Source organism: Azotobacter vinelandii CA (genome assembly GCF_000380335.1).
In the GTDB taxonomy this organism is placed as follows: Bacteria; Pseudomonadota; Gammaproteobacteria; order Pseudomonadales; family Pseudomonadaceae; genus Azotobacter; species Azotobacter vinelandii.
Genome location: NC_021149.1, coordinates 4,007,612 through 4,064,689, shown reverse-complemented (window position 1 = coordinate 4,064,689; position 57,078 = coordinate 4,007,612). Strand labels below are relative to the sequence as shown.

General features: G+C 68.7%; 45 protein-coding genes (2 of these 45 only partly in view). 26 read left to right on the top strand and 19 right to left on the bottom strand.

Going from position 1 to position 57,078, the window contains the following annotated elements; translation table 11 throughout:
- The 8 genes from AVCA_RS18240 to AVCA_RS18210 form a co-directional block, all read left to right on the top strand.
- A protein-coding gene (locus AVCA_RS18240; protein WP_012702521.1) for a TonB-dependent copper receptor crosses the window boundary here: on the top strand, positions 1-1,501 show its 3' portion. It extends 680 nt beyond the left edge of the window; the window shows 1,501 of its 2,181 coding nt (coding positions 681-2,181); its start codon lies beyond the left edge, outside the window; its stop codon occupies positions 1,499-1,501.
- A 277-nt stretch (positions 1,502-1,778) separates the two neighbouring features.
- On the top strand, positions 1,779-2,741 hold the full coding sequence (locus AVCA_RS18235) for a sulfonate ABC transporter substrate-binding protein (RefSeq protein WP_012702519.1): 963 nt from the start codon (positions 1,779-1,781) through the stop codon (positions 2,739-2,741).
- 594 nt (positions 2,742-3,335) lie between these two features.
- A complete protein-coding gene (locus tag AVCA_RS18230; RefSeq protein ID WP_012702518.1) occupies positions 3,336-4,700 on the top strand; it encodes an OprD family porin in 1,365 nt (454 codons plus the stop codon).
- Positions 4,701-4,905: 205 nt separating this feature from the next.
- Complete coding sequence (locus AVCA_RS18225; protein ID WP_012702517.1) at positions 4,906-7,311, top strand: membrane-bound PQQ-dependent dehydrogenase, glucose/quinate/shikimate family; 2,406 nt, start codon at positions 4,906-4,908, stop codon at positions 7,309-7,311.
- A gap of 138 nt (positions 7,312-7,449) precedes the next feature.
- A complete protein-coding gene (locus AVCA_RS26520) occupies positions 7,450-7,590 on the top strand; it encodes a hypothetical protein (RefSeq protein WP_156483606.1) in 141 nt (46 codons plus the stop codon).
- 146 nt (positions 7,591-7,736) lie between these two features.
- The gene (locus tag AVCA_RS18220) at positions 7,737-7,994 is read left to right on the top strand and encodes a hypothetical protein (protein ID WP_012702516.1); all 258 of its coding nucleotides are present in this window, start codon (positions 7,737-7,739) and stop codon (positions 7,992-7,994) included.
- A gap of 190 nt (positions 7,995-8,184) precedes the next feature.
- Complete coding sequence (locus AVCA_RS18215) at positions 8,185-9,516, top strand: ferredoxin reductase family protein (RefSeq protein WP_012702515.1); 1,332 nt, start codon at positions 8,185-8,187, stop codon at positions 9,514-9,516.
- 651 nt (positions 9,517-10,167) lie between these two features.
- A complete protein-coding gene (locus tag AVCA_RS18210; protein ID WP_012702513.1) occupies positions 10,168-11,526 on the top strand; it encodes an OprD family porin in 1,359 nt (452 codons plus the stop codon).
- Between the two features lie 101 nt (positions 11,527-11,627).
- Here the strand turns inward: AVCA_RS18210 and AVCA_RS18205 are convergent, their stop codons facing one another.
- The gene (locus AVCA_RS18205; RefSeq protein WP_012702512.1) at positions 11,628-12,767 is read right to left on the bottom strand and encodes a glycerol dehydrogenase; all 1,140 of its coding nucleotides are present in this window, start codon (positions 12,765-12,767) and stop codon (positions 11,628-11,630) included.
- Positions 12,768-13,008: 241 nt separating this feature from the next.
- Here AVCA_RS18205 and AVCA_RS18200 point away from each other — a divergent pair, with 241 nt between their 5' ends.
- On the top strand, positions 13,009-15,711 hold the full coding sequence (locus AVCA_RS18200) for a LuxR C-terminal-related transcriptional regulator (protein ID WP_012702511.1): 2,703 nt from the start codon (positions 13,009-13,011) through the stop codon (positions 15,709-15,711).
- Positions 15,712-15,753: 42 nt separating this feature from the next.
- Here the strand turns inward: AVCA_RS18200 and AVCA_RS18195 are convergent, their stop codons facing one another.
- The 6 genes from AVCA_RS18195 to AVCA_RS18170 are packed head-to-tail and all read right to left on the bottom strand — an operon-like array spanning position 15,754 to position 21,955.
- Entirely contained in the window at positions 15,754-16,518 is a 765-nt protein-coding gene (locus AVCA_RS18195) for a putative quinol monooxygenase (protein WP_012702510.1), read from the bottom strand.
- Between the two features lie 33 nt (positions 16,519-16,551).
- On the bottom strand, positions 16,552-17,955 hold the full coding sequence (locus tag AVCA_RS18190; RefSeq protein ID WP_012702509.1) for an MFS transporter: 1,404 nt from the start codon (positions 17,953-17,955) through the stop codon (positions 16,552-16,554).
- On the bottom strand, positions 17,952-19,100 hold the full coding sequence (locus AVCA_RS18185; RefSeq protein WP_012702508.1) for a nitroreductase family protein: 1,149 nt from the start codon (positions 19,098-19,100) through the stop codon (positions 17,952-17,954). The genes AVCA_RS18190 and AVCA_RS18185 overlap by 4 nt, the downstream gene beginning before the upstream one ends.
- Positions 19,101-19,126: 26 nt before the next feature.
- Positions 19,127-20,179: an SDR family oxidoreductase gene (locus AVCA_RS18180; RefSeq protein ID WP_012702507.1), complete on the bottom strand. Its 1,053-nt coding sequence runs from the start codon at positions 20,177-20,179 to the stop codon at positions 19,127-19,129.
- Positions 20,172-20,378, bottom strand: a complete 207-nt coding sequence (locus AVCA_RS18175) for a hypothetical protein (protein ID WP_012702506.1) — start codon at positions 20,376-20,378, stop codon at positions 20,172-20,174. Before AVCA_RS18175 ends, AVCA_RS18180 begins: the two co-directional genes overlap by 8 nt.
- Before the next feature lie 14 nt (positions 20,379-20,392).
- Complete coding sequence (locus AVCA_RS18170) at positions 20,393-21,955, bottom strand: amidohydrolase family protein (protein WP_012702505.1); 1,563 nt, start codon at positions 21,953-21,955, stop codon at positions 20,393-20,395.
- A gap of 109 nt (positions 21,956-22,064) precedes the next feature.
- Here AVCA_RS18170 and AVCA_RS18165 point away from each other — a divergent pair, with 109 nt between their 5' ends.
- The 4 genes from AVCA_RS18165 (at position 22,065) to AVCA_RS18150 (ending at position 27,923) form a co-directional block, all read left to right on the top strand.
- A complete protein-coding gene (locus AVCA_RS18165; protein WP_012702504.1) occupies positions 22,065-22,976 on the top strand; it encodes a LysR family transcriptional regulator in 912 nt (303 codons plus the stop codon).
- Between the two features lie 348 nt (positions 22,977-23,324).
- The gene (locus tag AVCA_RS18160; protein WP_236616263.1) at positions 23,325-25,448 is read left to right on the top strand and encodes a TonB-dependent receptor; all 2,124 of its coding nucleotides are present in this window, start codon (positions 23,325-23,327) and stop codon (positions 25,446-25,448) included.
- Between the two features lie 5 nt (positions 25,449-25,453).
- Positions 25,454-26,527 carry an ABC transporter substrate-binding protein gene (locus AVCA_RS18155; protein WP_012702502.1) on the top strand — a complete coding sequence of 358 codons (1,074 nt, stop codon included), beginning with the start codon at positions 25,454-25,456 and terminating at the stop codon, positions 26,525-26,527.
- 1 nt (position 26,528) lies between these two features.
- The gene (locus AVCA_RS18150) at positions 26,529-27,923 is read left to right on the top strand and encodes a nitrogenase component 1 (RefSeq protein ID WP_012702501.1); all 1,395 of its coding nucleotides are present in this window, start codon (positions 26,529-26,531) and stop codon (positions 27,921-27,923) included.
- Between the two features lie 284 nt (positions 27,924-28,207).
- Here the strand turns inward: AVCA_RS18150 and AVCA_RS18145 are convergent, their stop codons facing one another.
- Complete coding sequence (locus AVCA_RS18145) at positions 28,208-28,933, bottom strand: class I SAM-dependent methyltransferase (protein WP_012702500.1); 726 nt, start codon at positions 28,931-28,933, stop codon at positions 28,208-28,210.
- A 341-nt stretch (positions 28,934-29,274) separates the two neighbouring features.
- On the opposite strand from AVCA_RS18145, the gene AVCA_RS26905 reads away from it, so the two are divergent.
- Complete coding sequence (locus tag AVCA_RS26905) at positions 29,275-29,820, top strand: hypothetical protein (RefSeq protein WP_236616262.1); 546 nt, start codon at positions 29,275-29,277, stop codon at positions 29,818-29,820.
- A gap of 38 nt (positions 29,821-29,858) precedes the next feature.
- Here the strand turns inward: AVCA_RS26905 and AVCA_RS18135 are convergent, their stop codons facing one another.
- Together AVCA_RS18135 and AVCA_RS18130 are read right to left on the bottom strand one after the other, a co-directional pair.
- Complete coding sequence (locus tag AVCA_RS18135) at positions 29,859-31,178, bottom strand: TldD/PmbA family protein (RefSeq protein WP_012702497.1); 1,320 nt, start codon at positions 31,176-31,178, stop codon at positions 29,859-29,861.
- Positions 31,175-32,620: a TldD/PmbA family protein gene (locus AVCA_RS18130; RefSeq protein ID WP_012702496.1), complete on the bottom strand. Its 1,446-nt coding sequence runs from the start codon at positions 32,618-32,620 to the stop codon at positions 31,175-31,177. The genes AVCA_RS18135 and AVCA_RS18130 overlap by 4 nt, the downstream gene beginning before the upstream one ends.
- A gap of 192 nt (positions 32,621-32,812) precedes the next feature.
- On the opposite strand from AVCA_RS18130, the gene AVCA_RS18125 reads away from it, so the two are divergent.
- Both AVCA_RS18125 and AVCA_RS18120 read left to right on the top strand, forming a co-directional pair.
- Positions 32,813-33,106 (top strand): type II toxin-antitoxin system TacA family antitoxin, encoded by a 294-nt coding sequence (locus AVCA_RS18125; RefSeq protein ID WP_012702495.1) that lies wholly within the window; start codon positions 32,813-32,815, stop codon positions 33,104-33,106.
- Positions 33,103-33,585, top strand: coding sequence for a GNAT family N-acetyltransferase (locus AVCA_RS18120; RefSeq protein ID WP_012702494.1), 483 nt, complete (start codon positions 33,103-33,105; stop codon positions 33,583-33,585). Before AVCA_RS18125 ends, AVCA_RS18120 begins: the two co-directional genes overlap by 4 nt.
- A gap of 74 nt (positions 33,586-33,659) precedes the next feature.
- Here AVCA_RS18120 and AVCA_RS18115 read toward each other — a convergent pair whose 3' ends face one another.
- The 5 genes from AVCA_RS18115 to AVCA_RS18095 form a co-directional block, all read right to left on the bottom strand.
- Entirely contained in the window at positions 33,660-34,484 is an 825-nt protein-coding gene (locus tag AVCA_RS18115) for a peptidoglycan DD-metalloendopeptidase family protein (RefSeq protein WP_012702493.1), read from the bottom strand.
- 21 nt (positions 34,485-34,505) lie between these two features.
- The gene (locus tag AVCA_RS18110; RefSeq protein WP_012702492.1) at positions 34,506-35,270 is read right to left on the bottom strand and encodes a M15 family metallopeptidase; all 765 of its coding nucleotides are present in this window, start codon (positions 35,268-35,270) and stop codon (positions 34,506-34,508) included.
- A gap of 4 nt (positions 35,271-35,274) precedes the next feature.
- Entirely contained in the window at positions 35,275-36,645 is a 1,371-nt protein-coding gene (gene xseA / locus AVCA_RS18105; RefSeq protein WP_012702491.1) for an exodeoxyribonuclease VII large subunit, read from the bottom strand.
- A gap of 88 nt (positions 36,646-36,733) precedes the next feature.
- Positions 36,734-37,606: a DMT family transporter gene (locus AVCA_RS18100; protein ID WP_012702490.1), complete on the bottom strand. Its 873-nt coding sequence runs from the start codon at positions 37,604-37,606 to the stop codon at positions 36,734-36,736.
- A 78-nt stretch (positions 37,607-37,684) separates the two neighbouring features.
- Positions 37,685-38,662: a D-2-hydroxyacid dehydrogenase family protein gene (locus AVCA_RS18095; RefSeq protein WP_012702489.1), complete on the bottom strand. Its 978-nt coding sequence runs from the start codon at positions 38,660-38,662 to the stop codon at positions 37,685-37,687.
- Positions 38,663-38,849: 187 nt separating this feature from the next.
- Here AVCA_RS18095 and AVCA_RS18090 point away from each other — a divergent pair, with 187 nt between their 5' ends.
- The 6 genes from AVCA_RS18090 to tadA all read left to right on the top strand — a co-directional run bounded on the left by AVCA_RS18090 (position 38,850) and on the right by tadA (position 47,023).
- Complete coding sequence (locus AVCA_RS18090; RefSeq protein WP_012702488.1) at positions 38,850-40,697, top strand: 3'-5' exonuclease; 1,848 nt, start codon at positions 38,850-38,852, stop codon at positions 40,695-40,697.
- Positions 40,698-40,760: 63 nt separating this feature from the next.
- Positions 40,761-42,230, top strand: a complete 1,470-nt coding sequence (gene guaB / locus AVCA_RS18085) for an IMP dehydrogenase (RefSeq protein ID WP_012702487.1) — start codon at positions 40,761-40,763, stop codon at positions 42,228-42,230.
- A gap of 224 nt (positions 42,231-42,454) precedes the next feature.
- Positions 42,455-44,035, top strand: a complete 1,581-nt coding sequence (guaA, locus tag AVCA_RS18080) for a glutamine-hydrolyzing GMP synthase (RefSeq protein WP_012702486.1) — start codon at positions 42,455-42,457, stop codon at positions 44,033-44,035.
- Positions 44,036-44,522: 487 nt separating this feature from the next.
- Entirely contained in the window at positions 44,523-44,891 is a 369-nt protein-coding gene (locus AVCA_RS18075) for a 2Fe-2S iron-sulfur cluster-binding protein (protein WP_012702484.1), read from the top strand.
- A 242-nt stretch (positions 44,892-45,133) separates the two neighbouring features.
- A complete protein-coding gene (locus tag AVCA_RS18070) occupies positions 45,134-46,504 on the top strand; it encodes a multicopper oxidase family protein (RefSeq protein ID WP_012702483.1) in 1,371 nt (456 codons plus the stop codon).
- Positions 46,505-46,546: 42 nt separating this feature from the next.
- Positions 46,547-47,023, top strand: coding sequence for a tRNA adenosine(34) deaminase TadA (tadA, locus tag AVCA_RS18065; RefSeq protein WP_012702482.1), 477 nt, complete (start codon positions 46,547-46,549; stop codon positions 47,021-47,023).
- 12 nt (positions 47,024-47,035) lie between these two features.
- Here the strand turns inward: tadA and mltF are convergent, their stop codons facing one another.
- Positions 47,036-48,502: a membrane-bound lytic murein transglycosylase MltF gene (gene mltF, locus AVCA_RS18060; RefSeq protein ID WP_072432479.1), complete on the bottom strand. Its 1,467-nt coding sequence runs from the start codon at positions 48,500-48,502 to the stop codon at positions 47,036-47,038.
- Between the two features lie 150 nt (positions 48,503-48,652).
- Here mltF and purL point away from each other — a divergent pair, with 150 nt between their 5' ends.
- A complete protein-coding gene (purL, locus tag AVCA_RS18055) occupies positions 48,653-52,549 on the top strand; it encodes a phosphoribosylformylglycinamidine synthase (protein ID WP_012702480.1) in 3,897 nt (1,298 codons plus the stop codon).
- 82 nt (positions 52,550-52,631) lie between these two features.
- Positions 52,632-52,949: a YqfO family protein gene (locus tag AVCA_RS18050; protein ID WP_012702479.1), complete on the top strand. Its 318-nt coding sequence runs from the start codon at positions 52,632-52,634 to the stop codon at positions 52,947-52,949.
- A 61-nt stretch (positions 52,950-53,010) separates the two neighbouring features.
- Here AVCA_RS18050 and AVCA_RS18045 read toward each other — a convergent pair whose 3' ends face one another.
- Both AVCA_RS18045 and AVCA_RS18040 read right to left on the bottom strand, forming a co-directional pair.
- Positions 53,011-53,517, bottom strand: a complete 507-nt coding sequence (locus AVCA_RS18045) for a L,D-transpeptidase family protein (protein ID WP_012702478.1) — start codon at positions 53,515-53,517, stop codon at positions 53,011-53,013.
- Between the two features lie 20 nt (positions 53,518-53,537).
- Positions 53,538-54,095 (bottom strand): NUDIX hydrolase, encoded by a 558-nt coding sequence (locus tag AVCA_RS18040; RefSeq protein WP_012702477.1) that lies wholly within the window; start codon positions 54,093-54,095, stop codon positions 53,538-53,540.
- Positions 54,096-54,207: 112 nt separating this feature from the next.
- Here AVCA_RS18040 and AVCA_RS18035 point away from each other — a divergent pair, with 112 nt between their 5' ends.
- Positions 54,208-54,810, top strand: coding sequence for a CoA pyrophosphatase (locus tag AVCA_RS18035; protein ID WP_012702476.1), 603 nt, complete (start codon positions 54,208-54,210; stop codon positions 54,808-54,810).
- Between the two features lie 285 nt (positions 54,811-55,095).
- The gene (gene purT / locus AVCA_RS18030; RefSeq protein ID WP_012702475.1) at positions 55,096-56,277 is read left to right on the top strand and encodes a formate-dependent phosphoribosylglycinamide formyltransferase; all 1,182 of its coding nucleotides are present in this window, start codon (positions 55,096-55,098) and stop codon (positions 56,275-56,277) included.
- Positions 56,278-56,311: 34 nt separating this feature from the next.
- Here purT and AVCA_RS18025 read toward each other — a convergent pair whose 3' ends face one another.
- Positions 56,312-57,078 carry the 3' portion of an HlyC/CorC family transporter gene (locus AVCA_RS18025; RefSeq protein ID WP_012702474.1) on the bottom strand. Its footprint extends 514 nt past the window's final position, so only the last 767 of its 1,281 coding nucleotides appear in the window; its start codon lies beyond the right edge, outside the window; it ends in the stop codon at positions 56,312-56,314.

Genomic DNA, 57,078 nt, shown 5'->3' with positions numbered 1-57,078 from the left:
CTACGAGGATGGCGACGGCGACACCGTGCCCTCGCGCTGGGACAAGTGGACCAGCGAATTCGTCGCCGGCTGGACGCCGACCGCCGACAGCCTGCTGGAACTCACCTACGGCATCGGCGACGGCGAGTCCCGCTACGCCGGGCGCGGCATGGACGGCACCCGGTTCGACCGCGAGAGCCTGGGGCTGCGCTTCGAGCTGGAGAACATCGGCGAGGTTTTCCAGAAGGTCGAGGCGCGGCTCTACTACAACTACGCCGACCACGTGATGGACAACTTCCGCCTGCGCAGCCCGGATGCGGATTCCAGCATGCCGATGCCGATGGCCAGCAACGTCGACCGCCGCACCCTGGGCGGACGCCTGACCGGCACCTGGCGCTGGGAGCACTACCAACTGGTCGCCGGCCTCGACTACCAGACCAGCGAGCACCGCGAGCGCTCCTCCACCTACACGAGTGCGAGCCACGGCATGTCCATGGGTCATCACGTCATGACCAGCGCCTCGTTCGTCGACGCCGACGACTATCCCTGGAACAAGGACGCCGATTTCCACAACTTCGGCCTGTTCGGCGAACTGACCCGGCACCTGGGCGACGCCTCGCGGCTCGTCCTCGGCGCGCGGCTGGATCGCAGTTACGCCGAGGATCACCGCGATACGCTGAGCGGCAGCATGGGCATGTCGAGCTGGAACAATCCCACCGCCGGCAAGGAGCGCGGCGACACCCTGCCCAGCGGCTTCGTCCGCTACGAACACGGCCTCGCCGGCATTCCGGCGACGGCCTATGTCGGCCTGGGGCACACCCAGCGTTTCCCGGACTACTGGGAACTGTTTTCCTCCACCAACAGCATGGGCCGGACCAGCGCCTTCGATTCCATCCACCCGGAGAAGACCACCCAGCTCGACTTCGGCATCCAGTACGCGCGGGGGCCGCTGGAAGCCTGGGCCTCCGGCTACCTCGGCTGGGTGCGGGATTTCATCCTGTTCGACTACGCCAGCGGCATGTCGGGCATGGGTTCGTCCTCGGCGCGCAACATCGACGCACGCATCTTCGGCGGCGAGGCGGGTCTGTCCTACCGCTTGAGCCAGCATTGGAAGACCGACGCCAGCCTGGCCTACGCCTGGGGCAAGAACAGCTCGGACGGCCGCGCGCTGCCGCAGATCCCGCCGCTGGAAGGGCGTTTCAGCCTGACCTACGAGCAGGGCGACTGGAGCGCCTCCGGCCTGTGGCGGCTGGTGGCCAGGCAGACGCGGGTGGCGGAAGGCCAGGGCAACGTGGTGGGGCAGGATTTCGGCAAGAGCGCCGGCTTCGGCGTGCTCTCCTTCAACGGCGCGCACCGCTTCAACCGGCACCTCAAGCTCAGCGCCGGCGTCGACAACCTGCTGGACAAGCGCTACAGCGAACACCTCAACCTGGCGGGCAACGCCGGCTTCGACTATCCGGGCGACACGCGGATCAACGAGCCGGGGCGGACCTTGTGGGCGCGGGTGGACCTGAGCTTCTGACGGCCGGGGGTGTCGCCACCCCGAGGGAGCGAACCCGTTCGCGATGCTTCCGGCTTTCGGCGCCGCCATCGCCGGTGGGTCAGCTCCCGCGCTCCGGTCGTTCATCGCACCGTTTGGGGCGTGTCACTGCGGCGTGCTGGCCTTTCGGTTAGAAAATATTAAAAGGTTATTAGTTTAATAATTTATTAGATCGAAATCGGATAAAAGATTTAGGCTCCCCAGCTTCTCAGTGGCTTGCGCGGGCGCGCGGGCCGGTCCAAGCAGAGGGAGTCAGAAAATGCGTTCCATAACCTTCCATCGGCGCCTGCTGGGGGCCCTGACGCTCGTCGCCGGCCTGGCGCTCGGGTTGCCCGGTGTCGCCAGCGCCGAGCAGCAGGCCCTGAAGATCGGCTTCCAGAAGGGCGGCGGCCTGCTGGCGGTGCTGAAGTCCCAGGGCGTCCTGGAGAAATCCCTGGGGGAACAGGGCTACCGGGTGACCTGGCACGAATTCCAGGCCGGCCCGCAACTACTCGAAGCGCTGAACGCCGGCAGCGTCGATTTCGGCTACACCGGGGCGCCGCCGCCGATCTTCGCCCAGGCGGCCGGTATCGATCTGGTCTATGTCGGTGCCGAACCCCACGCGCCGAGGACCGAGGCGATCGTCACCCACAAGGATTCGCCGATCGCCGACATCGCTGGGCTCAAGGGCAAGAAAGTGGCGGTGCAGAAAGGCTCCAGCGCCAACTACCTGCTGGTGGCTTCGCTGGCCAAGGCCGGCCTGAGTTTCGCCGACATCCAGCCGGTCTACCTGCCGCCGGCCGATGCCAGGGCGGCCTTCGAGAACCGCAGCGTCGATGCCTGGTCGGTATGGGACCCTTACCTGGCGGCCATCGAGAAGGGCGCATCGGTCAGGGTGCTGGGCAACTACGAGGGGCTGTCGCAGACCAACGCCTTCTACGAGGCGTCGCGCCGTTTCGCCGAGACCAATCCGAAGCTGCTCCAGGCGCTCCTGGGCGAGCTGGCCAAGGCCGGTGCCTGGGCCAACGACAACCCCGGGGAGGTGGCGCGCCTGCTCGCCCCGCAACTGGGGTTGCCCGAGGATGTCCTGACCCTTTGGCAGAAACGCGCCCGCTATGGCGTGCAACCCCTGTCGGCGGAGATCGTCGCGGTGCAACAGAAGGTCGCCGATACCTTTCATGAGCAGAAGCTGATCCCCAGGTCGGTGAAAGTCGGGGAGATCGTCTGGAAGGCACCGCAATAGTTCCTCGACGCGGCCGTCTTCTTCCCCGAGCCGGCCGTTCCTCCCGCGCATGCGCCGCGCTCGCCGGCGCATGCCGCTCTCCTCGAGCCGCCCGCACTTCCCGACTCCTATGAACCTGTCGTGGAACGAAGAGCGCCGGGCGTTTTCTCCCGGCGGCAGTCGCTCGTCCTCGCCCGGCCCGACGCCGGGTCCCGTGGCGCCTTCGCAGGCTTTCCGGCCGGAAGGCCACGCCATCCATCTTGCCAGCATGCCGCGACTACCCACCTGGGGGGGAATACCTGGGGGGGGAGGGGCAGTATTCTTGTCGTGACGGTCACCGCTTCGTCCCGCCTGCGGAACCGCGCGCAGAACAAAAACAAGATCGAGAGGAAAGCCGGCACGACCGGCCCGAGGTAGAAAGATGGATCGACGATACCGACCACCGGCTTGCAGCCACCCCGGCTGATCCGCAACGCCCCTGGCAAGCGCCAGTCCGCCCAATCCAACGAAACCGACGTACGACCCGCCGTGCCACCGCCGCGGGACGCGGCACCGTCTTGCCGGGTCGCGGAACCCGGCCCGTCCGCGTCATGCTCCAGCAACAGGAATGAATCCATGCGTTTCAACAAGAAGAATCCAGCCTGTGCCGCGTCCTTGACTCTCGCCCTGGGCATTTCGACGGCCGCCGTCGCCGCCGACGACGACGAGGGCTTTCTCGAGGGCTCCCGCTTCAAGGTACTGAACCGCAACATCTACTTCAGCCAGGACTTTCGCAACGGCGACAGCGCCCTCAACCCGCAGACCGGCGAGAAGAAGACCCGCCGCAGCGAGTGGGCGCACGGCGTGATCGCCACCTTCGAGTCCGGCTTCACCCCCGGCCCGATCGGCTTCGGCCTGGACGTGCGCGGCCAGTTCGGGATCAAGCTGGACGGCGGCGACGGTCTGGTCGGTAACGGCATGGCGGGCAACGGTATCGTCCCGCGGCGCGGCTACAATTTCGACGGCAGCCCCAAGGACGAATTCGGCCGGCTCGACGTGGCGCTGAAGATGCGCCTGTTCGACGACACCGAACTGCGCTACGGCGATGTCCGCCCGCTCACCCCGGTGGTCAACACCAGTGACATCCGCCTGCTGCCGCAGAGCTTTCGCGGCGGCACCGTGATGAACACCTCGATCGAGGGCCTGACCCTGCAGGCCGGCAAGCTGGAATCCAACGCCGACCGTACCGCCACCGCCCACAACGGCGACCTCGGTACCGCCTACGGCGGGCGCTTCAAGGAGTCCGACGACTTCGTCTACTTCGGCGCCGACTACCAGGTCAACGATCGCCTGCTCCTGCGCCTGCACCACGGCCGGCTCGACGACGTGTGGAACCAGGCGTTCCTCGGCGTCGAGTGGAACCAGCCGCTGCGCGAGGGCCTGAAGCTCCGGGCCGGCGGCAAGTACTACCGCACCCGCGACACCGGCAAGTCGCTGATGGGCGATATCAACAACGATTCCTGGAGCGCCCATGTCGGCCTCGACGTCGGCGCCCACAGCTTCACCGTGGCGCGCACTCACATCGACGGCGACACACCGTTCGACTATGTGTGGAACACCTGGGACTTCTACCTGGACACCTTCTCCCAGTCCTCCGACTTCAACAACCCCAACGAACGGGTGTGGATGGCGCGCTACGACTACGACTTCGCCGGTATCGGCATCCCCGGCCTGAGCTTCACCACCCGCTACATGCGCGGCACCGACATCGACGGCACTAAGGCCGGGCCGCACTACGCCGCCTACCAGAACATCCGCGACGGTCGCCACTGGGAGAACGACGTCTGGCTCGGCTACGTGGTGCAGAGCGGTCCGGCCAAGGACATGACCTTCCGCATCTGGCACGCCACCCACCGCGTCTACGGCGACCACACCGCCGAGGCCAACCTCGACGAACTGCGTCTGATCTTCGAATACCCGCTTGACTTCCGTCTGTTCTGAACAGGCCCTTGCCCCTGCGGGAGCATCTCCCGCAGGGGCTTTTTTCGTTTCGCGGCCGCGGTTGCGGCCAATCGGGGCTCCTGCCTCCGTCTTTCGCACTACTCTTGTTCGATAACCAAGCTGCCGGCCCGGGTCGGACACGTTCCCGTCCGCTATGCGGCCGGTGTTTTCCGCTACGCGACAGACGCGGGTAGGGGAGGCACGAATGGTCACGACAAGGGCGGCGCAGCCGCTGCGCATCACGCTGACCGGGATACTGGCGCTGCTGATGGGCGCCCTGTTGGCGCTCGGCGGCGCCTATCTGGCGGTCCTGGGCGGCTCCTGGTACTACCTGCTCGCCGGCCTCGGGCTGCTGGCCGTGGGCATCCTGATCCTGGCGAGACGGCGGCTGGCGATCTGGCTGTATGCCGTGCTGCTGCTCGCCACCCTGGCCTGGACGATTCACGAGGCCGGCTCCGACTGGTGGCGGCTGGCGGCGCGCATCGACCTGTGGTGGGTGCTGGGGCTCTGGCTGCTGCTGCCCTTCGTCAACCGCCATATCGGCGTCCCGGCGCGCTGGCGGGACGGCGCCAGCGGCCTGCTCGGCATCGCTCTGCTGCTCGGCGCACTGCTGGCCGGTTACGCGCTGACCCGGGACCATTCGCGCATCGCCGGCGAGTTCGGTGCCGAGCGCATGGCCGGCGCAAGCCCGGCGGGAGCGGCCGACCGCTCGGCGAGCGAGTGGCCGGCATACGGCGGCTCGGCGCGCGGCGACCGCTACTCGGCGGCCGACCTGATCACCCCCGGAAACGTCGGACGGCTGAAGAAGGCCTGGGAATACCATACCGGCGACTGGCCCCGCGAAGGCGACCCGGCCGAATTCACCAACCAGGTCACGCCGCTGAAGATCGGCGACAGCCTGTTCATCTGCACCCCCCACAGCATCGCCATCGCCCTGGACGCGGACAGCGGCGAGGAACTGTGGCGCTTCGATCCGAACATCAACCGCGAGGCCAAGTACTACCAGCACATGACCTGCCGCGGCCTGGCCTATCACGATGCGGCGGCCTACCCCGGCGCCGGCGGCGAGGCCGCCGCCGGCGTTCCCGCGCGCTGCAGCCGCAGGCTGTTCCTGCCGACCAACGACGCCACGCTGTACGCGCTGGACCCCGGCGACGGCAAGCCGTGCGAGGACTTCGGCACGGGCGGCATGATCGACCTGAAGGTGGGCCTGGGCGACCAGGCCCTGGGGGTGTACCTGCCGACCTCGCCGCCGGTGGTGACCGAGAAGCTGCTGATCGTCGGCGGCTCGGTGACCGACAACGGCTCGGTGGACTCCCCCGGCGGGGTGATCCGCGCCTACGACGTGCGCAGCGGCGCGCTGGTGTGGAACTGGGACCCGGGCAACCCGGAAGCCACCGAGCCCCTGCCGGCGGGCGGGACCTACGTGCGCAGCACGCCGAACTCCTGGACCATCGCCGTGGCCGACGAAGGGTTGGGGCTGGTCTTCATCCCCACCGGCAACCAGACCCCGGACCAGTGGGGAGCGCGGCGCTCGCCGCAGGCCGAGCGTTTCACCGCGGCCCTGGTGGCGCTCGATCTGGCCAGCGGCAAGGTGCGCTGGGAATTCCAGGCCGTGCACCACGACCTGTGGGACCGCGACCTGCCTTCGCAACCGACCCAGGTCGATCTCGACGGCCCGCAGGGCAAGGTGCCGGCGATCATCCAGGCGACCAAGGGCGGCGATCTGTTCGTGCTGGACCGGCGCACCGGCCAGCCCGTGGTGCCAGTGCGCGAGCGGCCCGTGCCGCAGGGCGCGGTCACGGGCGATTTCACCGCACCGACCCAGCCGGCCTCCGATCTCAGCTACGCCCCGCAGGAGCCGCTGCGCGAGCGCGACATGTGGGGCGCCACGCCGTTCGATCAACTGCTGTGCCGCATCCGCTTCCGCCAGTTGCGCTACGAGGGGGACTTCACGCCGCCGAGCGAGCAGGGCTCGCTGATCTACCCCGGCAATGTCGGCACCTTCAACTGGCCATCGCTGGCGGTCGATCCGCAGCGGCAACTGCTGTTCGCCGCGCCCAACTACCTGGCCTTCGTCTCGCGGCTGGTCGAGCGCGGCGAGGTCGAGGCCGGGGAACGCCGCGAAGGCGGCGGCGAACTCGGCCTGCAGCCCAATCTCGGTGCTCCCTACCTGGTGCACCTGGGACCGTTCGTCTCCCCGCTGGGCCTGCCCTGCCAGTCGCCCCCCTGGGGCTACGTCACGGCGGTGGATCTGCGCAGCATGCAGCCGGTGTGGATGCACAAGAACGGCACCAGCCGCGACAACGCGCCGTTCATCCCGTTCGCCGTGGGCGTGCCCGCGCTGGGCGGGCCCCTGGTCACCGCCGGCGGCGTGGCCTTTCTCAGCGGCACGCTGGATTACTACCTGCGCGCCTACGATCTGCGCAACGGCGAGGAACTGTGGAAGGGGCGCCTGCCCGCGGGTGGCCAGGCGACGCCGATCACCTACCTGTCGGAAAAGACCGGCAAGCAGTTCGTCGTGGTGATGGCCGGCGGGCACAGCTCGTTCGGCACCCGGATCGGCGACTCGCTGGTCGCCTGGACACTGGAGGACGAGACGGAGCGCTGAAGCCCGCCGCTGGAATCGCTGATGGCGACATCGTCGCATTTGGCCAATTCCGGTTTTCCGGGCTACGTTGAAAGAGGGGCCGCGCATGATGCGAAAGCGCCCCGGATAGAGCGAAAAACGGATAGGGAGATCTAAGCAGTGGGTGACTTTTATCAGGTCGGAAGCAAAGTGATTTCTGGCGAAGACTATGGATTTCAGATCGAGGAGGAAGAAGAGGAGGAAGAGGAGGAGCTTTTCTATCCCGACCTCGACCATGTAGCGAAACTCAGCGATAACTGAACAGGAAGGCCGCGAAATGCGGCCTTCCTGCTGTATGGGTATCTGGTTTGCCCGAGCGTCCGGCGGACGCAGCCATGGGCGCTGTCGTCTACCCTTTCTCAAGGCGTTTCGCTGCATCTCTGGCGGACTGAAAGGGAGAAAAAGCAATGACGCTCAAAGACTTGGCCGCTCGCTCCGCGAGTTTCGACATGCGTCTGCGCAGCCTGCAGGGTTCCTGGGAGCCGGACTGGGAGAGGCTGCGGATAGGGATGGACGAACGGCCCGCGCTTCTGCGGCAGATGCGCCGGGATTCCGTCCTGTGGCTGTACGGCTACATCGTCGCCCTGGCGGACAAGAAGCTGGTCGACGTGGGCGACGCCGAGCGGATGCAGTGCGAAATCCTGGACATGCGGGATGCGCTGTAGTCCGTACTTGGTCGATCCGCATGCCGCCACGGTGCCCGAAGGTATGGCGCCCCGCCGGCGCCGACGCTCCTGCCGGTGTCGGCAAGCGGCGGCTGGCTGCGCTTGAGGCAATCGGCCGCACGGCCCGGCGGCTGCCCGCCCGCCGTATCATGAGGCCTCGATAGCGTATTCCGCGCCGAGGTCGGTCGTCATGAAGAACATCCGCATCGCCTATCTTGTTCTGTTCGTCGGGCTCGGCCTGCTCTGGCTGCTGGCCGACGAGCGGCTGGGCGCGCCCTACGAATTCTTCGCCCTGCGCCGTTCGCTGGTGAACCTCACCGGCATCCTGGCCGTGGGCGCGATGAGTCTCGGCGTCTTCCTGGCGACCCGTCCGGCCTTCCTCGAATCTTTCCTGGGCGGCCTGGACAAGGGCTACCGGCTGCACAAGTGGCTCGGCATCTCGGCGCTGGTGATGGCCATCGTCCACTGGCTATGGGTCAAGGCGCCGAAATGGATGGTCGGCTGGGGCTGGCTGGAGCGCCCGGCGCGCAAGGCGTCCGGCGGCGAGGAGGTCGGGGCGCTGCTCGGCTTTCTGCGCAGCCAGCGCGGGCTGGCCGAGCAGCTCGGCGAGTGGGCTTTCTATGCCGTCGTCGTGCTGATCCTGTTGGCGCTGTTCAAGCGCTTTCCCTACCGCCATTTCTTCAAGACCCACCGCCTGCTGGCGATCGTCTACCTGGTGCTGGTGTTCCATACGGTGGTGCTGATGGACAGCGCCTACTGGATCTCGCCGCTCGGCGTCGCCATGGCCGCGCTGCTGCTCGCCGGCAGCACGGCCGCCGGCGTCTCCCTGCTGCGCCGGATCGGCGGCAGCCGACGCGCGCTCGGCCATATCGAGGCGCTGGAGCTGCACCGCGACAACCGGGTGCTCGGCATCGACATCCGCCTGCAAGACCGCTGGCCGGGCCACCGGGCCGGGCAGTTCGCCTTCGTCACCTTCGACCCGGCCGAAGGACCGCATCCCTTCACCATTTCCTCCGCCTGGCACGACGACGGGCGTCTGCGCTTCCACGTCAAGGGCATCGGCGACTACACCGCGACCCTGCCGCGGATGCTCGAGGTCGGCGATCCGGTCGGCGTGGAGGGTCCCTACGGACGCTTCGACTTCGCGGGCGGCAAGGCGCGGCAGATCTGGGTCGCCGGCGGCATCGGCATCACGCCCTTCATCGCCCGGCTGCAGGCCCTGGCGAAACGGCCGGACGGTCGCGGCGTCGACCTGTTCTACAGCACCGCGGCGCCGGACCAGGCCTTCATCGAACGTCTGCGGACACTCGCCGAGCGGGCCGGGGTGCGCCTGCACGTGCTGGTCAGCGGCCACGACGAGCGCCTGACCGGCGAGCGCCTGCGCGAGCGGGTGCCCGACTGGCGCGGCGCCGATGTCTGGTTCTGCGGCCCGGCCGGTTTCGGCCGCTCGCTGCGCGCGAGCCTGACCGGCAGCGGCCTGCCGGCGGCGGACTTCCATCAGGAACTGTTCGAGATGCGCTGAGGCGCGCATCCTTTTCCAGGATCGGCGTATGAAAACCGGCCTGCGCGTCTCGCATGGCGTATGAAAGCGAGTCGGCGGGTCCGGTCCCTTCGCGCCCACCATGGCTGGGCGGCTCGGCCATGGCCCGCTGATCCCGCGCGCCACGCCGGGTTGGCCGCGAAATGGGGGCGGCGGGCCTGAGACAGGGCGTCTCAGAGCCGTCCCCGCCGATCCGTCCAAACGAGACGCAGCGTCTCGCCGGACCCTTCCCCGGACCGCCCGAATCTCCCGGAAGATCCCTCTGCCACGGACCTTCGCGCCCGTCTCTAGAACTCTGGCACCGACCTTGCTCCGGTCAATGGCGTGAAGCAGCAGGCCTCACCAGCCAATAACAACAAGCAGAGGTGCGAGATGTCCGAGCCATTCCTTCCCCGATCCTTCCTGTCCGCCAGTTCCGCCCGCGATGCCGGCGGCGGGTCCGGCAGCGGCGGCGCCATGCGTTAGCCGCGGACGGCCAGTCGCGGACGGCCAGTCGTCCCGACCGGCCGGGCCGTTCCAGATCGAGATCACTCCCTGCCGTGCAGCCACTGCGGGAGACGGCAGCGCTTTGCCCATGACTTCCGGGCCGACGCCAGGGATGGTCGTCATGCTCCAGCAACAGGAAATGAACCCATGCGTTTCGACAACAACAAGAATCCAGCCCGTATCCTGTCCCTGTCCGTTCTTCTGGCCCTGCCGATCGCCGCCCTGGGCGAGGAGGGTTTTTTCGAAGGCTCCAGCTTCACGTTGCTCAACCGCAACTTCTACTTCAGCCAGGACTTTCGCAACGGCGATCGCTTCCGCAACGCGCAGACCGGCGAGAGCAAGCACTTTCGCGCCGACTGGGCGCACGGCCTGATCGCCACCTTCGAGTCCGGCTTCACCCCCGGTCCGCTCGGCTTCGGCCTGGACGTGCGCGGCCTGTACGGCATCAAGCTGGACGGCGGCGACGGCCGGGTCGGCGACGGCATCGGCGGTCCCGGCCTGATCCCGCGGCACGGTCACGACTTCGACGGCAGGCCCAAGGACCAATTCGGCAAGGTCGACGTCGAACTCAAGCTGCGCCTGTTCGAGGACACCGAGCTGCGCTACGGCGACGTCCGTCCCCTCAGCCCGGTGCTCAACACCAGCGACATCCGCCTGCTGCCGCAGAGCTTTCGCGGCACGCTGGTCAAGAACACCTCGGTCAAGGGCCTGACCCTGCAGGGCGGCAAGCTGGAGTCGAGCAGCGACCGCACCGCCACCGCCCACAACGGCCCGCTGGGCACCGCCTACGGCGGGCGCTTCGAGGAGGCCGACGACTTCGTCTACGGCGGCATCGACTACAACCTCGACGACCGCCTGCTGCTGCGCCTGCACCACGGCCGGCTCGACGACGTCTGGAACCAGTCGGCCTTCTATGCCGACTGGCGGCAGCCGCTGGGGGAGGGCCTGAGCTTCAACGCCGCCTTCCGCTATTACCGCACCCGCGACACCGGCAAGTCGCTGCTCGGCGACCTGGACAACGATTCCTGGAGCCTGCAGGCCGGCATCGGCGTCGGCGCGCATGCCTTCAGCATCGCCCACACGCGCATCGACGACGACTCGCCCTTCGATTACGTCTGGCACACCTGGGACTTCTTCCTGAACACCAACTCCCAGGTCTCCGACTTCAACAACCCCAACGAGCGCGTCTGGCTGTTTCGCTACGACTACGACTTCGCCGCCCTCGGCATTCCCGGACTGACGCTGATCGCCCGTTACGTGCGCGGCACCGACATCGACGGGCGCGACGTCGGGCCGGCCTACGCCGCCTACCAGAAGGTGCGCGACGGACGCCACTGGGAGCGCAACTTCTGGCTCAGCTACGTGGTGCAGAGCGGGCCGGCCAAGGACCTGAGCTTCCGGGTCATGCAGGCCACCCACCGGGTGAACGGCGACCATACCGCCGAGGCCGACATCGACGAGCTGCGGTTGATTCTCGAGTTTCCTCTCGACCTGCGCATGTTCTGAGCAGGCGTTGCCTCTGCGGAACCGACCGTCTCCTGCAGGGGCTTTTTTATTCCGGCGCGGCTGCCTTCGGCAGCCGCGCCCCATCGACGCCGGCATCCGGCTCAGCCGCCGGCCACCGCCAGGGGCGGACGCTCGCTGGCCGTCCGGTGCTCGTCGGCCAGGGCATCGGCCTCGCGGATGGCCCGGTAGACGTCGTCCGGCGCGACCGCGAAGGGCATGTTGCCCATGCTCTCGCGTTTTTCGCAGGCGCGTTCCGCCACTCGCCGCCACTGCGCCTCGGCGAAGGTCCTGACGCCGAGTTCGCGCAGGCCCAGCGGCAGGCCGACGGCCCGGCTGAAGTCGAGCAGCGTGGCGATTTCCTCCTGCGGCGCCCGCTCCAGCACCAGTTGCGCGAGCAGGGCGAAGGCCATCTTCTCGCCATGGCGGGCCTGCTGCAGGGCGGGCACGGCGAGCATGCCGTTGTGGATGGCGTGGGCCGCGGCGCGGCCGCCGCCGTCGGCGCTCACCCCGCTGAGGTACACGGTCGCTTCCAGCACTGCCTCCAGTGCCCGGCTCGAACGCTGGCGCTCCACGTCGAGGCGGGCCTGGACAGCGTTTTCCAGCAGGCTGTCCAGGCACAGGCGGGCACTGGCCAGGGCGGTGCGCGCGGCGCGCGGCGGCACCCGGCGTTCGGCCTGCGCCCGGTAGCAGGCGCGCACCTCGAAGTAGGTCGCCAGGGCCTTGCCGATGCCGGCGACGAACAGCCGCGCCGGCGCCGCGGCGAGGATCTCGGTGTCGGCCAGGACCAGGTCCGGGGCGCTCGGCAGGAGCATGCAGCGGTCGAATTCGCTGCTCAGGGTATAGATGAGCGCGCGAGCGGTGCAGGCCGCGTCGCTGGAGGCGGTGGTCGGCACGGTCAGCACCGGCAGCCGTTCGTGGCAGGCGACCGCCTTGGCCGTGTCCAGGGTCTTGCCGCCGCCGATGCCGACGATCAGCTCGGCCTTGACGCTGCGCGCCATCTCGCGGTTGCGGTTGATCTCGATGCGCGTGCATTCGTGGCGGAACTTGCCGAACACCGCCGAGCCGCGTTCCCCGAACGAGGGGCCGGCCTCGGCGATCGCCCGTTCGAGGATGAACTTGTCGCAGATGACGTAGGCGCGGTTGCCGAAGGCCTGCGCGTAACTGCCCAGCTCGGCCAGGAGTCCCTTGCCGATGAAGAACTTGCCCGGAGGTCGGATGGAGATTGCACCGTTCGGCATCATGATGGATGGCCCTGTTGTCGGATCTTGTAGGCGTCGGGTCGCGGGCCGGGAAAGGCATTCCCGGGGCCGTGGGTGGCCGGGGCTACGGTAGGAAAAGGCCGGGAGTCGGAATAACTACCCGGATGGGGGGCGCGGACGTGTGGGATAGGGCATTATTCTTGCCGGACGACGCGCTCTGCCGTGCGGGCCGCGTCGGAGACAACAAGAACAGGTCGGACAGACCGGTTTCGAGGTACAGAGGATGGATCGACGTCACTCCGAGCGCCGCTTCGCTCCCGTCTACAGCCAGGGCACCTGCGGCCTGCCGCTGATCGCCACCAAGTTCGTTCCGCCGCGTTCGCCCGGCCTGCTGCTGGTCCGCCCGCGCCTGATGGCGCGTCTCGAACCGCTGGCCGAGCGCAGCCTGGCGCTGGTCTGCGCCGGCGCCGGCTTCGGCAAGACCACGCTGCTCGCCCAGTGGCGCGGCCAGTTGCAGGAGCACGGCCAGGCCGTCGCCTGGCTGAGCCTGGACGAGGGCGACGACGTGCCCGAGTATTTCTGCCACTACCTGCTCGACGCCCTGTTGCCGCTGCACCCCGGTCTCGGCTGGCGGCTGGGCTTTCTCGCCGCCGGGCTGCCGTCCATCGACCTGGTGTTCGGCCACCTGATCAACGCGGTGCAGGCGGTGGAGGCGCCGCTCTACCTGATCGTCGACGACTACCACGCGATCCGCAATCCGGCGATCCACCGCGCCTTCGCCTACCTGCTCGAACACGCCCCGGCCAACTTCCACGTGCTGCTCGGCAGCCGCAGCCTGCCGACGCTGCCGCTGAGCCGTCTGCGCTCGCGCAACCAGTTGATCGAGGTCGACACCAACGACCTGCGCTTCAACCTCTGCGAGGCGCGCCACTACTTCGCCGACTCCGCCGCCCTGACCCTGAGCAACGCGCAGACCCAGCGCCTGCTGGAGCTGACCGAGGGCTGGATCACCGGCATGCAGATGGCCACCCTGTCGCCGTCGATCAAGGACAACCCGGCGCAGGCCATCGACAGCCTGAGCCATGGCGGCCGGCTGGTCGGCCGCTACCTGGAGGACGTGGTGTTCGAGCCGCTGCCGGCGGCGGTCGACGACTTCCTGATGCGCACCTCGATCCTCGACCGCTTCTGCGCCGAGCTGTGCGACGCGGTCACCGGGCGCCACGACGGCCACGCCATGCTCGACTGGATCGAGCGGCACAACCTGTTCGTCGCCGCGCTGGACGACCATGGCCAGTGGTTCCGCTACCACCACCTGTTCGCCGAGACCCTGCAGGCCCGCCTGCGCCGGCGCACCGACCTGGACATCGCCGCGCTGCACGAGCGCGCCGGCAACTGGTTCGCCGGGCAGAGCCTGTGGGCCGAGGCGACCCGCCACGCGCTGGCCGCCGGCAAGGTGGAGAGCGCGCCGGGGCGCGCCGGGCTGGGCGCCCAGTCGCTGGCCGAGCGCGGCGACATCGACACCCTGCTGGGCTGGCTGCAGCAACTGCCGATCACCGCCGACGAGCACCGCATCAGCCTGCAGCTCAACCTGGCCTGGGCGCTGGCCCACCGCTTCCGCTTCGACGAGTCGCGGCGTCTGCTCGGCGAACTGCGCCGCTGGTTCGCCGTGCACCCGGCGCGCCGCGACCTGCGCGTCAAGCTGGACGCGGTGGCGGCCATCTGCGAGGCCTTCGCCGAGAACGTGCAGACCGGCATCGCCCTGGCCGAGCCGCTGCTGGCGCAGATCCCCTGCGGCGACAGTTGGGTCGACGGCCTGGTCTGCAACGTCCTCAGCTACTGCCACCTGGTCCTCGGCCAGCACGAGGAGGCGCAGGCCGTGCAGCGCCACACCCTGTATCCGGGCGCGCCCACCGAGAACCTCTTCGTCACCGTCCATCGCGCCTTCATCCTCGGCCAGAGCCACCTGCGCCAGGGCGACCTGCGCACCGCCGAGGCCTGCTTCCTGCAGGCGATGGAGTCCGCCGACCGGCTCACCGGGCCGCAGTCCAGCGGCAGCGCCACCCTGGCCGCCTCGCTGGCCGAGCTGGCCTACGAGCACGGCGACTGGGAGCGCCTGGACGCGCTGGTGCGCCAGCGCGGCCTGCAGATCGACCGCGTGGCGCCGCTCGACGGCGTGCTGTCGGTCTACCGCGCGCTGAGCCGGCGGGCGCTGGCCGAGGACGACGGGGTACAGGCGCGCCTGTTGCTCCAGCACGGCCAGGAAATCGCCGCCCAGCGCCGCTGGAACCGCCTGCAGGCGGCGCTGCTCGCCGAGCAGGTGCGCCTGCAATTGCAGCGCGACGACCTGGCCGGCGCCGAGCACATGCTGCGGCGCATCGAAATGCTGAAGAGCGACGAAGGCACCATCCCCGGCTGTCGCCACTACGCGCGCATCGCCCGCGCCCGGCTGCTGCTGGCCCAGGGGCTGGGACTGGCGGCGGCCGACTGTCTGGCCGGGGTGGTGGCCGAATTCGAGGCGCGCGGCCAATTGCTCGAAGCCGCGCGCCTGCGTCCGCTCTGGGCCATCGCCCTGTGGCAGGGCGACGAGCGCGACGCCGCCGTCGCGACCCTGCTGCCGGCGCTGCAACTGGGCCAACGGGAAAACCTGCTATGCAGCCTGACCGACGCCGGCCGCGCCCTGCTGCCGTTGTTGAGCCGCTGCGCCAGCGCGGAGGCGGGCAGCGGCGAACTGGCGGGTTACCTCGCCATCCTGCGCGAACGCCTCGGCGGCGACGACTGCGCCGAGCCGCCGTTCAGCCTCAGCGAACGGGAAAGCCAGACCCTGCGCCTGGTCGCCGCCGGCCAGTCGAACAAGGAAATCGCTCGTACCCTGGACATCTCCGTGGAAACGGTGAAATGGCACCTGAAGAATCTTTACGGGAAGCTTCAGGTCACCAGCCGCACACGGGCGATGAGCCGGGCGCGGGAGTTGAGCCTGCTGGAATGAGCCGGCGCCGGCCGCGACTTGCGCCGGGGCGCCGGCAGCCTCTCAGTCGGTCGCGACATCCTTGACCAGGAAGCGATTGGCCGCGCCGACGGGAGCGGCCAGCGTGCCGGGCAACACCGCGTCCAGTCGCTTGGAGTAGTCCTGGGCCAGGTGCGCCTCGTGCGAGGCCGCGTTGTCCCAGCGCTCGAACAGCAGATAGGTCCGTGGCTGCGATTCGACGGCGTACAGTTCGAAGGCGTGGTTGCCGGGCGCCCGCCGCGCATGCGGCGTCACTTCGGCCAGGGCTTCGAGGAAGGTCTGTTCCCGTTCCGGCTTGACGCTGAGCAGCACGATCACGTTGCGCGATCCGGCGGCGGCAGCCGTGGCGAACGGCTTGCGGGCGTCGGCCCCGAGGCCGGGCACCGCGCTCAGGCGCAGGCTGCTGGCTTCGCCGGCGAGATCGCTGTCGGCGCGTTGCAGGACCGCCTTGAGGTTGGGCTGGGTCATGTGCTTGTCGAGGACGGCCTGGCCGGCCCAGCGCTCGAACAGATAGAGCCTGGGAGCGCCGTCCTCCGGCTGGAACACATCGAACGAGAAATTGCCCTGTTCCCGGCGCGAGGCGCTCGCGTTGGCCTGCATCACCGGCAGGAAAGCCGGGAACGCCTCCGGCTTGAGGGGAAGGATGTTGAACAGCGTCACCGGCTTGTCGCCGGCGCCGGCCGGGCTGCCGTCGGTCGTCTGCGCGAAGACGCTGTCCGCCGCGCCGGAAACGGCGGTGACGAAAGTGGCGGCCTGCAGCAGTCGTTGCGGGAAGGCGAAGGTTTTCATCGTCGAACTCCTTGGGCGATGGGAAAAATCGGATCAGCGCGCGGCGAGAATGTGCCGGCCGGCCTCGGCCGGCAGGGACAGGCTGTCGACGACCGCCAGCAGGGCCAGGCCCGCGATCAGCCACAGCGCCAGATGGAAATCGCCGGTGGCCGCCAGTGCCGGATCGGTTCCGCGGATAAGCTCGGCCAGGGTCAGCGCCAGGGCGCCAAAGGCGATGCCCATGCCCGCGTTCATCTGCTGCAGCACGGAGAACAGGGTGGTGGCATCGCGCATCTGCTCCGGCGGTACATCGGCGAAGCCGATGGCGTTGAGGGCGGTGAACTGCATCGAGCGGGTCATGCCGCAGACGAACAGCAGCGCCGCCACCCAGCCCGTCGGGGTGGTCGGTTCGAGCAGCGCGCAGGCGGCGAAGCCGGCGGCCACCAGTAGGCCGTTGCCGAGCAGCACCCGGCGGAAGCCGAAACGGTTCATGATCCAGGTGGTGGCCGGCTTCATGCACAGGTTGCCGGCGAACAGCCAGAGCAGGAGCGTGCCCGCCTCGACCGCGCTCCAGCCGAAGCCGAGCTGGAACATCAGGGGCAGCAGGAAGGGCGCGGAACCGATGGCGGTGCGAAACAGCGAGCCGCCGACCGCGGTGATGCGAAAGGTCGGGATCGCCAGGGGCGCGAGTCCGAACAGCGGGTGTTCGATGCGGCGCAGGTGGCGCAGAGCCAGGCCCAGCAGCGCGAGCCCGGCGGCCAGCGTCGCGAGCCAGCCGGCGAGCGGCCAGGCCGGCCGGCTGGCCAGCTCGATACCGGCCATGAACAGCGCGAAGCCCAGCGCGCTGAGCGCGAAGCCCGTGCCGTCGAAGCGCCCGACCGGCCGCGGGCCGTCGCGCACCAGCAGCAGCGCCGCCAGCAGGGCCAGCGCGCCCAGCGGCAGGTTGAGCAGGAAGATCCAGTGCCAGCTCCAGTGGGTGCTGATCCAGCCGCCCAGCGGCGGCCCCAGCACCGGCGCCAGCAGCGCCGGCCAGGTGAGGATGGCGATGGTGCGCACCATGTCTTCCCTGGGCGTGCCGCGCAGCACGATCAGCCTTCCCACCGGCACCATCATGGCCCCGCCGAAACCCTGCAGGATGCGGGCGGCGGTGAACTCCGGCAGGTTCCGGCTGGCCGCGCAGAGCAGCGAGGCGACGGTGAACCCCACGATGGCCAGGGCGAAGACCCGGCGGGCGCCGAAGCGGTCCGCCGCCCAGCCGCCGGCCGGGATGAACACCGTCAGCGCCACCAGGTAGGCCGACACGCCGACCGACAGGTGCGCCGGCGCCGTGCCGAAATCCAGCGCCATCGCCGGCAGCGAGGTGGCGATCACGGTGGCGTCCAGGTTCTCCATGAAGAACACCACGGCCGCCAGCAGTGCGATGGCGGTACGACGGTCGAACCGGGTCACGGTCATCATGCTCGCTCCAGATGGGATTGCGCCGGCTCGCGCGGCGAAGGATTGACCTGCGCCGCCACGCCGACCCGGCCGAGCATCTGCACGTGGGCCGGCTCGGGCACGCCGAGCGCCGCATGCAGCTCGCGCACGTAGGGGAGGATCGCGGCGAAGTCGTGCAGCGCCTGGCTGTGCGGCTGCATGGCGAGGCCCATGCGGGTGGCCTGCAGGTGCAGGCGGACCCAGTCGCGCCCGGCGTCGAACATGCCGATGCGATCGTATTGCGCGGAAGCGATCCACAGATGCGCGTCGCCGCTTTCCACCGCGGCGCGGTAGTTGCGCCGGTTGGCCTGGAAGACGGCGCTGGCGGGATCGGACAGGCTGGCTTCGCTCACCGGCCCCGGCGCTTTCGCCAACACGGCGTCGGGCATGGCCGGACCCCAGGGGGCCGCGGCGATGGCGGCATCGCCGATGCGGGTATAGCGCGCCACTTCGTCGCGGGTCGGGGCGAACTCCTGCATTTCCGCATCCCAGGCGCGCAGGGTGATGTCGCGGATGCGCGCGGCGCGCTCCGGCTCCAGGTTCCAGAACACCCGTTCGGGCCGGCGCGCGACGGCGACCAGTTCGCGCAGCCGCTCGGGGCCGGGCGTCCCGGCGCGGTCGAACGGGGTGCGGTTGGTATGGCGCTGCAGGACGGCATCCAGCAGCGGGTCGCGCACGGGCGTGGCCGGCGACAGGTGGAGCAGCGCCAGCGGCCGGCCGTCGAGCAGCGGCCAGGCCTCGCCCTCCGGGAAGGCTTCCACCCGTACCGCATGGCCTTCGGCCTGCAGGGCCAGCACGTAGAGTTCGACGAAGGCGCCGAAACCCACGGTGAGCTGCCGGTCCGGCAGGTCCGAAACGGAAAGGCGGCGGTCGGGCGCGCAGCGGACGAGGATGCGCGCCGCGTCGGCGAACTCGACCCGCCAGGGCTGCAAGTTCTGCGGATTGGGGGCGAGGATGGCATGGGCGAGCGCGCGCACCCGCGCGTCCGCATGCGCGCGCAGCGCTTCGGCGGTCCAGGCGGACCAGGGGCCGGCATCCGCGTCGGCGGCATGCGCCGCGGGCCGGGACGCCAGCCAGAGCGCCGTCGCGGCACCGGCGGCGGCTTGCAGGAGAACACGTCGTTGCATGGATCGCTCCGGAAACTGGGTCGTGGTCAGGGAATGATCCGGCGTGCGCGCAATTGCTCGAACAGGCGCAGGAACATCTCGGTGCTGTCGACGACATCGTGGAAGCCGGCCTGGCGGATCTTGGTGGTGCTGGAGATCACGTCCCAGTCGCAGCGGAAGATGAAGTCGCCGAAGGCCCAGGCCGCGAGCTGTTCGTAGGGGATCGGGCGCAGCCCGTGCCGCTCCGTCAGCGCCTGCCACAGCGGCCCCTTGTCGGCCATGTACGCCGCCAGCGGGATCGTCTGCGGCTCGCCCACCTCCATGTCGAACCAGTGCGCGACCGCCTCCCAGACCTGCCGCCAGCGGAACACGTCGCCGTTGGTCAGGTTGTAGGCCTCGCCGCCTCTGGCCAAGGTGGCGGCCCACGCCGAGCCGCGCGCCAATTGCGCCGCATCGGTGACCTGGGCGAGCTTGCCGTAGCAGGCGGCGCTGCCGGGAAAGCGCAGCGGCAGGCCGAGCGCCTTGCTGATGCTGGCGTACACCGCGATGACCATCGCCAGGTTCATCGGGTTGCCGACGGCGAAGCCGCAGACCACGTCCGGGCGCAGCACCACCGCATCCCACGGCCGGCCCGCGGCGAAGGCCAGCAGCCAGTCCTGCATGTCGTAGTAGAAGTTCGGCGGCATGTGGCGCGGATCGTCCTCCCGCGCCGGCGTCTCGAACGCTCCCAGGTGGGCGCCGTAGTACTTGGCGCCTTCGTAGAGCACGACACGCCGCAGTTTCGGCGAGGCGGCCGAGACGGTCTCGACCAGGTTGCGCAACATGCCCAGGTTGGCATCGATCAGCGCCTGCGGCGTCGCATGTTCCTGGTAGGCGGCATGGAAGATGTGGGTGACATCGTCCAGCGCGCCGAGCCTGGCCCGGATGTCGCGGGCATCGAGCAGATCGACGGAAATGTAGCGGGCGGCCGCGTCGCCGGGCGGCGGGCGACGCGACAGGCCGATCGTTTCCCAGTCGTCCAGAGTCGCCAGATGCTCGACCAGGTTGCGGCCGATCACTCCCAGGCCGCCGGCCACCAGGGCCTTCTTTTTCTCAGTCATTCTTCTTCTCGCTCATCGGGGCTTCCCGGGTATCGTTCGGTGTGGTTTCCAGGCGGGCGAACGACTGGGTCGTCGCTACCTCCGGCCGCTTGACGTTCATCCGCGGCGGCAACGAGGCCAGCCTGGCCAGCGCCCGGATGGCTGGCGGCGTGCCGGCGCGGGGCGAGCGCTCGGGGCTCGATGGATGGTTCGCGGACATGGTGTGGAAATCGCTCAGGGAGAGGATCGGCTGCGGTCAAGCAGGTCCCGGGCGGAGCGCCGGGCGCGCTCCAGCAGGTCCGCCGCGTCCACGCCGACCGGTTGACCGTCCCGCTTGACGAGGCGGCCGTCGACCAGCACCGTGCGGACGTTGTCCGGGCGCGCCGAATAGACCAGCAGCGCGGCCGGGTCGCCGCCGCCGAAGCCGCCCAGATTCAGCGCAGCCGGATCGATGACCTGCAGGTCGGCGCGCTTGCCCGGCGCCAGCGTACCGACCTCGTCGCCCAGGCCCACGGCCTCGGCGCCACGGCGGGTGGCCAGTTCCAGCAGCGCGCGCGGAGCGGGCGCCCGCTCGTCCCGCGCGCCGCCGCTCCAGGTCAGCGCCGCCAGTCGCAGCGTGGCGAACATGTCGGCGCTGCCGGCCAGCGAATTGCCGTCGATGCCCAGGCCCTGCCGGGTCACCGTGGCGAAGTGGTCCAGCCGGGTCAGCCCGTAGCCGACGCGCTGCTCGCTCGGCGGTGTCAGCGCCAGGCCGCCGCCGGCCCGTTCGAGTGCCTGCAGCCGCTCCTGGCCGGCATCGGTGGCATGCACGACGGTCAGGCCGGGAAACAGGTAATCGCGCTGGATCAGCGCCTCGAACATCGGGGCGGGCTCGCCGCTGACGTGCACCTGGATCGGCAGGCCGAGGCCGCGCGCGGTGTCGTATTCGCGCTGGCGCATCGCCCAGTTGTCCGCATCCCCGCGATCGCGCGGCAAGCGCCAGGCCAGGCCGATTCGTACCCGCGCGTCCTTGCCCCGGCGTTCGGCCAGGGCGCGCAACTGCGCGAGGTCGATGGGATGGCGGGTGGTCTTGTCCGGACCGCCGTAGTACATCACCGCGCGGATGCCGGACGCCTCCAGCGCCTGCACTCCGGCCTCGCCGTGCGCCGGGGTGAGGATGTTGTCGAAGAAGTCGGCGGTGGTGGTGATGCCGCCCTGCAGCAGTTCCAGGGCGCCGAGCTGCATGGCGGTACGGGTGTCCTCCGGCGTCATGGCCGCGGCCAGGCGCGAACTCACCGGGAAGAACTGCCCGTCGCGGTTGCGGAACTGCCCGCGCATCGTGGTCACGTACAGGTGCGAATGCGTGTCGACGAAGCCCGGCAGCACGACCTGCCCGCGCGCGTCGATGCGGTGGGCGTCGCCGGCGTCCAGGCCGCGGCCGACGGCGACGATGCGGCCGTCGCGGATCAGTACCTCGCCGCCGTCGATGTCGCCCAGTGTCGGGTCCATCGTCATCACGTAGCCGCCGTGTACGAGCAGCGCCTCGGCCTCGGTCGCGGCTTCTGCCTGCCAGGGCAGGCAGGCGGTCAGCAGGAGGGACAGCAGGCGCCTCATGGCTTTCGGCGGCGAAGCCTGGCCGCGCTCCCGCTCGAGACGCCCGGAACCGCCCGTGCCAATCGCCGGCGAGCGCCTGCCGGTCGACGGGATGACGCGGGCCCCGAGCGGGCCGGATGCCAGCGACTGCGCGAAAGCGGGGCGGGCATGGGCGAAACCCGCGGTAATCGCTGCAAGCCTGGAGAGGAAGCCGCGTCGAGGCATCGGCGAAAAGCTCTTTCTGCTGCGAAAGTGACTTTTCGGAGTTTAATTTTATTCGCCGAATCAATAAATTATGGTAATTCTTAATGTACTCTTGCAGATTTCGTCAATAATGGCTCTCAACGACATCAGTCTGCTTCGCCTGTTCGTGGCCGTGGTCGAATCGGGTTCCCTGTCCTCGGCGGCGCGTGCCCAGCACATCACCCTGCCGGCGGCCAGCCGGAAACTTCGCCAACTGGAAGAGTCCCTGGGCGTTCGCCTGCTGCAGAGGACCACCCGGCGGCAATCGCTCACCGAAGAGGGGGAACTGCTCTACCGGCGGGCCGTCCAGGTGCTGGCGGACCTGGAGCAGGTCGAGCAGCAACTGCTGCGCAAGAGCGCCGTCGTCTCGGGTCAGTTGAGGGTGACCACGCCGATATCGCTGGGGCGGCGGCGCATCGCGCCCCTGCTGGCGGAGTTCTGCGCCCTGCACCCGGAACTGCAGGTGCAGATCGAGCTGAGCGACAGCGTGCTCGACCTGGTCGCATCCGGCATGGATTTCGCCGTGCGTTTCGGCGGGCTGGAGGATTCCTCGTACATCTCCCGGCCGCTGGCGCCCAACCATCGCGTCCTGTGCGCTTCGCCGGAGTACATTCGCCGTCACGGAGAGCCGCGCAGCCCCGCCGACCTGGCGCACCACCATTGCCTGCTCATCGGCCAGCAGTCCCAGGCGGACTGGCGTTTCGAGGAGGTGACGGTGCGCATCTCGGCGCGCCTCGTGGCGAGCGATGGCGAGGTGGTTCACCAGTGGGCCCTGGATGGCCACGGCATCGCGCTCAAGTCCATCTGGGACGTGGCGGACGACCTGAGAAGCGGCCGGTTGCGGCAGGTCCTCGCCGGGCACCGCATCCCGGCCGCGCCGCTGCATGCGATCTACCCGCACAAGCACCATGTGGCGCCGCGCGTGCGCGCCTGCATCGACTACCTCGCCGCGCATCTGCGCGGGCCGCAGGGGGAGGCCGTGGACGAGCCGGGAAATGCGTGAAGGCCGAGGACCGGCAGGCATGCCGCCGCCCGCCCGATCCCACCGGTCCGGGCCCGACTTTTTCGCCGCTCGATGCGCCTGTCCTGCCGTCCACCCGGCCGAGTACCTCCTGGAACACAGCCATTGAGAACCCTTACTTTTTGGTACGGCGTGCTCGTCGGATAAGCGGAAATTTTTTACAAAAAAGTAACAAGGAATTCGTTTGCACCCGCCGGTGCGCAAAAAGTCGCTGGTATGGCGCTTGCTCCTTGCCCTGCGTGGGATGCCCCGCTCCGGAGCATCCGTGTACGCAGTGAGGGGAAGTACCAGATGCCGAGAGTCACGCATCCGGGTCGGTGGGTTCCGTTGGTGATCGTCAGCCTCGTCCTGCCGCTGGCGCATGCCGAGGTGGGCGAGGAAGAGCAGGGCTCGGAAGTGGAGTTGGGCACGCTGCAGGTCGAGGACTGGCAGGAAGAAAGCGAGGGCAGCGCGGAAAGCGGCTATCGCCACGAGGCCGCGCGGGTCGGCCCGCTGGGCAAGGTGCCGCTCAGGGATACTCCTTATTCGCTGAACGTCACCTCGGGCGAGTTGTTCGAGAACCGCGGCGCCCACACGGTCTCGCAGGCCCTGAAGACCAACCCGACCGTGGCCACCCTGATGGAGTCCAACACCTACAGCGGCCTGTCGCGGGTGATGGTGCGCGGTTTCACCGCCGGCGACCAGGGCGATTTCCGCGATGGCGTGGTGGATCGCAGCTTCACCTTCGTGCCGCTGGAGAACGTCGAGCGCATCGAGGTGCTCAACGGCCTGTCCAGCTTCCTCTACGGTTTCTCGTCGCTGGGCGGCTCGCTCAACTACGTCAGCAAGCAGCCGACCGCCACGCGCCAGGCCAGCCTGGCGCTGGGCCGCTACGGCGGCGGGATGGACTACCAGCACGCCGACCTGGGCGGCCCCGTCGACCCCGAAGGCCGCCTGGCCTATCGGGTCAACCTCTACGACGAGAGCGGCAGCACCTACGTCGAGGGCAGTCATCAGGAGCGCAGCCTGATGTCCGCCGTGCTGACCTACCGGTTGACGCCGGATACCCGTCTGTTCGCCGACGGCTGGTACCAGGACCTGGACATGCGCGGCCTGCAGACCTACATCAACGTGAACCCCGCGTCCGGCGTCAATGTGCCTTCGGCCCGGCACTTCGACGCGGAAACCCAGTACGGCCAGGACTGGACCTACAACAAGTCGCACAAGAGCCAGGTGGGGGTCGGTTTCGAGTCGTCGCTGAACGACGTCTTCACCCTGCGCTCGTCCTTCCGCTACGGCAACATGTGGCGTTCCTACCAGTACACGACGGCCACCCTGACCGACAATGAGGGCAACTACAGCGAATCGGCGCGGGGCAGCACCCGGCAGACCGAGCGCACCTATTCGGGCTTCGCCCTGCTGGACGCCAACTTCGCCACCGGCGCCATCCGGCACAAGCTGACCATGGGCTTCACCGGTCACAAATACCGCTATACCCGCGGCAACGACGTGACCACGCTGCTGGGCACCTCCAACATCGATTCGCCGACCGACTATGCCCGTCCCAGCCAGACCATCGGCCAGACCAACGTCTATTACCACCAGTTCTACCGCAACTGGGTGATCGGCGACCGCATCGAATTCAACGATGCCTGGTCGGCGGTGATCGGCTTCAACCGCGCGGAAATCCGCCAGAACGTTTCCGGCGGCGGCACCAGCCTGGGCACCGCCAGCTACACCCAGCGCAAGACCACGCCGAGCTATTCGCTGATCTACAAGCCCGCACGGGAGGTCACCACCTACCTGACCTACATGGAGGGCCTGACCAACGGCGGCTCGGCGCCGGCGACCGCCGCCAACGCCTACGAGATCCTCTCGCCGAGCGTCAGCCGGCAGTGGGAGCTCGGCGCCAAGGCCACCCTGGGGCGCATGGACCTGGCGCTGGCGCTGTTCCACATCGACAAGGTCAACGAGTACACCGATCCGTCGGACAACACCTACAAGCAGGACGGCCGGGAAGTCCACAAGGGCGTCGAGCTCACCGCCACCGGCAAGCTCACCGACAACCTGACCCTGGTCGGCGGCTACACCTTCATGACCGCGGAAGTCACCGAGTCCAGAAACAACAAGTCCCTGGAAGGCAACATCCCGGTCAACGTCCCGGAACGCCAGGGGCGCCTCTACATGGAATACAACCTGAGCCGCCTGCGCCTGCCCGACGTGACCCTGAGCGGCGCGGCCAACTACTCCGGCCGGCGGCCGGTGGACGCGGCCAACACCGACTACCTGCACGGCGCCACCACCTACGACCTCGGCCTGCGCTACGAGCCGGAACTCGCCGGCCACAAACTGACGCTCAACCTGTTCGTCAACAACCTGTTCGACAAGGACTACTGGAGCTACTACCGCTCCGGCGACGGCCTGCTGCTGGGGGCGCCGCGGATGACCTCGCTGACCGCCAAGCTGGACTGGTGACGCGCATGAAGGTCATAGCCCTGCTGACCGCGACCCTGCTGCTCTGCGCCTGCGACGAGCCGGCGGCGCCCGTGCCGGACGGGCGCCGGCAGGTGACGGACATGGCCGGCCGCAGCGTGCCGGTCGCCGAACGCGTCGAGTCCATCGCCTGCCTGGAGGTGCTCTGCTACGAGCGGCTGTTCCTGCTGGGGGCCAGCGAGCGGATCGCCATGATGATCCGCACCAACGCCCCCTGGATGCTGCAGACCAACCCCGCCGTCGCGCGCATCCAGCAACTGGGTTCCGACCCGGATACCGAGGAGCTGCTGCGCCGGCACGTGGACGTGGCGTTCCATACCTACGGCTATCCGGCGCCGGGCAAGATCAAGCGCCTGGCCGACATGGGGATTCCGACGCTGGTGTCGCAGCCGGTGGGGCCCATCGACAGCGTCGAGGCTTTCGTCGAGTCGCGCAACCGCATGCTGCGCCTCTACGGCCAGGTGCTGGGGCCGGACTACGCGGCGCGGGCCGAGGAGTGGTGCGCCTATCACCTGCGGATGGTGGCCATGGTCCGTGAGCGCACCGCGCGGATTCCCGCCGCCGAGCGGATCAGGCTGTTCCACGTGCGCGGCCCGGCGGCCACCGATACCCAGGGAACCACCTCCAACACCTACTGGTACGGAGTGATCGCCGGCGCCGACATGGTGATCGGCCGCACCCCGCTGGCGGGCCGCGGCGGGGTGTCGCTGGAGGCGCTGCTGGAATGGAATCCGCAGGTCGTCAACATCGGTCGCCAGTATTCCGCGCGTCTGGTCACCGAGGACCCGCGCTGGAGCCGGATCGCGGCCGTGCGCAACGGCCGGGTCCGCGAGTTGCCGGAAGGGGTCTTCTACTGGGACGGCTCCAGCGAAGGCGTGCTGCTGATGCTCTACCTGGCCAAGGAGCTCTACCCGCAACTGTTCGCCGATCTCGACCTGCGCCGGGAAATCCGCGACTACTACCGGCGCTTCTACCGCTACGCGCTCTCCGACCGGGAACTGGACCTCATGCTGCAAGGCAAGGGACCCGACGGCCGGCGCCACAACGACATGAACAACTGAGATGAACGACACCCTGCCGCCCAAGGAAAAACTGCACCGCCAGGGCACCCGCTATCCGCCCCTGGCGGCGGGCTGCCCGCCCTTCGACCTGCCGCCCTGGAACCGCGGCCTGAACCGGATGCAGACCGGCCGCCAGGCCATCGGCCACTGTCTCTACGGCGGCCAGACCGCGACCCTCTGGGCGCCCGTGCGCGATCTGCTGCACATCACCCACGGGCCGGTCGGTTGCGGGGTCTACGCCCAGGCCAATCGCCCCGCGACGCCGGGGCCCGAAGGGCTCGGGCGGTTTTCCGGCCTCAATCTGTGCACCGATTTCCTGGAGCGGGACGTGGTGTTCGGCGGCGAGCCCAAGCTGGCTCTGGCCATTCGCGAGGCGGCGCGGCTGTTTCCCCTGCAGCGCGGCATGACGCTGCTGTCCACCTGTCCCGTCGCGCTGATCGGCGACGATATCGGCAGCGTCGCCCGCCGGCAGCAGGAGCGGCTCGGCACGCCGGTGGTGGCCGTGCACTGCGCCGGCTTTCGCCGTGGCGAGGGGATCGGCGACACCCACGCGACCATCGCCGACACTTGGCGGGACTGGGCGAGGCCGTCGGCCGCTCCCGCTGCCCGCGCGGTGACTCTGTTCTGCCGGGAAATGGACGGCGCCTGGCGCGGTATCGTCCGCCTGCTGGAAAGCATCGGTCTCGACGTGGTCGCCCGCTGGCCGGGCGGCGGCAGCCGGCGAAGCATCGCCCGGCTCGGCGACAGCCGGCTGGTCGTCGGCATCGACATGGAGTACTGGGTCAAACTGCTGTGCCGGCGAACCGGCCAGCCCTGGCTCGAAGCGGACTTTCTCGGCCCCGGCGCCAGCGCCGCCAGCCTGCGGGCCATCGCCGCGCATTTCGACGACGGGGTGAGGGCGGCCGCCGAAGCCCTGATCGCCAGCCAGGCCGGGGAGGCGCGGGCGCGCCTGGACGCCTGCCGCGAGCGACTGGCCGGCAGGCTCTACCTGTCGCTGGCACCCGTGCGGCCACGGGACGCGCAGGCGTTCGCCGAGGCGGGCATCCGCGTCGGCAGCGCGCTGCAGGGCTGGCCGGAGGCCGACGGGCGCTGGCGGTTGCCGGAACGGCCGCTGCGCTACCAGGAAATGTCTCCCGAACAGGTGGACGCGCTGCTGGCGCGGGCCCGCCCGGACCTGCTCGACGGCCTGGGCCAGGACGGCCCTCTCTGGCGCCGGCGGGGATATGCCGTGCTGGACGACCAGGCGCGCGCCGAACTGAATCGCACCGCCATCGGCTTCGCCGGCACGGAACGCCTGGCGCGGTTGCTGCAGCGGCTGTTCGACAGCCCGCTGCGCAAGTGCATTCCTCCCTGGGGCGAGTCCGGCTCGCGCCCGGCGGGGCCGAATGATCCGTAGGAGCCGGCTTGCTGGCGATAGCGTGGTGGATGGCTTCGTCCATCCACCCTACGGCCGTCGCCTCGCGGCAGGTCGCGGATGAATCCGCTCCACGAAAAGCGGCCATCGCGCCGGACCGTCGTGTTCCTCCCTGTGGGAGCGAATTTATTCGCGACCCGCGCCAAGGGCGCGGCGACTCGGCGGTTGGGTCGGTCGCGGATGAGTCCGCTCCTGCACCAGGCAGGCGGCCAAGGAGTGGCGTCGATGCCCCGTGCTCCCCGGCAAAATCGTTCGCAGTGGTCGCTCTAGGCCGGGCGGCGCAGCAGGTCGACCCGCATCGGCATGACGAAGTGCGCGCCGTCCGCGCTCATGGATCGCTCGAACTGCTCGCGCACGCGCTCCCGCAGTTCCGGGCTCAGTTCGTGCCGGGTATGGGTGGCGCCGACGATGCGCCGTTCGAACTCGGCGAAGTCCTGGAAATCGTTGCGGGTGTTGAAGAAATACTGTCCGGCCAGTTCCAGCACGTCCTGCTCGACCGCCCGGCGCACGGCGGCGAAGGCGGCCTCGCGGACCGCCCGCTCGTCGTGGAACAGGCGCACCACCTCGTTGAACTCGCCGGCGAAGACCGGCTCGGAAACGTAGGCCAGGCCGCCCGGACGCAGCACCCGGCGGATTTCCCGCAGCGCCTCGTCCATGTCGCCCACCGGCACGTGATGGAGCGACTTGAACATCAGCACGATATCGGCGCCGCCGTCTTCCACGGGGATGGCCTGGGCGCCGGCATGCAGGAAGGTCACCCCGGGCAGGTCGTCGACGGCCAGGTTCTTTTCGTGCTGGATGCTGTCCACCTCGCAGGCCAGGATGGAGGCCGGCCGTCCTTGCTCGGCGATGGTCCGGGTGTGCTTCGCCGCGCCGCAGCCGAGTTCGACGATACGCGCGCAGGCCAGCGGCAGCAGCTTCAGGTAAAGCTCGGCCTCGTCGATCGTCTCTACCGCTTCGGGGGCTTGAATGCGCATCTCGGCTGTGGTCATGGCGTGGTCCTTGCCCGGTTGTCCGCTGAAAGGAGGTCGGCTCCCGGCGTTCACGAGGCCGTGGAGCGGAGCGTACGGCGGGGAAACTCGCATGCCCGGGGAAATGCCGCAATGGTTATCGTGGTTTTCCCATAGGGGCCGGCACGTCGCGGGGGGGCCGGCCGCCGCCGGCCACTCCAGCCAGGAAATCGCCCGATCTTGTGGAAACGAAGAGGGGTCGTCGCCGCTCGTCGAACGGGGTGTAATCGCAGGCGGTTTTTCGTATGGTTGCCACGTGTCTGCATCTGGCTACGAAGAATCCACTGATTCGGTTTATGGAAAACTCGAATGAGGCGACGAGCATGAAAAAACGGATCGGGAAACCAGGGGAGCCGGCTTCCGCAACATCGGCACCGGAGGATGACGGCCAGCCATCCGTCCGTGAGCGGGTCGAGGATGCCCCGGGCGTGTCCGCTGCCCGCGAGAGCGCCGCCAACGGCTACGCCAGAGCCGCCCTCGGCAAGGCGAAGACGCTCACGGCGGTCGCGGCGAGCGGGACAAGGAAGATTCCCGGTAAGGTCGTGGCCAAGGTCAGGGAAATGGATGCGAACCACAAGGAAGTGGCCGACAGGATAGACACGGTCTCGATGGGGCTGGGCATCACTTCCGGCGTGGTGAGCGCCGGTGCGGTACTCGCCGCCCCGACCGGGTTGAGCGCGCTGAGCGTCGCCCTCGGCCTGAGTAGCGCGCCGCTGATCGTGACCGCCGCGCCCATCGTCGGCGCCGCCGCTGCCGTGACGGGCGCGCTCTCGGGCGGAGCCTATTTCTATTCGAAATGGAAAGCGGCGAAGGAGCGGCGCGCCGCCCGGGACTCCCGGCCGCCCGACTCGCCGGATATCGCGCAATAGGGGACGCGAACGACGGCCCCTGAAGGAGCCGCCGGTCTTCAAAGCGTCAGGGTGAAGCGCCCGAGCAATGCCCCCGGCAGCGTCCGGGAGCCGCTCTGCCGCGCGCCGTAGGTGCCCGCCGGCAGGATGGTCTCGGGCTCGCGGGTGAGGGCTTCCAGGTGCGGGCCGAGGAAGTCGAACACCGAGTCGTCGAAGCGCATGGTCCCGACCGGGGCCTGGATGCGGCCGTTCTCCACCCAGAAGGTGGCGAAGCGGGTCATGCCGGTCAGGCGGCCGGCCGGGCGGTCGGAGAAGTTGAGGTACCAGAGGTTGCCGATGTACAGGCCGGTGTCCAGGCGGGCCAGGATGTCGCGCTCGTCCAGCTCGCCGCCGGCCATCGCCAGCGACAGCGGGTGTTCGTGGTCCCCCGCGCCGTTGGCGGTCAGGCCGTATTCGGCGGCGCTGCGCGAGCCGATCAGCCGTTCGCCGGGCAGGCCGGCGGCGAGCAGGCGCAGGTCGCGGCGCGGTCCTTCGCCGGTGAAGGCCGGAGCCAGGCCGCCGGCGACGCGCTCGTCGAGGGTCACGAGCGGACTGAGCCGGGCCGAACCGGCGAACAGGCGCTGCAGGGGACTGGCGCCGCTGGCCAGGGCCTGGGCCGAGAAGCCGCCGCCGAGCATGTCGAGGATTTCGTCCAGCGCCGCCGGGGCCAGGTAGGCCCGGTAGTCGCCCGGCGCCAGGGTCAGCGCCGGGCGGCCGAGGTATTCCAGTCGTTCGCGCGCCGAGGCCATGCGCCGGGCGAAGGTTCCGGCATCCCAGCGCTGGCCGGCATAGGCGCTCTTGACCGCCTGGCCGTTGGCGTGGAACAGGCTCCAGTCGAAGTTGAAGCTGCTCGCCGCGTGCCAGCCGAAAGCCCCCCAGGAACTGGCGAAGCCCTGGTATTGCGGGCCGGCGGCATGGATGCCGACCAGATCGAGGCCGGCGGCGGCGTCGAGGATCTGCCCGACCGCCGTGGCGACCTCCGGCGGCGCTCCCGCCTCGCTGCTCTCGCTGCGCCAGGGCTCGCGCTCGAGGCGCAGGTAGGGATCGGGGGCCAGTGCCGGCACCAGCGCGCGCAGCCGCTCCAGGGCGTGGCGCAGGCGGGGGCGGTCTTCCTCGATCGTACCGCTCAGGCTCAGCTCGAAGCGGGCATGGCGTTCGCCGAGGTAGAGGGCGAGGGTGGCGTGGATCTGCCGCACCTGCCCGGCCTGGCGTACCCGCGCCCGGTTGAAGCGCACGAATTCCGAGTCTTCGGCGCGGTAGTCCAGGGTGAAGCCTTCGTCGCCGCGCAGCAGCGGCCGCAGGCTGTCGAGCAGGTCGTGGAAATGCTCGCGGGCGTTCATCGGGCGGCCCCTCCGAATACGTCGATGTTCCTGAATACGCAGGCCGGCGAGGCATGGCCGACGCGCACCGCCTGGTTCGGCTCGCCCTTGCCGCAGCAGGGGGTGCCGAGCACCTCGACGGTGGAGGCGTCGCCCACCGCGGCGAGGTTGCGCCAGAAGTGCGCGGAAATCCCGCGGTAGTTGGGGTTCTTCACCACGCCCCGGAGTTCGCCGTTCTCGATCAGCCGGCCCCATTCGCAGCCGAACTGGAACTTGTTGCGGGCATCGTCGATGGACCAGGAGCGATTGGTGCTCATCAGGATGCCGCGCTCGATACCGCCGATCAGTTGCGCCAGGCTCCGCTCGCCCGGTTCGACGTTGAGGTTGGCCATGCGGTCGATGGGCGCGCGGTTCCAACTGCAGGCGCGGCTGCAGGCCACCCCCGGCAGGCCGCTGCGCGATTGCGACAGGGCGCCGCCCAGCGGCCGTTGCAGGATGCCGCCCCGGATCAGGTATTCGCGCCGCGCCGGCGTGCCGTCGTCGTCGTGGCGATAGCTGGCCAGTTCCCCGGCGCGGCCGGGGTCGAAGGTGACGTCGAGCAGCGGCGAGCCGTACCGGTAATGACCGAAGTCCTCCAGGCGGACGAAGCTGGTGCCGGCATAGTTGCGCTCGTCGCCGAGGATGCGGTCCAGCTCCAGCGGATGACCGATGGACTCGTGGATCTGCAACATCATCTGGTCGGGCATCAGCAGCAGGTCGCGGGGCCCGCCGGGGGTATTGGGGGCGAGCAGCAGTTGCAGCGCCTCGTCGGCGATGCGTGGCGCCGCGCCGATCAGGCCGAGCCGCTCGATCACCTCGGCGCCGCCCTGCTGGCCGAAGTTGAAGCCGCCGAGGCTGCGGGTCTGGCTGTCGTGGCCGTCGCTGGCGGTCACGCTCAGGGACGGGTAGACGAAGCGCTGGGCCCGGCGCAGGCAGGCGCCGGCGCTGTCGAGCTGGATCTGTTCCACGCAGGTGACGGCGAGTCCGACGCTCCAGTCCACCAGCCGCGCATCCCGGGGCACCCGCGCCGATTCGGCGCCCAGCACTTCGAACCAGTGCGCCGGGCCGGCCAGCGGCCGTTCGTAGCCGGGCGCCACGTCGTCCTCCACGCCGCCCGGCAGCGGCAAGTCCCGTGTCTCCAGTAGCGCATGTCCGGCCAGGGCGCGGGCCATGCGCTCGGCCCGTTCCAGGGCCGCCTGCAGCCCGGCCTGGCTGAGATCGCTGGTGGCCGCGTAGGCTTCGACGCCGGCGACGCGCGCGGTCAGCATGGCGCCGCAGTCCTCGCCGAAGGCGGGCGGCAGGGCGACATCGCGGCGCACCCGGTAGTGCTCGCCGGTTTCCCGGACGTGCCGCAGCGACCAGAAATCGGCGCCGCTGCGCAGGGCGGCGAACCGGCGCGACAGCTCGGAGGCGGATTCGAACATGCGGAGGGTCCTGTGTGGCGCGGAGGGATGGAACATTGTAGCGGGCCGGGGCGGGATGGGGTCGTTCGCGCCGACGAGCCTGCGGACGCGGGGGCCGCCGGAGTCCAGAGCCGGAGCGGTCGGTAGGTCGGGCTGCGCAATGACAACGTCATTACCGGTTGCCATGCTGCAGCGCTCGCAGGAGGTTCCGTCATGTCTATATCCAACCCTGCGCCGGCCAGGCGCGAAACCCTGAATATCCGCATCAAGCCCGAAGAGCGCAGCCTGATCGACCGTGCCGCCCAGGTGAAAGGCAAGAACCGCACGGATTTCATCCTGGATGCGGCGCGCACGGCGGCCGAGGAGGCCCTGCTCGACCGGGCCTTCATCGCCGCCAGCCCGGAAGCCTACGCCGAGTTCCTGGCGGCCCGGCTGGACAGGCCGCCGCAGCCCAATGAACGCTTGCGCAAGACGCTGCAGACCCCGGCACCCTGGGACGAGGAATGAGGCTCGGCGCTCCCGAGCCCCTGTCGGAAAGGCACGATGTCGAATCCTTCTCGTCCGGCAGCGAGGGCCTGGACCTCTGGCTGAAGCGGCGTGCGCTGAAGAACCGGCTTTCCGGTGCGTCGCGTACCTTCGTCGCCTGCGAGGGGCGTAGGGTTCTGGCCTACTACGCGCTGGCATCGGGTGTCATCGCCGTCGATCGGGCGCCGGGACGATTTTGTCGCAACATGCCGGACCCGGTTCCGGTCGTCGTCCTCGGGCGGCTGGCCGTGGATCTTTCCCTGCAGGGGCAGGGCCTCGGACGGGCCCTGGTGCGCGACGCCGCGCTGCGCATCCTGCAGGCGGCGGATGCGATCGGCATTCGCGGCATGCTCGTCCACGCCCTGTCCTCCGATGCGAAGGCGTTCCACGAGCGGGTCGGTTTCGAGCCGTCGCCGCTGGAGCCGATAACGACCCTGGCCGACTTGAGAGCCGGGCTTTGAATTTCGCCTGACCCGCGGCTCGGGCCTGCCGCGCGACACTGGCCCGTGGGGCCGATGCCCCGGTCCGCTTGCCGTTACTTGCTGAAGGCGCCGATGAAGATCGTCGGGTCGATCCGCGCGTCGTTGAGGCTGACGTTCCAGTGCAGGTGCGGCCCGGTGGCCCGGCCGGTGGCGCCGACCCGGCCGAGCACGGCGCCGCGGGGCAGTTCGTCGCCGACCTTCACCTCTACCTTGGACAGGTGGCAGAACATGCTCACCAGTCCCTGGCCGTGGTCGACGAACACCGTCCGGCCGTTGAAGAAGTAGTCGCCGACCAGGGTCACCCGGCCGGCGGCCGGCGCCTTGACCGGAGTGCCGGCCGGCACGGCGAAGTCCAGCCCGGAATGCGGGTTGCGTTCCTCGCCGTTGAAGAAGCGGCGCAGGCCGAAGGGGCTGGAGAGCGGGCCGGCGACCGGTTTGTCGAACAGCAGGTTGCTCGGCTGGCGCGGGTCGAAACGCCGGTAGGCGTCGGTCTGTTCGGCCAGTTCGCGCTCGATGCGCTTGAGGTCGGCCGGGTCGGGACTGACCTGGCGCTGGTTCTTCAGGGTGATGCGCTGCTCGCGGTAATGACGGGGCTCGACCCGGAAGGCCAGGCTGCGGCCGTCCGTCTCGATCCGCTGCTCGCCCGGCTTGACCGACAGCGGGATGCCGACGATGGCGATCCAGCGCCTGCCGTCCTCGCGCACCGTCAGCACCGGCTTGTCCTGGTAGCGCACCCTGGGCGCCGCAGGGCCGTCGCCCAGGTCGATCACCGCCACGCCGCCGGGCACCGGCTTGTCCAGCAGGCGGGAGATGAAACCGTCGGCGTGGGCGGGCAGGGCGAGGAGCAGGGCGCAGCAGGCGGCGAGCAGGCGTGACATGGCGGCTTCCGGCAGATGGGGTCAGGTGGGGTCGGCGAAGCGTTCGGCCAGTTGCTGTCGCCACAGGTCTTCGAGGCTGGGCGGCGCGGTCGGGCCGTAGAGCGCCGCCGGCCGGCCGCGATGCCAGGCCCACAACTGGTCGCCGTAGTCGTAGTGCCACCACTCGCTCGGCAGGTTGGCGAAGCCGGCTTCGAGCATGGCGTCGTGCAGCAGGCGGCGGCGGTCGCGGATGGCCAGCGCGGCGGCATCGTCGGCGGCCGCGCTTTCGTAATGGGCGCTGAACGAGCGCGGGCCGACCTCGTCGAAGCGCGAGCCCATGTCCAGCCAGCGGCCCTGGACGTCGCACAGGGTCACGTCCACCGCGCCGCCGGTCAGGTGCGGGCTCGGCGCCTGCGGATCGCGACTGGGCGGCGAGACGAACTGGCGGGTCAGGCGCTGCAGGGTCGCCGCGTCGGCCTGCGGATGGTGCAGGGCCATGGCCGTTTCCAGGGTGCGGTACAGGTGCTGCTGCACGGCGATCGGCCGCCAGCCGTCGAGCACCACCAGCGCCAGGCCGGCGGGCAGGTGCGCGGCGGCGCGCAGCAGGCGCTCGAAGACCTCCCGACGTACCAGGCAGTCCTCGACCGCCTCGGGGATGCCGAGATGGCGGTAGGCCGGGTAGACCCGCAGCGCGGGGGCCAGGCGCAGGCTGCACAGCGCCTCGCCGCATTCGGCCACGGGAATGCGGGCGACCTGCGCCCAGTCGGGTTCGGCGTAGGCGGGGATCGCCCGGTTCGGCTCGTGCATCGGTTCAGTCCGGCTGTGGCGGGGAAGGGAAGGCGGCTTCGACCCGCAACTCCAGTGCGCCTTCGGCGAGACGCGCGTGCAGGCGCTGGCCGGGATGGGCCTGGACGGCGGCGCGGATCGCCCGGCCCCGCTCGTCGAGGAGAATCGCGTAGCCGCGGCCGAGGGTCGCCAGCGGGCTGACCGCCTGCAGGGTCTGCGCGGTGGCTTCGAGACGCTGGCGCCGCTCGCGCAGGGTGCTGCGCATGGCGCGCGGCAGGCGCTCGGCGAGATGCTCCAGGCGCTGGCGCAAAAGGCCGAGCAGGCGTTCGGGATGCTGGGCGGCGAGGCGGGTGTCGAGGCGCGCCAGGCGCTCGGCGTCGCCCTGCAGACGGCGCTGCATGGCGCGCCTGAGGCGCAGCTCCAGGTCGTCGAGGCGCTGGGCCTGCTGCTGCAGGCGCTCGCCGGGATGTCGCAGGCGCCGGCTCAGGCCGTCGAGCTGCAGGCGGCGGGCGGCGAGCAGGTGCCGCATGCGCAGTTGCAGGCGGCGCTGCAGACCGTCGAGGCGGCGCTGCAGGTCGCTGCTGTCGGGGGCCAGCAGTTCGGCGGCGGCCGAGGGGGTCGGGGCGCGCAGGTCGGCGACGAAATCGGCGATGGTCACGTCGGTCTCGTGGCCGACGGCGCTGACCACGGGCGTCGCGCAGGCGGCGACGGCGCGCGCCACGACTTCTTCGTTGAAGCACCAGAGATCCTCCAGAGAGCCGCCGCCGCGAGCCAGGATCAGCGCGTCGAAGCCCTGGCGATCGGCCAGTTCGAGGGCATGGACGATCTGTGCGACCGCCTCGCGGCCCTGCACCGCGGTGGGCACCAGGGTCAGTTCGACCTGCGGCGCGCGGCGGCGGAACACCGAGACGATGTCGCGGATCACCGCGCCGGTCGGCGAGCTGACGATGCCGATGCTCCGCGGATGGGCCGGCAGCGGGCGCTTGCGCTCGGCGGCGAACAGGCCTTCGGCGGCGAGTTTTTCCTTGAGCGCCTCGAAGGCCAGGCGCAGGGCGCCGTCGCCGGCCGGTTCGAGCAGATCGAGGATCAACTGGAAGTCGCCGCGCCCCTCGTACAGCGAGACCCTGCCGCGCACCCGCACCGCCAGTCCGTCGCGCAGGATCTCGCGCACGCGCAGGGCGTTCTGCCGGAACAGCGCGCAGCGCACCTGGGCCTGGCGGTCCTTGAGGGTGAAATAGAGGTGGCCGGAGGCCGGGCGGGCGAGGTTGGAAATCTCGCCCTCGACCCAGACCTGGGCGAACACGTCCTCCAGCAGCGCGCGGGCGCGGCCGTTGAGCTGGCTGACGGTGAGGATTTCCCGGTCGAGGCCGAGGCGTTGGAAGGGATCGTTGAGCATGGCCGGCATGATAAGCCGCCATGGCGGCGGCGGGAACCGCGTTGGCGCTTGTATACCGGTCGGGACCTCGCTCTGCCGGGCCGCCGTTTCATTCGCGATCGTCGGCCCGCGGGGCATGCCGGCTCAGGCGCGCGGAAAGCAGCGTGGCCAGCAGGATCAACGCGCCGCCGGCGAGCATCCGCGCTCCGGGGCGTTCGTCGAACAGCCACCAGGCGAAGAGGATGCCGTAGACCGGTTCCAGGGCGAACACCACCGAGGCGCTGCGCGCGTTGAGCACGCGCAGGCTGGCGACGAACAGGCTGTGCGCCAGGGCCGTGCAGAGCAAGCCGAGCAGGGCGATCCATAGCCAGTCGAGGGCGCTTGCGGCGGGCAGATGCGGCCAGGCCGGCGGCAGGCCGCAGACGAGGATGGCGAGGTTCTGCCAGAGCGCGGCCTGTGCCGGTTTCACGCCAGGGGTGATGGCGCGGTTGGACACCGACAGCAGGGCGAACAGCAGGCCCGAAAGCACTGCCCAGGCGAGACCGGGAGTGGTTTGGCTGGCGAAGTCGAAATTCGGGCCGACCAGCACCAGCCCGAGGCTGACCAGCGCGACCACGCCCCATTCGGCCGCGCGCACCCGTTCGCGGAACAGCAGTCCCTCCAGCAGCACGGTGAAGGCCGGGAAGCTGGCGAAGCCCAGGGTGGCCAGCGCCACGCCGGACACCTTCACCGCGACGAAGAAGCTCCACCAGTGCCCGCCCAGCAGCAGGCCGGCGCCGGCCAGCGCCAGGCGACGCCGCCAGCCGGGGGAGCGGTAGTCCGTATCCGGGCGGGCGAAGGGCAGCAGGGCGGCCACGGCGAACAGCGCGCGGCCGAACACGATCACCGCCGGCGTGGCCAGGGCCAGCTTGCCGAAGATGCCGGACAGGCCGAAGAACAGGGCGCCCAGGTGCAGGGCGAGCAGGGCGGAACGGTGGCGCATGGGCGTTCCTGCGGCGATGGAGTGGGGCCTGCGGTGGCCGCGGCTTCCTCCGCCGCGGGAAGCCGGGAGGACCTGCGATCAGCGTTCCGCCAGCACTTGCGGATTGGCCAGGTTGAGCGGCTGGCCGGCGAAGAAGGCCAGCAGGTTGTCGAAGGCATCGCCGAAATACAACTCGTAGCCGTGCTTCTCGACGTAACCCAGGTGCGGGGTGCAGAGCACCCGCGGGTGGTTCGGCAGCGGGTGGGCGGGGTCGAGGATCGGCTCCTGCTCGAACACGTCGAGAGCGGCGAATCCGGGGCGGCCGGCGTCCAGGGCGCGGAGCAGGGCGCCGGGGGCGATCAGTTCGGCGCGGCTGACGTTGACCAGCAGGGCGTCGGGCTTCATCCGCGCCAGGTCGTCGAAGCCGACGATGTGCCGGGTGGACGGCGACAGGCGCAGGTTGAGGGTGAGCACGTCGGCTTCGGCGAAGAAGGCTTCACGGGAGGCGGCGGCGCGGTGGCCGTGGGCGACGGCGGCCTGGCGCGAGGCCTCGCTGCCCCAGACCAGCACCGGCATCTCGAAGGCCTGGGCGTAGCGGGCCAGGCGCTGGCCGATCTTGCCGTAGCCCCAGATGCCCAGGGTCAGCCCGGCCAGGCGCTCGCCGATATTGGTCTGCCAGCGGCCCTCGCGGAAGGCGGCGATGGCCGGCAGCAGCCGGCGGCGGGCGTTGAGGATCAGCGTCCAGGCCAGTTCCGCCGGGGCGATCGGCGAGCCGCGCCCCTCGGCCACGGCGACGCCGCGGCGGGTGCAGGCGTCGAGATCGAGATGGGCGGCGATCTTGCCGGTCTGGCTGATCAGCTTGAGCCTGGGCAGGCGGGCCAGCAGGGCTTCGTCGATGCGTGTGCGTTCGCGGGTCAGCACCAGCGCGTCGGCGCTGGCGAAGCGTTCGGCGAGGCGTTGCGGGTCGCTCTCGGCGTCGTGGAATAGCTCGACGCTGTGGCCGGAATCGCGCAGCCGGGCGAAGCAGTCGAGGCTGCGGATGACATCCTGGTAATCGTCGGGGATGACGATGTGCATGGCGGTGGTTCCTTGGCGGGTGGGTCCGAGTTCTAGCAGAGAGGGGCGGGCCTCGTCACGAGCCGGGAGCGCTTCGCCCGGGGCGATCCGCTGCCGGAAATGAGACTCCTGTACTGGAAATCCTCTACCATTCGTGCTTTGTCGCCGCTCGTGGGGCGAACTGGTCGCAACTGGAACAGGGGGCTGCATGGCCGAACTCATCCCGGCGCCTGGCGCCTGTCTTTCGCGCATGACGGCCGGGGAGCGGCAGGTCGCCCGCGTGTTGCTGGACGGCCTCGAGGACGATTGCCTGATCTGGTACGACCTTTTTCCCGGCGAAGGGCGCCACTATCCCAATTTCATCGTCCTGCACCCCGAGCGCGGTCTGCTGTTTCTCGAGGTGCGGGACTGGCGGGCGGGCAGCCTCAAGCGGATGTCCCGTGCCACCTGTACGCTGGAGAGCGTCGAGGGCCGCCGCGAGGTGGCGCATCCCCTGGAACTGGGGCGGCAAGGCATGCAGCGGCTGCTGAAGGAGCTGCTGCGCGATCCGCGACTGTGCCGGGACGGGGAGGCGCGTCCGCCTTTTCCCTGCGGTTGGGGGCTGGTCCTCACCGGCATCGCCCGTAGCCAGTTGGAGCGGGGCATGCCCGCCGGGATGCGCGAGCAGTTGCTGCCGGAACGGCAGGTACTCCATCGGGACGAGTTGCACGAACTGGAGCCCGGCGCCCTGCGCCGGCGCCTGGAGTCGATGTGCGTGCCCGGCGGCTCCGGCCGGCTGACGCGGACGCAGATCGATGCCATCCGCTGGCATCTGTTTCCCGAGCTGCGTATCGGCGACGACGGTCTGCCACTGTCCGGGAGCGCTCCGCCGCCGGCGGGCGGCATGCGGGTCATGGACCTGCGTCAGGAGTACATCGCCCGCAGCCTCGGCGAGGGGCAGCAGGTCGTCCGGGGGGGCGCCGGTTCCGGCAAGACGCTGATTCTCGGCTACCGTTGCCTGCATCTGGCCGCGACGCTGCGCCGGCCGATCCAGGTGCTGTGCTTCAACGCCGCCCTGGCGGCCAGGCTGCGCGGCTTCGTCGCCGCGCACGGCATCGACGAGCGGGTACGGGTCGAGCATTTCCACGACTGGTGCGAGCGGCAGCTCGAAACCTGGCAGGTCGAGTTGCTGGAGGGCGAGGACGAGCATTACTGGCGGGTCGCCGACTCGGTGATCGCCGGGGTGGAGCGCGGGCGGATTCCCGGCGGCCAGTACGGCGCGCTGCTGATCGACGAAGGGCACGACTTCGAGCCGGACTGGCTGCGCCTGCTCGCACGGATGATCGACCCGGCCGAGGGTTCGCTGCTGCTGCTCTACGACGAGGCCCAAGCTCTCCATCGGCGGCGTTCGGCGCAGGGCTTCGATCTGGCCAGCGTGGGCTTCCGGGCGCCGGGCTTCCGGGAGCCGGGCGACCGGACGCCGGGCAGCGGCGGCATGCTCCGCCGCAATTACCGCAACAGCCGGGAAATCCTCGCCTTCGGCCATTGCCTGGCCGGTGGGCATCTGGCCGACGACGAGGGCGACATGCCGCCGGCAGCCGCCGCTCCGGGGCCGCGGCCGGCGTTGCGGCGTTTCCCGCGCCTGTCCGGGGAGACGGCCCATGCCGTCTGCTGCCTGCGCCAGTGGTATGCCGAAGGGCTGGCCTGGGGCGACATGGCGCTGCTCTATCCGCAGGGCGGTGCCGGCGAGGCCATGGTCGAGGCGCTGGTCGCGCTCGGCATTCCCCATGCCTGGCTGGAAGACGACGAGGCCCGCCGCGGCTACCGCGCCGATGCGCAGCGGGTGTCGGTCATGCCCATCCAGGCCGCGAAGGGGCTGGAGTTCGCCGCGGTGGTGTTGTTCGACGCTTCCTTCGTGGCGCCGGGCGAGGAGGCCGACAGCTCGCTGCCCGAGCGGGTGCGGCTGCTGCACATCGGCATCGGCCGGGCGCGGCAGCGACTGCTGGTCAGTTTCCATCGCAACAACGCGCTCGCCCGGGCGCTGGGCGCGGACGAGCTGAGCCGCTACGCACATTGAGCCGGGCCCGGGGGCTGGGTATAATGTCGCGCTTCCATTTTTTCCCGCCTGGGAGCCCCCGCCATGCTGCGTATCAGTCAAGAAGCCCTGACTTTCGACGACGTTCTCCTGATCCCTGGATATTCCGACGTACTGCCCAAGGATGTCAGCCTCAAGACTCGCCTGACGCGCGGCATCGAAATCAACATTCCGCTGGTGTCCGCCGCCATGGACACCGTCACCGAGGCCCGCCTGGCCATCGCCATGGCCCAGGAAGGCGGCATCGGCATCATCCACAAGAACATGACCATCGAGCAGCAGGCCGCCGAGGTGCGCAAGGTCAAGCGCTTCGAGGCCGGCGTGCTGCGCGACCCGATCACCATCGACGCCGACGCCACCGTCCGCGACCTCTTCGAGCTGACCCGTCAGCACGACATCTCCGGCGTACCGGTGCTTTCCAGGGGCGATCTGGTGGGGATCGTCACCTCCCGCGACGTGCGTTTCGAAACCCGCCTGGATGCCCGGGTGCGCGAGGTGATGACGCCCAAGGAGCGCCTGGTCACCGTCCGCGAGGGCGCCGACAAGGAGGAGGCCCGCCAGTTGCTGCACAAGCACCGCATCGAGCGCGTGCTGATCGTCGACGACGCCTTCCGCCTGAAGGGCATGATGACCGTCACCGACATCGAGAAAGCCAAGGCCTACCCGCTGGCCAGCAAGGACGACCAGGGCCGCCTGCGCGTCGGCGCCGCGGTGGGCACCGGCGCCGAGACGCCGGACCGGGTGGCCGCGCTGGTCGCCGCCGGGGTCGACGTGGTGGTGGTGGACACCGCCCACGGCCACTCCAGGGGGGTGATCGAACGGGTACGCTGGGCCAAGCTGAACTTCCCCGACGTGCAGGTGATCGGCGGCAACATCGCCACCGGCGAGGCCGCCCTGGCGCTGGCCGAGGCCGGCGTGGACGGCGTCAAGGTGGGCATCGGGCCGGGCTCGATCTGCACCACCCGTATCGTCGCCGGGGTCGGCGTGCCGCAGATCAGCGCCATCGCCAACGTCGCCGCGGCCCTGCAGGGCACCGGCGTGCCGCTGATCGCCGACGGCGGCATCCGTTTCTCCGGCGACCTGTCCAAGGCCATCGCCGCCGGCGCCTACTGCGTGATGATGGGCTCCATGTTCGCCGGCACCGAAGAGGCGCCGGGCGAGGTCGAGCTGTTCCAGGGGCGCTCCTACAAGGCCTATCGCGGCATGGGCTCGCTGGGCGCGATGGCGCAGAGCCAGGGCTCGTCGGACCGTTACTTCCAGGACTCCTCCGCCGGCGCCGAGAAGCTGGTGCCCGAGGGCATCGAGGGGCGCGTGCCGTACAAGGGCGCGCTGGCGGCGATCATCCACCAACTGATGGGCGGCCTGCGCGCCTCCATGGGCTATACCGGCAGCGCCGACATCGAGGCGATGCGCACCAAGCCGCAGTTCGTGCGCATCACCGGCGCCGGCATGGCCGAGTCCCACGTGCACGACGTGCAGATCACCAAGGAAGCGCCGAACTATCGCGTCGGCTGAAACAGCGATTCGGTGCCGCTGCGCTCGGGCAGGCTGCAGCGGGAAGAGGTTCGGAATGCTCGTTCGCTTCGGCGAACCCCGCTTTCTCGCTTCTTTCCGCCTCGGCTGGTCCGCGCTCGCGATGCGGCGGATCGTTCTTACGAATCGAAGACACGGGGCTGCTGCTGTTGCGAAGAGACGGGGCAGCCTCGCGTCGTTTGTGAATTCCGCTACGAGAGACGGCCATGGCCCACCAAGACATCCACGCCCACCGGATCCTGATCCTGGATTTCGGTTCCCAGTACACCCAGTTGATCGCCCGCCGGGTGCGCGAGATCGGCGTCTATTGCGAGCTGCACCCGTTCGACATGAGCAACGAGGAGATCCGCGCCTTCGCCCCGCGCGGCATCATCCTCGCCGGCGGGCCGGAGTCGGTGCACGAGGCCGACAGTCCGCGCGCGCCGCAAGCGGTGTTCGATCTGGGCGTGCCGCTTTTCGGCATCTGCTACGGCATGCAGACCATGGCCGAGCAACTCGGCGGCAAGGTGCAAGGCTCGGATCTGCGCGAGTTCGGCTATGCCCGTGTCGATGTGGTTGGCAAGGCGCGCCTGCTCGACGGCATCGAGGATCATGTGGACGACGACGGCGTGCTCGGCCTCGACGTGTGGATGAGCCACGGCGACAAGGTCACCGGAATTCCCGAGGGCTTCCATGTGCTGGCCAGCACTCCGAGTTGCCCGATCGCCGCCATGGCCGACGACAAGCGCCGCTACTACGGCGTGCAGTTCCACCCGGAAGTGACCCACACCAAGCAGGGCCTGCGCATCCTCGGCCGCTTCGTGCGCGAGATCTGCGGCTGCGAGGCGCTGTGGACGCCATCCAACATCGTCGAGGACGCCATCGCCCAGGTGCGCGCCCAGGTCGGCGGCGCCAACGTGCTGCTCGGCCTTTCCGGCGGCGTCGACTCCTCGGTGGTCGCCGCGCTGCTGCATCGCGCCATCGGCGACCGGCTGACCTGCGTGTTCGTCGACAACGGCCTGCTGCGCCTGCACGAGGGCGACCAGGTGATGGCCATGTTCGCCGAGAACATGGGCGTCAAGGTGATCCGCGCCGATGCCGAGGCGCAGTTCCTCGCCAACCTGGCCGGCGTGTCCGACCCGGAGCAGAAGCGCAAGATCATCGGCCGCACCTTCATCGAAGTGTTCGATGCCGAGGCGGCGAAGCTGGAGAACATCCGTTTCCTCGCCCAGGGCACCATCTATCCCGACGTGATCGAATCGGCCGGCGCCAGGACCGGCAAGGCCCATGTGATCAAGTCCCACCACAACGTCGGCGGTCTGCCCGAGGACATGAACCTCAAGCTGGTCGAGCCGCTGCGCGAACTGTTCAAGGACGAGGTGCGCAAGATCGGCCTGGAACTGGGCCTGCCCTACGACATGGTCTATCGCCACCCGTTCCCCGGTCCGGGCCTCGGGGTGCGCATCCTCGGCGAGGTGAAGAAGGAATACGCCGACCTGCTTCGCCGCGCCGACCATATCTTCATCGAGGAACTGCGCAAGGCCGACTGGTACCACAAGGTCAGCCAGGCGTTCGTGGTGTTCCAGCCGGTCAAGTCGGTCGGCGTGGTCGGCGACGGCCGCCGCTACGCCTGGGTGGTCGCCCTGCGCGCCGTGGAAACCGTCGACTTCATGACCGCCCGTTGGGCGCACCTGCCCTACGAGCTCCTGGAAAAAGTCTCCAACCGTATCATCAACGAGATCGACGGCATCTCCCGGGTCACCTACGACGTGTCGAGCAAGCCGCCGGCGACCATCGAGTGGGAGTGAGGCATCGGCCCGCGCGCCGGTGTCTGCCCCGAACGATCCTGTCTTGTTTTTCGCCGCCGGCATCCTTGCGGATGTCGGCGGTGTCTTTGGCTCGCCGTCCTTTTTCGCCGGTTCCTTTCGTGTCGCTCCGGAGGGCCGATCCGGTCTGCCCGCGCCTTTTGCGCATCGTCTGTTTTATATATGGAATTCTCATTTGAGAATTTAATGCGGATAAGAACCTAATAAAGTTTTCGGTTAATGGGCAACTATTTCGATGCCGAGCTAATAATTGGTCGGGAAACTTCTTCGTAACTTTGTCATGATAAAAGTCATTGTCTTAGTGGCATCGGATAAGTACTATCGTCCACACAGTCCTGTTAGTTAAAGGATTGTTTCTGCAGCGTTCTGCAACTTTTCAAGTTGTTGTCCGGTGCTGTCGTATTTCCGCGCTCGATGGGGCGGATATGCGCGAGTTGGTCTGGTGATTAATTACGGAAAGGATTTTTGTATGGCTACCATTTATTTCTCTTCGCCGCTCATGCCGCATAACAAGAAAGTCCAGGCAGTCGCCGGTAAGCGCTCAACGCTGCTGGGAGTCGCTCAGGAAAACGGCGTCAAGATTCCTTTCGAGTGTCAGGATGGCAACTGTGGTTCCTGTCTGGTCAAGATCACCCACCTCGACGGCGAGCGTATCAAGGGCATGCTGCTGACCGACAAGGAGCGGAACGTGCTCAAGTCCGTCGGCAAGCTGCCGAAGTCGGAAGAGGAGCGCGCGGCCGTGCGCGATCTGCCGCCAACCTACCGTCTGGCCTGCCAGACCATCGTCACCGACGAAGACCTGCTGGTCGAGTTCACCGGAGAGCCGGGCGGCGCCTGATCGCCGCTGGTTCCAGCAAACCCCATGGCCGTCGCGGCCATGGGGTTTTTCGTTTTCGGGGCGAGGGCCCGTCCGCTCGGCTCCTCAGCCTGTCGCTCGCTCGGTCGTTTGCCGCATGCCTTCGGATATTCCGACGCAGTTGATACGACGATGGTTGATCTCGATGGATAATGAGAAACTATTTCATCCATGGCCGAATAGCGCGTCCACGATCGACCGCCCGCGAGGCAGGAGCCGACTTCATGAGTGTTACCCGCAGACAGATCCTCGCCGGCCTGGCCGGTGTCTCCGCGCTCGGCCTGGGGGCCGGCGGTGCGCGCTATTGGCTGGGCCGGCCGGAGGGGGCGAAGACCCACGACTACGAGCTGATCGCCGCGCCGCTGGACGTGGAACTGGTGCCGGGCCGCAGGACGTCCGTCTGGGCCTACGGCGGCCAGGCGCCGGGGCTGGAGTTGCGCGCGCGACAGGGCGACTGGCTGCGGGTGCGTTTCGTCAACCGCCTGCCCGAGCCGAGCACCATCCACTGGCATGGTATCCGCCTGCCTCTGGAGATGGACGGTGTGCCCTACTTGTCGCAGTTGCCGGTGCTGCCGGGCGAGTCTTTCGACTATCGCTTCCGGGTGCCGGACGCCGGCAGCTTCTGGTATCACCCGCATACCGCCAGTGGCGAGCAGCTCGGGCGCGGGCTGGTCGGTCCGCTGATCGTCGAGGAGCGCGAGCCGACGGGTTTCAGGCACGAGCGCACGCTGAGCCTGAAAAGCTGGCACGTGGACGGGCAGGGCGTCTTCGGCGAGTTCAGCGTGCCGCGCGAGGCGGCTCGTGGCGGTACGCCGGGGCGCCTGAGCACGGTCAACGGCGAGGCGTCGCCGACCCTGGAACTGCCCGCCGGCCAGGTCGTGCGCCTGCGCATCCTCAACCTCGACAATACCCTGACCTACCGCCTCAACCTGCCGGGTGCCGAGGCGCGCGTCTACGCGCTGGACGGCAATCCCGTCGCACCCCATCCGCTGGGGCGGGAATACTTGCTGGGGCCGGGCATGCGTATCGAGCTGGGGCTCCGGGTTCCGGCGGTCGGGACGGCGCTGCCCTTGCGCAACGGTCCGCTGCGCCTGGCCACCCTGAAGAGCGTGGACAGCGGCGAGACGGCCGCCGACTGGCCCGCCGCGCTACCGGCCAATCCCGTCCCGGAACCCGATCTGGCCGCCGCGACGAGCCTGCGTTTCAATTTCGAATGGGCCGCAGCCCTGTCGGTGAACATGGAGCAGGGCGGGGCCTTCAAGTTCTGGCAGATCAATGGCCAGGCCTGGGACATCAACGACAGGAGTTGCGCCGAGCGCCCCATCGCCACCCTGCAGCAGGGGCGCAGTTATATCTTCGAGTTGCGCAACGTCAGTCAGTACCAGCATCCCATCCACCTGCACGGGATGGCCTTCAAGGTGCTGGACTCCAACCGCCGGAAGATCGACCCGTACTTCACCGATACCTACCTGCTGGGGCGCAACGAGACCGCACGGATCGCTCTGGTGGCGGACAATCCCGGGGTATGGATGTTCCACTGCCACGTCATCGACCACATGGAGACGGGCCTGATGGCGGCGATCAAGGTGGCGTAGGACGATAACCTTCATCTCCCTTTTTCGATCCGATGCTTGTTCATGAAAATCCCGCAGATCATCGACCGTAGTCAGGACGAACATTTCATGCGCGAGGCGCTGGTCCTGGCCGCCGAAGGCGCCGGGCTGGGCGAGGTGCCGGTGGGCGCCGTGCTGGTGCGGGGCGGCGAGATCGTCGGGCGCGGCTTCAATTGCCCGATCTCCCGTCGCGATCCCAGCGCCCATGCCGAGATGGTGGCGATCCGCGCCGCCGCCGCCGCGCTGGACAACTACCGGCTGCCCGGCAGCACCCTGTACGTGACGCTGGAGCCCTGCAGCATGTGCGCCGGGCTGATCGTCCATGCGCGCGTCGCCCGGGTGGTGTTCGGCGCCAGCGAGCCGCGCGCCGGCGTGGCGGTCAGCCGCGGCGATTTCTTCGCCCAGGATTTCCTCAACCACCGGGTGCTGATCGAGGGCGGGCTGCTGGCGGAGGAGTGCGGGGCGATCCTCAAGGCCTTCTTCAGGGCGCGGCGCGGCTGAGGTCGCCGCGTTCTACAGCGGCGGCTTCGCGGCCGGCGGCTCCTTCGGCAGGCCGGGTACGTGCAGGCCGCTTTCGGCGATGCGCGAGCCTTCCATCTGTGGCTGGGTCACCCAGGTGAGGATGTCGTAATAGCGGCGGATGTTGGCGACGAAGTGCACCGGCTCGCCACCGCGCGCATAGCCGTAGCGGGTCTTGCCGTACCACTTCTTCTCCGCCAGGCGCGGCAGCATCTTTTTCACGTCCAGCCATTTGTCCGGGTTCAGGCCCGCCGCCTTGGCCAATTTGCGGGCGTCGTCCAGATGGCCGCTGCCGACGTTGTAGGCGGCCAGGGCGAACCAACTGCGGTCGGGTTCGCGGATGCTTTCCGGCAGGCTCTGGTGGACATGGACGAAATATTTGGCGCCGCCGTGGATGCTTTGCTTGGGGTCGAGGCGGTTGGCCACACCCATCGCCTCGGCGGTGCGCTGGGTGAGCATCATCAGGCCGCGGACCCCGGTCTTGGAGGTGGCGCTGGGCTGCCACTGGGACTCCTGGTAGCCGATGGCGGCCAGAAGGCGCCAGTCGATCCCGTGTTTCTTGGCGGCCTCTCGGAAGTGTCGTTCGTAGCGTGGCAGGCGCTGCTGCAGGTGCTGGGCGAAGGTGTAGGCGCCGACGTAGCCGAGCACTTCGACATGCCCGTAATAGCGCTCCTTCAACTGCTGCAGGAGGCCCTTCTTCCGGGCCCGGGCGAGGAAGGCGTCGACCTTTTCCAGCAGGCTGCGATCGCTGCCGGCGGCCACCGCCCAGCTCAGCGCGCGGGCATCGCCCAGGTCGAAGGCCACGCGCACATTGGGAAAATACACCTGATTCATCGCCAGCTCGTTGGAGTCGACCAGGGCCGCATCGATCTGGCCCTCGTCGACCATGTGCAGCAGGTCGGCGATTTCCAGTTCGGCGGTTTCCTCGTATTGGAGTTCCGGCAACTGCCGTTTGATCTCCGCCAACTGGTCGGCATGGCTGCTGCCCTCGAGGACCAGGATGCGCTTGCCGACCAGATCCTGCGGACGGGTGGGGCGGCGCTGGCCGTTGCGGTAGACGACCTGCGGGGTGACCTCCATGTAGGGCCGGGAGAACAGCGCCAGATGGCTGTGGGATGCGCTGGGGATCAGGCCGGGCGTGGCCAGCTCCGGGCCGCCGGGCTGGTTGAGCCGGGCGAAGATGGCGCCGAGGTTGTCCGCGGTCTCGATCCGCAGGCCGACGCCCAGATCGTCGGCGAAACGCTTGACCAGTTCGTACTCGAAGCCGGTTTCGCCGTTGCGGTCCTGGAAGTAGGTGGCTGGGCTGTTGCGGGTGACGACCCGCAGCACGCCCTCTTCCTGTACGCGCTGGAGGGTTGACGGCCGGGGAGACTCGCTGCAACCCATGAGCATCAGGAAAAGTAAGGTCGGCAACAGCCGGCGGTGGGCGCGGCGCCCGCGGAGCGCGGTTCGGTCGGTCATCGGCGTAGTATACGCAATTCGGCAGGCGGGTGGCGCGGCCGTCGGCGTGCTGCCGGGTGTGGCCCTGCCTGCCTGCGTTCTTAGCGTCCGGCGGCGCCATGGAGTAGAATGAACGGCTTCCCAGCTCCCCCCTTCGAGGCTGTTCCGACGATGTTGATCCTGCGCGGCGCTCCCGCCCTTTCCTCCTTCCGTCATGGCAAGCTGCTCGATCAGTTGACCCAGAAGGTCCCCGCCGTCAGCGGGCTGTATGCCGAGTTTGCCCACTTCGCCGAGGTGAGCGCCGCCCTTCACGGCGACGAGGAGAAAGTGCTGGCCCGTCTGCTCGAGTACGGGCCCGGCGTGCCGGTGCAGGAGCCTGCCGGCCGACTGTTCCTGGTCCTGCCGCGTTTCGGCACCATTTCGCCCTGGTCGAGCAAGGCCACCGACATCGCCCGCAACTGCGGCCTGGCCAAGGTCGAGCGCCTCGAGCGCGGCATCGCCTACCATGTCGCCGGCGAACTGTCCGAGGCCGACGCGCAGGTCGTCGCCGCGGCCTTGCACGACCGCATGACCCAGATGGTGCTGAACGACCTGGAGCAGGCTGCCGGCCTGTTCAGCCACGCGCAGCCCAGGCCGCTGAGCGCGGTCGACGTGCTCGGTGGCGGGCGGGCGGCCCTGGCTCGGGCCAACGTCGAGCTGGGACTGGCCCTGGCCGAGGACGAGATCGACTATCTGCTCGGGAGCTTCACCGAACTGGGACGCAACCCCCATGACGTCGAGCTGATGATGTTCGCCCAGGCCAACTCCGAGCACTGCCGGCACAAGATCTTCAACGCCAGTTGGGACATCGACGGACAGACGCAGGAAAAGTCCCTGTTCGGCATGATCAAGAACACCTACGAACTGCACCGCGAAGGCGTGCTCTCCGCCTACAGGGACAACGCCGCGGTGATCGAGGGCTTCACCGCCGGGCGCTATTTCCCCGATCCCGAGAGCCGTCAGTACGGCGCCAGCCAGGAGCCGGTGCATATCCTGATGAAGGTGGAAACCCACAACCACCCGACCGCCATCGCGCCCTTCCCCGGCGCCTCCACCGGCTCCGGCGGCGAGATCCGCGACGAGGGCGCCACCGGCCGTGGTGCCAAGCCAAAGGCCGGACTGACCGGTTTCAGCGTTTCCAACCTGAACATCCCGGGCTTCGAGCAGCCCTGGGAAGAGCCCTACGGCAAGCCCGAGCGCATCGTCGGCGCCCTGGACATCATGATCGAAGGCCCGCTCGGCGGCGCGGCCTTCAACAACGAGTTCGGCCGGCCGGCGCTGACCGGCTATTTCCGTACCTTCGAACAAAGGGTCGGCAGTCCGCGCGGCGCGGAAGTGCGCGGCTATCACAAGCCGATCATGCTCGCCGGCGGCATGGGCAACATCCGCGCCGAGCACGTGCAGAAGGGCGAGATCCCGGTCGGCGCCAAGCTGATCGTGCTGGGCGGTCCGGCCATGCTGATCGGCCTGGGCGGCGGTGCGGCCTCCTCGATGGCCACCGGCACCAGTTCGGCGGACCTGGACTTCGCCTCGGTGCAACGCGACAACCCGGAAATGGAGCGCCGCTGCCAGGAAGTCATCGATCGCTGCTGGCAACTGGGCGAGGCCAACCCGATCCGCTTCATCCACGACGTCGGCGCCGGCGGTCTGTCCAACGCCTTCCCCGAGCTGATCAACGACGGCGGACGTGGCGGTCGCTTCGAGCTGCGCAACGTGCCCAACGCCGAGCCGGGCATGAGTCCGCTGGAAATCTGGTGCAACGAGTCCCAGGAGCGTTACGTGCTCGCCGTGGATGCCGCCGACTTCGAGCGCTTCAAGGCCATCTGCGAACGCGAGCGTTGCCCCTTCGCGGTGGTCGGCGAGGCCACCGAGGAGCCTCGGTTGACGGTGGCCGACAGCCATTTCGCCAACGACGCCGTGGATATGCCGCTCGAAGTGCTGCTCGGCAAGCCGCCGCGCATGCACCGCAGCGTCGTGCGCGAGGCCGGGCAGGGCGACGACTTCGCCGCCGACGGGCTGGATATCGCGGAGGCGATCTCCCGAGTGCTGCGCCATCCGGCGGTGGCCAGCAAGAGTTTCCTGATCACCATCGGTGACCGTTCGATCACCGGGCTGGTGGCTCGCGACCAGATGGTCGGTCCATGGCAGGTGCCGGTGGCCGATTGCGCGGTGACCGCCACCAGCTTCGATGTCTACACCGGCGAGGCCATGGCGATGGGCGAGCGTACCCCGCTGGCCCTGCTGGATGCCCCGGCCTCCGGGCGCATGGCCATCGGCGAGACCCTCACCAACCTGGCGGCGGCGAGCATCGGGAAGATCTCCGATGTCAGGCTGTCGGCCAACTGGATGGCCGCCGCCGGCCATCCGGGCGAAGATGCACGCCTGTACGACACCGTGAAGGCGGTCGGCATGGAGCTGTGCCCGGCGCTTGGCATCACCATCCCGGTGGGCAAGGATTCCATGTCGATGAAGACCCGCTGGCAGGAGGCGGGCGAGGAGAAGAGCGTCACCGCGCCGTTGTCGCTGATCGTCTCCGGCTTCGCCCCGGTGCGGGACGTGCGGCGCACCCTGACCCCGCAATTGCGTCTTGACAAGGGCGAGACCGACCTGGTCCTGATCGACCTGGGGCGCAGCCGGAACCGCCTGGGCGGCTCCATCCTCGCCCAGGTGTACGGCAAGCTCGGTCGCGAGGTGCCGGATGTCGACGATGCCGAGGACCTCAAGGCCTTTTTCGCGGTGATCCAGGGATTGAACGCCGACGGCCACCTGCTGGCCTACCACGACCGCTCCGACGGCGGCCTGCTCGTCACCGCGCTGGAGATGGCTTTCGCCGGCCACTGTGGCCTGAGTCTCTACCTCGATGGCTTGGCCGACAGTCGCGACGAACTGGCCGGCGTGCTGTTCAGCGAGGAGCTGGGGGCGGTGATCCAGGTGCGCCAGGATGCCACTCCGGAAGTGCTGGCGCAGTTCAGTGCCGCCGGTCTGGGCGACTGCGTAGCGGTGATCGGCCGGCCGATCAATGGCGCCGAGGTCGCCGTCGGTTTCAACGGCGAGTCGGTGTTCGCTGCCGAGCGCCGCGTGCTGCAGCGTCAGTGGAGCGAGACCAGCTACCGCATCCAGCGCCTGCGCGACAACGCCGACTGCGCCGACCAGGAGTTCGACGGCATTCTCGAGGAGGACGACCCCGGCCTGTCGGTGCAGCTCTCCTTCGATGTGGACCAGGACATCGCCGTGCCTCATATCAAGAAAGGCGTGCGTCCGAAGGTGGCGATCCTGCGCGAGCAGGGCGTCAACGGCCAGGTGGAGATGGCGGCGGCCTTCGACCGCGCCGGCTTCGCCGCGATCGACGTGCACATGAGCGACATCCTCGCCGGGCGCATCGATCTCGCCGAATTCAAGGGGCTGGCGGCCTGTGGCGGCTTCTCCTACGGCGACGTGCTCGGCGCCGGCGAGGGCTGGGCCAAGTCGATCCTGTTCAACGCTCGTGCCCGCGATGCCTTCCAGGCTTTCTTCGAGCGCAAGGACAGCTTCGCCCTCGGCGTGTGCAACGGCTGCCAGATGATGTCCAACCTGCACGAGCTGATTCCCGGCAGCGAATTCTGGCCGCATTTCGTGCGCAACCGTTCGGAACAGTTCGAGGCGCGGGTGGCCATGGTGCAGGTGCAGGAGTCGACCTCGATCTTCCTGCAGGGCATGGCCGGTTCGCGTCTGCCGATCGCCATCGCCCATGGCGAGGGGCATGCCGAGTTCGAGAGCGAGGAGGCCTTGCTCGAGGCCGATCTGTCCGGCTGCGTGGCATTGCGCTTCGTCGACAATCACGGCAAGGTCACCGAGCGCTATCCAGCCAACCCCAACGGCTCGCCGCGAGGCATAACCGGGCTGTCCAGTCGCGACGGCCGGGTGACCATCATGATGCCGCACCCGGAGCGGGTGTTCCGCGCCGTGCAGAACTCCTGGTGTCCGGATGCCTGGCAAGAGGACGCCGGCTGGCTGCGGATGTTCCGCAATGCCCGGGTCTGGGTGGGCTGACCGGGCGGTACTGCGATTTTCCGGACGCCCCGCTATCGCAGGGCGCCGTACCGTCCGGGCCGGCCCGCTTCAGGAGATTCCGATGTACAAACTGTGCTTCTACGTACCGGAGAGCCATGTGGAAACGGTCAAGGAGGCCGTGTTTGCCGCCGGCGGAGGGCGCATCGGCGCCTACGACAGTTGCTGCTGGCAGGTTCCGGGGCAAGGGCAGTACCGCCCGCTGGAGGGCAGCCAGCCCTACCTGGGGCAAACCGGCAGGCTGGAGCGGGTGGTGGAATGGAAGGTGGAGATGGTGGTCGCCGACGAGCGCATCCATGACGCCGTCGAGGCGCTGAAGCGGGCGCATCCCTACGAGACGCCGGCCTTCGAGGTCTGGCGGTTGTCCGATATGTCGTTCTGATTCCGCTCCGGCAAGAGAAAAGCCCCGGCCCGTCGTCGACGAGCCGGGGCTTTTTCGTGGTTCAGGGGCGGATTTCGATCAGGGTTCCATCCTTGACCAGGCTCCAGACCTCGCGGATGTCGTCGTTGCGCATGGCGATGCAGCCTTCGGTCCAGTCCAGGCCGTGGAAGTACCACTCGGGGTAGTTTTCATCCAGCGGCGTGCCATGGAGCATGATCATGCCGCCGGGCGGCACACCCTCCGCACGGGCCTGGGCCTGGTCGCGGATATTGGGGTAGGAGATGTGCATGGACAGGTTGTACTTGTCGCTGGCCTTGCGCCAGTCGATCCAGTAGAGGCCTTCCGGAGTGCGCTGGTCGCCTTCGCGCCGTTTGGGGCCCGTCGGCCGCTTGCCCAGGGAAACCTTGTAGGACTTGAGGGGCTGGCCCCGGCTGAGCAGCATGAGCTTGCGCTCGGATTTCACCACCAGAATCTTGTCGACGATCCGCTGTTCCTCTCCGGGTGAAAGTACGCTGGCCTGCGAGAGGCCGACAACGGACAGGCAAAGGGATGCAAGCAACCAGCGCATCGAGAGTTCCATATTTGCGGTCAGAATCGTTCCAAGGGGTTCATCGGTAGGGGTGCGAGCGGCTCGTTGCGCACCGGGTAGAGCTGCCGGACCCGGTCTTCGAAAAAATATTTTAGGGTATGACCGACGGTCGGAAAAGCCAGCTCCCGCCAGGGAATTTCGGCTTCACGGAACAATCGTACTTCCAGGCTTTCCTCGCCTGCTGCAAAGCGCGTGTCGACCAGTCGAGCGCGGAAGAATACATGTACCTGATGGATGTGGGGCAGGTCGAACAGGGTATATAGCTCGAGTCGCTCCACGTGCGCGCAGGCTTCCTCCAGGGTTTCCCGGGCCGCCCCCTGTTTCATGGTTTCGCCGTTCTCCAGGAATCCGCCGGGCAGTGTCCAGAAGCCGCGGCGTGGCTCGATGGCGCGCCGGCACAGCAGTACCTGCCCGCGCCAGAGCGGCAGGCAGCCGGCGACTATCCTGGGATTCTGGTAATGCACGGTGCGGCAGGACGAACAGACGAAGCGTGGTCGATGATCGCCGTCGAGCGTCTGCCAGCTCACCGGGCTACCGCATTGGCTGCAGAATTTCATGGGGTTTCCCGCAGGTTGCCGTCGACCGACTGCCTCTGGCGGGGCGAGGGGTGGGCCGGTTGTGTGGTTCGTGTCATGATATTTTCCCATGGAGTAAAGATAGAGAATGAAGATGCAGGAAGATCTACTCCGACGCATGCGCAACTATTCGCCTCGTCCCCTGGAGACCGACGGGCGTTTTCCCGAGGCTGCGGTGCTGGTGCCGATCACTCGTAGCGACGAGCCCGAGTTGGTGCTGACCCTGCGTGCCAGCGGCTTGTCCACCCATGGCGGCGAAGTGGCCTTTCCCGGCGGACGCCGCGATCCGGAAGATCCCGATCTGGTGCATACCGCCCTGCGCGAGGCGGAGGAGGAGATCGGCCTGCCGCCGGGGCTGGTCGAGGTGGTGGGGACGCTCAGTCCCCTGGTATCGCTTCATGGCATCCTGGTGACGCCCTATGTGGCGCTGGTGCCCGACTATGTCGAATACCGGCCCAACGATGGCGAGATCGCCTCGGTCTTTTCGGTGCCCCTGGCGTTCTTCTGCGAGTCCCCCCGGGAAGCCACGCACCGCATCGACCACCAGGGGCGCAGCCAGTACGTGCCCTGCTACCGCTACGGCCCGTACAAGATCTGGGGGCTGACCGCGATGATGGTGGTCGAACTGGTGAACCTGCTGTTCGATGCCGGAATCGAGACCCAACGGCAGCCGGCGAGCTTCATCGAACTGGACTGAAGATGCGGCGATTGTCGTCGGCTGCTCGCATGCGAGTGGTGGGAGCCGGTCTGTGGCGGAGGGCCGAAGGAAGATCCATCCTGCCATTCCGGATGCCGGTGTCTGTCCCGTATGTCGGCGTGTGCCGAACGAAATCGGGTGCTGGTGACGATCGGACAATTCCGAACAGCGCCGGTTAATGGCATTGTGCGCCGAGCGGGCCCGCGTCGAGGGCCTGTTCTCATAGGTTGCGTCCGTTCCCGTCCGCCGCTGTGGACGGGACGTACGCATGTTGAAGGAAATCCCATGTCCCGTATTGGAACTCCGCTGTCGCCGGGTGCGACCCGTGTATTGCTGTGTGGCTCAGGTGAACTGGGCAAAGAAGTGGTGATCGAGCTGCAGCGCTTCGGTGTGGAAGTGATCGCCGTGGATCGCTATGCCGACGCGCCGGCCATGCAGGTCGCCCACCGCAGCCACGTGATCAACATGCTCGATGGCGCGGCCCTGCGCGCGCTGATCGAGCAGGAACGGCCGCACTACATCGTGCCGGAAATCGAAGCCATCGCCACTGCGACTCTGGTCGAGCTGGAAAGCGAGGGCTTCACGGTGATCCCCAGCGCGCGGGCCGCCAACCTGACCATGAACCGCGAGGGTATCCGCCGCCTGGCGGCGGAGGAGCTGGGCCTGCCGACTTCGCCCTACCGCTTCGCCGACAGCTTCGAGGAGTACCGCGCGGCGGCGGAAGCGCTCGGCTTTCCCTGCGTGGTCAAGCCGATCATGAGTTCCTCCGGCAAGGGACAGAGCCTGCTGAAGGGGCCCGAGCAACTGCAGGCCGCCTGGGACTACGCCCAGGAAGGCGGGCGGGCCGGCAAGGGGAGGGTGATCGTCGAGGGCTTCATCGATTTCGACTATGAAATCACTCTGCTCACCGTGCGTCATGCGGGGGAGACCACCTTCTGCGCCCCCATCGGCCATCGCCAGGAGAAGGGCGACTATCAGGAGTCCTGGCAGCCGCAGGCGATGAGCACGACGGCGCAGGCGGAATCCGAGCGCATCGCCAGGACCGTCACCGAAGCCTTGGGCGGGCGCGGACTGTTCGGCGTAGAGCTGTTCGTCAAGGGCGACCAGGTCTGGTTCAGCGAGGTTTCGCCGCGTCCCCACGATACCGGTCTGGTGACACTGATCTCCCAGGACCTTTCCGAGTTCGCCCTGCATGCGCGAGCCATTCTCGGCCTGCCGATCCCGGCGATCCGCCAGTTCGGCCCGGCCGCTTCGGCGGTGATTCTGGTCGAGGGGCAGTCCCGCGAGGTGGGCTTCGCCAACCTGGGACAGGCACTCGCCGAACCGGATACCGCCTTGCGCCTGTTCGGCAAGCCGGAGGTCGCCGGTCAGCGGCGGATGGGCGTGGCCCTGGCGCGGGATGTCTCGGTTGAAACCGCACGGCAGAAGGCGACGCGTGCCGCGCAGGCGGTCGAGGTGCAGTTGTAGTACCTGCGGGGGGCTGCTCTCCGGGCAGCCTTCCTCACTCGTGCGTCGGCGAGGGGCGTGCATCGGCCGTCCAGACGCGCACGTTCTTCACCCGGTTTCCCGATGTCTCGAGGATCTCCAGTCGATAGGGGCCGATGCTCAGGCAGACTCCGCAATCGGGAATATTTTGCAAGGCCTCGGTGATCAGCCCGTTGAGGGTGCGCGGGCCGTCGCTCGGCAACTGCCAGCCGAGCGTCTTGTTCACCTCGCGTACGTGGGCGGCGCCGTCGATGATCTGGGAGCCGTCCTCCTGCGCTCGGATATCCGGAGCGAATTGGTGGTCGCGGTTGGTGAACTCGCCGACGATCTCTCCCAGGATGTCCTCGAGAGTGACGATACCCTGCACGTCGCCGTATTCGTCGACCACTATGGCGATGCGCCGCTTCTGTTGCTGGAACTGGATCAACTGGACGGCCAGTGGCGTGTTTTCCGGGACGAAGTAGGGTTCCTGACAAGCCTCGCGCAGATTTTCCTTGGTCAAGCGGTTCCTGGTGAGCAGGTGAGCGATGTGGCGCATGTGCACCACACCCTCGATCCGGTTGATGTCTCCACGGAACACCGGCAGGCGCGTGTGCGAGGTGCTGCGCAGCAGCTCGACCATGGCTTCCATCGTCTCGTCCAGGTCGAGGCCGACGACCTCGTTGCGCGGGATCATGATGTCGTTGACGCTGACTCTCTCCAGATCGAGGATGCCGAGCAGCATGCCCCGGCGATTCGGCGACAGCGTTTCGCCGGACTCGTGGAGCATGCTGCGCAGTTCCT

What these genes read in the sequence shown, in the direction of transcription:
- AVCA_RS18235 (WP_012702519.1), top strand. Translation starts at nt 1,779, where the DNA reads ATGCGTTCCATAACCTTCCATCGGCGCCTGCTGGGGGCCCTGACGCTC.
- AVCA_RS18230 (WP_012702518.1), top strand. Translation starts at nt 3,336, where the DNA reads ATGCGTTTCAACAAGAAGAATCCAGCCTGTGCCGCGTCCTTGACTCTC.
- AVCA_RS18225 (WP_012702517.1), top strand. Translation starts at nt 4,906, where the DNA reads ATGGTCACGACAAGGGCGGCGCAGCCGCTGCGCATCACGCTGACCGGG.
- AVCA_RS18220 (WP_012702516.1), top strand. Translation starts at nt 7,737, where the DNA reads ATGACGCTCAAAGACTTGGCCGCTCGCTCCGCGAGTTTCGACATGCGT.
- AVCA_RS18215 (WP_012702515.1), top strand. Translation starts at nt 8,185, where the DNA reads ATGAAGAACATCCGCATCGCCTATCTTGTTCTGTTCGTCGGGCTCGGC.
- AVCA_RS18210 (WP_012702513.1), top strand. Translation starts at nt 10,168, where the DNA reads ATGCGTTTCGACAACAACAAGAATCCAGCCCGTATCCTGTCCCTGTCC.
- AVCA_RS18205 (WP_012702512.1), bottom strand. Translation starts at nt 12,767, where the DNA reads ATGATGCCGAACGGTGCAATCTCCATCCGACCTCCGGGCAAGTTCTTC.
- AVCA_RS18200 (WP_012702511.1), top strand. Translation starts at nt 13,009, where the DNA reads ATGGATCGACGTCACTCCGAGCGCCGCTTCGCTCCCGTCTACAGCCAG.
- AVCA_RS18195 (WP_012702510.1), bottom strand. Translation starts at nt 16,518, where the DNA reads ATGAAAACCTTCGCCTTCCCGCAACGACTGCTGCAGGCCGCCACTTTC.
- AVCA_RS18190 (WP_012702509.1), bottom strand. Translation starts at nt 17,955, where the DNA reads ATGATGACCGTGACCCGGTTCGACCGTCGTACCGCCATCGCACTGCTG.
- AVCA_RS18185 (WP_012702508.1), bottom strand. Translation starts at nt 19,100, where the DNA reads ATGCAACGACGTGTTCTCCTGCAAGCCGCCGCCGGTGCCGCGACGGCG.
- AVCA_RS18180 (WP_012702507.1), bottom strand. Translation starts at nt 20,179, where the DNA reads ATGACTGAGAAAAAGAAGGCCCTGGTGGCCGGCGGCCTGGGAGTGATC.
- AVCA_RS18175 (WP_012702506.1), bottom strand. Translation starts at nt 20,378, where the DNA reads ATGTCCGCGAACCATCCATCGAGCCCCGAGCGCTCGCCCCGCGCCGGC.
- AVCA_RS18170 (WP_012702505.1), bottom strand. Translation starts at nt 21,955, where the DNA reads ATGCCTCGACGCGGCTTCCTCTCCAGGCTTGCAGCGATTACCGCGGGT.
- AVCA_RS18165 (WP_012702504.1), top strand. Translation starts at nt 22,065, where the DNA reads ATGGCTCTCAACGACATCAGTCTGCTTCGCCTGTTCGTGGCCGTGGTC.
- AVCA_RS18155 (WP_012702502.1), top strand. Translation starts at nt 25,454, where the DNA reads ATGAAGGTCATAGCCCTGCTGACCGCGACCCTGCTGCTCTGCGCCTGC.
- AVCA_RS18150 (WP_012702501.1), top strand. Translation starts at nt 26,529, where the DNA reads ATGAACGACACCCTGCCGCCCAAGGAAAAACTGCACCGCCAGGGCACC.
- AVCA_RS18145 (WP_012702500.1), bottom strand. Translation starts at nt 28,933, where the DNA reads ATGACCACAGCCGAGATGCGCATTCAAGCCCCCGAAGCGGTAGAGACG.
- AVCA_RS26905 (WP_236616262.1), top strand. Translation starts at nt 29,275, where the DNA reads ATGAAAAAACGGATCGGGAAACCAGGGGAGCCGGCTTCCGCAACATCG.
- AVCA_RS18135 (WP_012702497.1), bottom strand. Translation starts at nt 31,178, where the DNA reads ATGAACGCCCGCGAGCATTTCCACGACCTGCTCGACAGCCTGCGGCCG.
- AVCA_RS18130 (WP_012702496.1), bottom strand. Translation starts at nt 32,620, where the DNA reads ATGTTCGAATCCGCCTCCGAGCTGTCGCGCCGGTTCGCCGCCCTGCGC.
- AVCA_RS18125 (WP_012702495.1), top strand. Translation starts at nt 32,813, where the DNA reads ATGTCTATATCCAACCCTGCGCCGGCCAGGCGCGAAACCCTGAATATC.
- AVCA_RS18120 (WP_012702494.1), top strand. Translation starts at nt 33,103, where the DNA reads ATGAGGCTCGGCGCTCCCGAGCCCCTGTCGGAAAGGCACGATGTCGAA.
- AVCA_RS18115 (WP_012702493.1), bottom strand. Translation starts at nt 34,484, where the DNA reads ATGTCACGCCTGCTCGCCGCCTGCTGCGCCCTGCTCCTCGCCCTGCCC.
- AVCA_RS18110 (WP_012702492.1), bottom strand. Translation starts at nt 35,270, where the DNA reads ATGCACGAGCCGAACCGGGCGATCCCCGCCTACGCCGAACCCGACTGG.
- xseA (WP_012702491.1), bottom strand. Translation starts at nt 36,645, where the DNA reads ATGCTCAACGATCCCTTCCAACGCCTCGGCCTCGACCGGGAAATCCTC.
- AVCA_RS18100 (WP_012702490.1), bottom strand. Translation starts at nt 37,606, where the DNA reads ATGCGCCACCGTTCCGCCCTGCTCGCCCTGCACCTGGGCGCCCTGTTC.
- AVCA_RS18095 (WP_012702489.1), bottom strand. Translation starts at nt 38,662, where the DNA reads ATGCACATCGTCATCCCCGACGATTACCAGGATGTCATCCGCAGCCTC.
- AVCA_RS18090 (WP_012702488.1), top strand. Translation starts at nt 38,850, where the DNA reads ATGGCCGAACTCATCCCGGCGCCTGGCGCCTGTCTTTCGCGCATGACG.
- guaB (WP_012702487.1), top strand. Translation starts at nt 40,761, where the DNA reads ATGCTGCGTATCAGTCAAGAAGCCCTGACTTTCGACGACGTTCTCCTG.
- guaA (WP_012702486.1), top strand. Translation starts at nt 42,455, where the DNA reads ATGGCCCACCAAGACATCCACGCCCACCGGATCCTGATCCTGGATTTC.
- AVCA_RS18075 (WP_012702484.1), top strand. Translation starts at nt 44,523, where the DNA reads ATGGCTACCATTTATTTCTCTTCGCCGCTCATGCCGCATAACAAGAAA.
- AVCA_RS18070 (WP_012702483.1), top strand. Translation starts at nt 45,134, where the DNA reads ATGAGTGTTACCCGCAGACAGATCCTCGCCGGCCTGGCCGGTGTCTCC.
- tadA (WP_012702482.1), top strand. Translation starts at nt 46,547, where the DNA reads ATGAAAATCCCGCAGATCATCGACCGTAGTCAGGACGAACATTTCATG.
- mltF (WP_072432479.1), bottom strand. Translation starts at nt 48,502, where the DNA reads ATGACCGACCGAACCGCGCTCCGCGGGCGCCGCGCCCACCGCCGGCTG.
- purL (WP_012702480.1), top strand. Translation starts at nt 48,653, where the DNA reads ATGTTGATCCTGCGCGGCGCTCCCGCCCTTTCCTCCTTCCGTCATGGC.
- AVCA_RS18050 (WP_012702479.1), top strand. Translation starts at nt 52,632, where the DNA reads ATGTACAAACTGTGCTTCTACGTACCGGAGAGCCATGTGGAAACGGTC.
- AVCA_RS18045 (WP_012702478.1), bottom strand. Translation starts at nt 53,517, where the DNA reads ATGCGCTGGTTGCTTGCATCCCTTTGCCTGTCCGTTGTCGGCCTCTCG.
- AVCA_RS18040 (WP_012702477.1), bottom strand. Translation starts at nt 54,095, where the DNA reads ATGAAATTCTGCAGCCAATGCGGTAGCCCGGTGAGCTGGCAGACGCTC.
- AVCA_RS18035 (WP_012702476.1), top strand. Translation starts at nt 54,208, where the DNA reads ATGCAGGAAGATCTACTCCGACGCATGCGCAACTATTCGCCTCGTCCC.
- purT (WP_012702475.1), top strand. Translation starts at nt 55,096, where the DNA reads ATGTCCCGTATTGGAACTCCGCTGTCGCCGGGTGCGACCCGTGTATTG.